This window comes from Pseudomonas taetrolens, from assembly GCF_900475285.1.
GTDB classification, from domain to species: Bacteria; Pseudomonadota; Gammaproteobacteria; order Pseudomonadales; family Pseudomonadaceae; genus Aquipseudomonas; species Aquipseudomonas taetrolens.
The window spans coordinates 339,598-397,268 of the sequence record NZ_LS483370.1 but is presented as its reverse complement, the minus strand read 5'-3'; the positions used below and the strand labels follow the sequence as shown (position 1 = coordinate 397,268).

General features: G+C 59.1%; 50 protein-coding genes. 30 read left to right on the top strand and 20 right to left on the bottom strand.

Annotation, left to right across the window (positions count from 1 at the left end; translation table 11 throughout):
- The first annotated feature begins 233 nt into the window (after positions 1–233).
- Positions 234–1,526 (top strand): glycine-betaine demethylase subunit GbcA, encoded by a 1,293-nt coding sequence (gene gbcA, locus DQN55_RS01920; protein ID WP_048380860.1) that lies wholly within the window; start codon positions 234–236, stop codon positions 1,524–1,526.
- A 17-nt stretch (positions 1,527–1,543) separates the two neighbouring features.
- Here the strand turns inward: gbcA and DQN55_RS01915 are convergent, their stop codons facing one another.
- From DQN55_RS01915 to DQN55_RS01885, 7 genes are all read right to left on the bottom strand, one after another.
- Positions 1,544–2,116: a GNAT family N-acetyltransferase gene (locus tag DQN55_RS01915; RefSeq protein WP_048380861.1), complete on the bottom strand. Its 573-nt coding sequence runs from the start codon at positions 2,114–2,116 to the stop codon at positions 1,544–1,546.
- 527 nt (positions 2,117–2,643) lie between these two features.
- Positions 2,644–3,414: an electron transfer flavoprotein subunit beta gene (gene etfB, locus DQN55_RS01910; protein WP_048380864.1), complete on the bottom strand. Its 771-nt coding sequence runs from the start codon at positions 3,412–3,414 to the stop codon at positions 2,644–2,646.
- A 109-nt stretch (positions 3,415–3,523) separates the two neighbouring features.
- On the bottom strand, positions 3,524–4,786 hold the full coding sequence (gene etfA, locus DQN55_RS01905; protein WP_082150738.1) for an electron transfer flavoprotein subunit alpha: 1,263 nt from the start codon (positions 4,784–4,786) through the stop codon (positions 3,524–3,526).
- Positions 4,783–6,726 (bottom strand): dimethylglycine demethylation protein DgcB, encoded by a 1,944-nt coding sequence (gene dgcB / locus DQN55_RS01900; RefSeq protein ID WP_048380866.1) that lies wholly within the window; start codon positions 6,724–6,726, stop codon positions 4,783–4,785. The genes etfA and dgcB overlap by 4 nt, the downstream gene beginning before the upstream one ends.
- Positions 6,727–6,874: 148 nt before the next feature.
- Positions 6,875–8,935, bottom strand: coding sequence for a dimethylglycine demethylation protein DgcA (gene dgcA / locus DQN55_RS01895; RefSeq protein ID WP_048380868.1), 2,061 nt, complete (start codon positions 8,933–8,935; stop codon positions 6,875–6,877).
- A 15-nt stretch (positions 8,936–8,950) separates the two neighbouring features.
- On the bottom strand, positions 8,951–9,481 hold the full coding sequence (locus DQN55_RS01890; protein ID WP_048380870.1) for a 4-vinyl reductase: 531 nt from the start codon (positions 9,479–9,481) through the stop codon (positions 8,951–8,953).
- A 157-nt stretch (positions 9,482–9,638) separates the two neighbouring features.
- Positions 9,639–10,616 (bottom strand): dipeptidase, encoded by a 978-nt coding sequence (locus tag DQN55_RS01885; RefSeq protein ID WP_048380872.1) that lies wholly within the window; start codon positions 10,614–10,616, stop codon positions 9,639–9,641.
- 228 nt (positions 10,617–10,844) lie between these two features.
- Between DQN55_RS01885 and DQN55_RS01875 the strand changes: the two genes are divergently transcribed.
- Both DQN55_RS01875 and DQN55_RS01870 read left to right on the top strand, forming a co-directional pair.
- Positions 10,845–11,246, top strand: coding sequence for a lysozyme inhibitor LprI family protein (locus tag DQN55_RS01875; protein ID WP_048380873.1), 402 nt, complete (start codon positions 10,845–10,847; stop codon positions 11,244–11,246).
- Between the two features lie 36 nt (positions 11,247–11,282).
- Positions 11,283–11,699, top strand: a complete 417-nt coding sequence (locus DQN55_RS01870) for a DUF3010 family protein (protein ID WP_048380875.1) — start codon at positions 11,283–11,285, stop codon at positions 11,697–11,699.
- 6 nt (positions 11,700–11,705) lie between these two features.
- Here the strand turns inward: DQN55_RS01870 and DQN55_RS01865 are convergent, their stop codons facing one another.
- On the bottom strand, positions 11,706–12,644 hold the full coding sequence (locus tag DQN55_RS01865; protein ID WP_048380877.1) for a GlxA family transcriptional regulator: 939 nt from the start codon (positions 12,642–12,644) through the stop codon (positions 11,706–11,708).
- Between the two features lie 165 nt (positions 12,645–12,809).
- Here DQN55_RS01865 and DQN55_RS01860 point away from each other — a divergent pair, with 165 nt between their 5' ends.
- The 5 genes from DQN55_RS01860 to DQN55_RS01840 all read left to right on the top strand — a co-directional run bounded on the left by DQN55_RS01860 (position 12,810) and on the right by DQN55_RS01840 (position 16,785).
- On the top strand, positions 12,810–13,754 hold the full coding sequence (locus DQN55_RS01860; protein WP_048380879.1) for a choline ABC transporter substrate-binding protein: 945 nt from the start codon (positions 12,810–12,812) through the stop codon (positions 13,752–13,754).
- Positions 13,755–13,828: 74 nt separating this feature from the next.
- The gene (locus DQN55_RS01855; RefSeq protein WP_048380881.1) at positions 13,829–14,716 is read left to right on the top strand and encodes a 3-dehydrocarnitine:acetyl-CoA trimethylamine transferase CdhC; all 888 of its coding nucleotides are present in this window, start codon (positions 13,829–13,831) and stop codon (positions 14,714–14,716) included.
- A gap of 107 nt (positions 14,717–14,823) precedes the next feature.
- A complete protein-coding gene (locus tag DQN55_RS01850) occupies positions 14,824–15,789 on the top strand; it encodes an L-carnitine dehydrogenase (RefSeq protein ID WP_048380883.1) in 966 nt (321 codons plus the stop codon).
- Between the two features lie 19 nt (positions 15,790–15,808).
- Positions 15,809–16,285 (top strand): thioesterase family protein, encoded by a 477-nt coding sequence (locus tag DQN55_RS01845; RefSeq protein WP_048380885.1) that lies wholly within the window; start codon positions 15,809–15,811, stop codon positions 16,283–16,285.
- A 242-nt stretch (positions 16,286–16,527) separates the two neighbouring features.
- Complete coding sequence (locus DQN55_RS01840; protein WP_048380887.1) at positions 16,528–16,785, top strand: hypothetical protein; 258 nt, start codon at positions 16,528–16,530, stop codon at positions 16,783–16,785.
- A 149-nt stretch (positions 16,786–16,934) separates the two neighbouring features.
- Here the strand turns inward: DQN55_RS01840 and gbdR are convergent, their stop codons facing one another.
- Positions 16,935–18,038 (bottom strand): choline metabolism transcriptional regulator GbdR, encoded by a 1,104-nt coding sequence (gbdR, locus tag DQN55_RS01835; protein ID WP_048380889.1) that lies wholly within the window; start codon positions 18,036–18,038, stop codon positions 16,935–16,937.
- 538 nt (positions 18,039–18,576) lie between these two features.
- Here gbdR and DQN55_RS01830 point away from each other — a divergent pair.
- The 3 genes from DQN55_RS01830 (at position 18,577) to DQN55_RS01820 (ending at position 21,045) form a co-directional block, all read left to right on the top strand.
- Entirely contained in the window at positions 18,577–19,725 is a 1,149-nt protein-coding gene (locus tag DQN55_RS01830; RefSeq protein ID WP_048380890.1) for a DUF2515 family protein, read from the top strand.
- On the top strand, positions 19,722–20,357 hold the full coding sequence (locus DQN55_RS01825) for a hypothetical protein (RefSeq protein ID WP_048380892.1): 636 nt from the start codon (positions 19,722–19,724) through the stop codon (positions 20,355–20,357). Before DQN55_RS01830 ends, DQN55_RS01825 begins: the two co-directional genes overlap by 4 nt.
- A 70-nt stretch (positions 20,358–20,427) precedes the next feature.
- Positions 20,428–21,045: a hypothetical protein gene (locus tag DQN55_RS01820; protein ID WP_053070911.1), complete on the top strand. Its 618-nt coding sequence runs from the start codon at positions 20,428–20,430 to the stop codon at positions 21,043–21,045.
- Positions 21,046–21,290: 245 nt separating this feature from the next.
- On the opposite strand, the gene DQN55_RS01815 is transcribed toward DQN55_RS01820, so the two are convergent.
- Complete coding sequence (locus DQN55_RS01815) at positions 21,291–22,295, bottom strand: RHS repeat-associated core domain-containing protein (protein WP_053070912.1); 1,005 nt, start codon at positions 22,293–22,295, stop codon at positions 21,291–21,293.
- Between the two features lie 114 nt (positions 22,296–22,409).
- Positions 22,410–23,786: an L-serine ammonia-lyase gene (locus tag DQN55_RS01810; protein WP_048380893.1), complete on the bottom strand. Its 1,377-nt coding sequence runs from the start codon at positions 23,784–23,786 to the stop codon at positions 22,410–22,412.
- A 379-nt stretch (positions 23,787–24,165) separates the two neighbouring features.
- Between DQN55_RS01810 and DQN55_RS01805 the strand changes: the two genes are divergently transcribed.
- The 3 genes from DQN55_RS01805 to choV all read left to right on the top strand — a co-directional run bounded on the left by DQN55_RS01805 (position 24,166) and on the right by choV (position 27,200).
- On the top strand, positions 24,166–25,113 hold the full coding sequence (locus tag DQN55_RS01805) for a choline ABC transporter substrate-binding protein (protein ID WP_048380895.1): 948 nt from the start codon (positions 24,166–24,168) through the stop codon (positions 25,111–25,113).
- Between the two features lie 66 nt (positions 25,114–25,179).
- Positions 25,180–26,025: a choline ABC transporter permease subunit gene (gene choW / locus DQN55_RS01800; protein WP_048380897.1), complete on the top strand. Its 846-nt coding sequence runs from the start codon at positions 25,180–25,182 to the stop codon at positions 26,023–26,025.
- Complete coding sequence (gene choV, locus DQN55_RS01795; RefSeq protein ID WP_048380899.1) at positions 26,022–27,200, top strand: choline ABC transporter ATP-binding protein; 1,179 nt, start codon at positions 26,022–26,024, stop codon at positions 27,198–27,200. The genes choW and choV overlap by 4 nt, the downstream gene beginning before the upstream one ends.
- A gap of 115 nt (positions 27,201–27,315) precedes the next feature.
- On the opposite strand, the gene DQN55_RS01790 is transcribed toward choV, so the two are convergent.
- Positions 27,316–29,253, bottom strand: coding sequence for a BCCT family transporter (locus DQN55_RS01790; RefSeq protein WP_231995675.1), 1,938 nt, complete (start codon positions 29,251–29,253; stop codon positions 27,316–27,318).
- A gap of 423 nt (positions 29,254–29,676) precedes the next feature.
- On the opposite strand from DQN55_RS01790, the gene betI reads away from it, so the two are divergent.
- The 11 genes from betI (at position 29,677) to DQN55_RS01730 (ending at position 44,823) form a co-directional block, all read left to right on the top strand.
- Positions 29,677–30,270, top strand: a complete 594-nt coding sequence (gene betI / locus DQN55_RS01785; RefSeq protein WP_048380903.1) for a transcriptional regulator BetI — start codon at positions 29,677–29,679, stop codon at positions 30,268–30,270.
- A gap of 109 nt (positions 30,271–30,379) precedes the next feature.
- Positions 30,380–31,852, top strand: a complete 1,473-nt coding sequence (gene betB / locus DQN55_RS01780; protein WP_048381691.1) for a betaine-aldehyde dehydrogenase — start codon at positions 30,380–30,382, stop codon at positions 31,850–31,852.
- Between the two features lie 145 nt (positions 31,853–31,997).
- Complete coding sequence (gene betA / locus DQN55_RS01775) at positions 31,998–33,701, top strand: choline dehydrogenase (RefSeq protein ID WP_048380904.1); 1,704 nt, start codon at positions 31,998–32,000, stop codon at positions 33,699–33,701.
- 229 nt (positions 33,702–33,930) lie between these two features.
- The gene (locus DQN55_RS01770) at positions 33,931–34,626 is read left to right on the top strand and encodes an RraA family protein (RefSeq protein WP_048380906.1); all 696 of its coding nucleotides are present in this window, start codon (positions 33,931–33,933) and stop codon (positions 34,624–34,626) included.
- A gap of 136 nt (positions 34,627–34,762) precedes the next feature.
- Complete coding sequence (locus tag DQN55_RS01765; RefSeq protein ID WP_048380907.1) at positions 34,763–36,205, top strand: TldD/PmbA family protein; 1,443 nt, start codon at positions 34,763–34,765, stop codon at positions 36,203–36,205.
- Positions 36,205–37,542, top strand: a complete 1,338-nt coding sequence (locus tag DQN55_RS01760; RefSeq protein WP_048380909.1) for a TldD/PmbA family protein — start codon at positions 36,205–36,207, stop codon at positions 37,540–37,542. The genes DQN55_RS01765 and DQN55_RS01760 overlap by 1 nt, the downstream gene beginning before the upstream one ends.
- Before the next feature lie 185 nt (positions 37,543–37,727).
- On the top strand, positions 37,728–39,158 hold the full coding sequence (mdtD, locus tag DQN55_RS01755; RefSeq protein WP_048380911.1) for a multidrug transporter subunit MdtD: 1,431 nt from the start codon (positions 37,728–37,730) through the stop codon (positions 39,156–39,158).
- A 149-nt stretch (positions 39,159–39,307) separates the two neighbouring features.
- A complete protein-coding gene (gene dbpA / locus DQN55_RS01750; RefSeq protein WP_231995674.1) occupies positions 39,308–40,645 on the top strand; it encodes an ATP-dependent RNA helicase DbpA in 1,338 nt (445 codons plus the stop codon).
- A gap of 154 nt (positions 40,646–40,799) precedes the next feature.
- A complete protein-coding gene (locus DQN55_RS01740) occupies positions 40,800–41,978 on the top strand; it encodes a BaiN/RdsA family NAD(P)/FAD-dependent oxidoreductase (RefSeq protein ID WP_048380914.1) in 1,179 nt (392 codons plus the stop codon).
- A gap of 144 nt (positions 41,979–42,122) precedes the next feature.
- Entirely contained in the window at positions 42,123–44,297 is a 2,175-nt protein-coding gene (yccS, locus tag DQN55_RS01735) for a YccS family putative transporter (protein ID WP_048380916.1), read from the top strand.
- 73 nt (positions 44,298–44,370) lie between these two features.
- The gene (locus DQN55_RS01730) at positions 44,371–44,823 is read left to right on the top strand and encodes a GNAT family N-acetyltransferase (protein ID WP_048380918.1); all 453 of its coding nucleotides are present in this window, start codon (positions 44,371–44,373) and stop codon (positions 44,821–44,823) included.
- 6 nt (positions 44,824–44,829) lie between these two features.
- Here the strand turns inward: DQN55_RS01730 and DQN55_RS01725 are convergent, their stop codons facing one another.
- Positions 44,830–45,126, bottom strand: a complete 297-nt coding sequence (locus DQN55_RS01725) for a winged helix-turn-helix domain-containing protein (protein WP_048380919.1) — start codon at positions 45,124–45,126, stop codon at positions 44,830–44,832.
- Between the two features lie 39 nt (positions 45,127–45,165).
- Positions 45,166–45,675, bottom strand: a complete 510-nt coding sequence (locus DQN55_RS01720; protein WP_048381693.1) for a M48 family metallopeptidase — start codon at positions 45,673–45,675, stop codon at positions 45,166–45,168.
- Positions 45,676–45,931: 256 nt separating this feature from the next.
- Between DQN55_RS01720 and DQN55_RS01715 the strand changes: the two genes are divergently transcribed.
- Entirely contained in the window at positions 45,932–46,324 is a 393-nt protein-coding gene (locus DQN55_RS01715; RefSeq protein ID WP_048380921.1) for a DUF3077 domain-containing protein, read from the top strand.
- Positions 46,325–46,395: 71 nt separating this feature from the next.
- On the opposite strand, the gene fba is transcribed toward DQN55_RS01715, so the two are convergent.
- The 5 genes from fba to tkt all read right to left on the bottom strand — a co-directional run bounded on the left by fba (position 46,396) and on the right by tkt (position 52,267).
- A complete protein-coding gene (gene fba / locus DQN55_RS01710) occupies positions 46,396–47,460 on the bottom strand; it encodes a class II fructose-bisphosphate aldolase (RefSeq protein WP_048380923.1) in 1,065 nt (354 codons plus the stop codon).
- Positions 47,461–47,627: 167 nt separating this feature from the next.
- Positions 47,628–47,846, bottom strand: a complete 219-nt coding sequence (locus DQN55_RS01705; RefSeq protein ID WP_048380924.1) for a lipoprotein — start codon at positions 47,844–47,846, stop codon at positions 47,628–47,630.
- Positions 47,847–47,878: 32 nt separating this feature from the next.
- Positions 47,879–49,042 (bottom strand): phosphoglycerate kinase, encoded by a 1,164-nt coding sequence (locus DQN55_RS01700; RefSeq protein ID WP_048380926.1) that lies wholly within the window; start codon positions 49,040–49,042, stop codon positions 47,879–47,881.
- A gap of 26 nt (positions 49,043–49,068) precedes the next feature.
- A complete protein-coding gene (epd, locus tag DQN55_RS01695) occupies positions 49,069–50,124 on the bottom strand; it encodes an erythrose-4-phosphate dehydrogenase (protein WP_048380928.1) in 1,056 nt (351 codons plus the stop codon).
- Between the two features lie 145 nt (positions 50,125–50,269).
- Positions 50,270–52,267, bottom strand: a complete 1,998-nt coding sequence (tkt, locus tag DQN55_RS01690; protein ID WP_048380931.1) for a transketolase — start codon at positions 52,265–52,267, stop codon at positions 50,270–50,272.
- 272 nt (positions 52,268–52,539) lie between these two features.
- Between tkt and DQN55_RS01685 the strand changes: the two genes are divergently transcribed.
- From DQN55_RS01685 to DQN55_RS01670, 4 genes are all read left to right on the top strand, one after another.
- A complete protein-coding gene (locus DQN55_RS01685) occupies positions 52,540–53,535 on the top strand; it encodes an ArsR/SmtB family transcription factor (RefSeq protein ID WP_048380933.1) in 996 nt (331 codons plus the stop codon).
- A gap of 19 nt (positions 53,536–53,554) precedes the next feature.
- Positions 53,555–54,745 carry a methionine adenosyltransferase gene (gene metK, locus DQN55_RS01680; RefSeq protein WP_048380935.1) on the top strand — a complete coding sequence of 397 codons (1,191 nt, stop codon included), beginning with the start codon at positions 53,555–53,557 and terminating at the stop codon, positions 54,743–54,745.
- Between the two features lie 170 nt (positions 54,746–54,915).
- Positions 54,916–56,604: an NAD-dependent DNA ligase LigB gene (gene ligB, locus DQN55_RS01675; protein ID WP_048380937.1), complete on the top strand. Its 1,689-nt coding sequence runs from the start codon at positions 54,916–54,918 to the stop codon at positions 56,602–56,604.
- 90 nt (positions 56,605–56,694) lie between these two features.
- Complete coding sequence (locus DQN55_RS01670) at positions 56,695–57,090, top strand: DUF1090 domain-containing protein (RefSeq protein WP_048380938.1); 396 nt, start codon at positions 56,695–56,697, stop codon at positions 57,088–57,090.
- Positions 57,091–57,140: 50 nt separating this feature from the next.
- On the opposite strand, the gene DQN55_RS01665 is transcribed toward DQN55_RS01670, so the two are convergent.
- Complete coding sequence (locus DQN55_RS01665; RefSeq protein WP_048380941.1) at positions 57,141–57,590, bottom strand: c-type cytochrome; 450 nt, start codon at positions 57,588–57,590, stop codon at positions 57,141–57,143.
- Positions 57,591–57,671 lie beyond the last annotated feature (81 nt).

The window sequence follows — 57,671 nt, the reverse complement described above, 5'->3', positions numbered from 1 at the left end:
GCCCCGGGCCGACCACTTATCTATCCGCGACATTCACATACTTATGGCAACCAGCCCCTGAAAACAGGGGCTCACGCGTCGGAATCAGATGGGGCCATGTCGCCCATGGATATGGCCCCGGCTTGCGACGAACGCACACTCAGCGCCATTCACCTGCAGTAATTATTTTGCCTTGCGTCGCACCCTGATCAGCCACTTTTAGGCCACACACGATGGCCATGAGGATTACAACGATGGACGTCACTACAACCCTGAGCCTGGGCGATCCACTGGAACCTGCACGCAAGGCTACGGCCGAGATGCTGCAAACCCGCGAGCGGACCTTTTCCCTGCCGCAGCCGTTTTATAACGACGAGCGCCTGTTTGAGATCGACATGCAGGAGATCTTTCATAAGGAATGGCTAATCGCAGGCATGACCTGCGAAATCCCGACCAAGGGCAACTTCCTGACCCTGCAGGTGGGCAAAAACCCGATCATCGTGATTCGCGGGGCCGAAGGCCAGGTTCATGCCTTTCATAACGTGTGCCGACATCGCGGTTCGCGGCTGTGCACCACTGAAAAGGGCAAGGTGGCCAAGCTGGTGTGTCATTACCACCAGTGGACCTACGAGCTGGACGGGCGCCTGCTGTTTGCCGGTACCGAGATGGGCCCCGACTTCGATATGAAGCAATACGGCCTTAAACCGGTGAACGTCAAAACGGCGGGGGGGTACATTTTTATCAGCCTGGCCGAGAACCCGCCGGCCATCGACGAATTCCTCGCCACCCTCGATCACTACATGGAACCCTATGACATGGAAAACACCAAGGTGGCGATCCAGACCACCCTGGTAGAGAAGGCCAACTGGAAGCTGGTACTTGAAAACAACCGCGAGTGCTACCACTGCAACGCGTCCCACCCTGAACTGCTGAAAACCCTGCTGGAATGGGACGACGTCACCGACCCCCGCGCCGATCAGGCATTCAAGGATCACGTGGCCGCCTCGGCTGCCGCCTGGGACGCCGAGAAAATCCCTTATGCCCACGCCAGCTTCGGCCTGCGCAACCGTATCGTGCGCATGCCGCTGCTCAAGGGCACGGTATCGATGACCCTGGATGGCAAACAAGGCTGTGCAAAACTGATGGGGCGGATCAAAAACCCGGACCTGGGCTCGATGCGCATCCTGCACTTGCCGCATTCATGGAACCACTGCATGGGCGATCACATCATCGTGTTTACGGTGTGGCCCATCAGCGCCCAGGAAACTGTGGTCACCACCAAATGGCTGGTGCACAAGGATGCGGTGGAAGGTGTGGATTACGACGTGGAGCGCATGCGCGACGTCTGGGACGCCACCAACAATCAGGATCGCCGGCTGGCCGAAGAGAACCAGCGCGGCATCAACTCCACCGCGTACCAGCCAGGGCCGTACTCCCAGACCTATGAATTTGGTGTGGTCAACTTTGTGGACTGGTACAGCGAACGCCTGCTAAGCAATCTCGGGGCGGAGCCTGCTGCGTACCTCAAAGGGGTAGAGGCTCAGTAAACACTGAGCCAGATGGCTCAGCCCAGCGTGCAGAGCATCAAGTACGCCTCACCCGTTACGCGTATCAACGGGTGGGGCGTGACCTGACAGGTTTTGACAATTTCAAAGCCGTGACGCTCATAGAAGCGGCGTGCCCCGGTGTTCGCCTCATAGTCGATCAGGCTCAAGCCCGTCAGCTCCAGCTCACTGCAACGCTCCCGGGCGTGCTGCAGGAATTTCGCCCCCAGCCCCAGGTTTCGCCAGCCCTCGTGCAATGCCAGGCTTGAGATATAAAGCGTGTCGGCAACTTCCATGTCGGCATAGGGCGCCAGCACCGGATCGGTCACAGGCTCGGCCTCCGGGTCGTCACGCATGACGAAGCTGTGCATCATGCCGATCACCCGGCCTTCAGCCTCGGCAATCAGGCAGTTTTCATACGAGAAGATCACGCCTTCGCGTGCATAGCGCATTTCGCCGACATCCAGCAGCGTCTGTCCCGGTTGCGCGATCAGGCTCCAGATATAGTCGGCGCAGCCCTCAGACGATATTTGAAACAGGCGAGCGATTTCACGCGCATCGTTGCGCACAGCCGGACGAAATAAAACGGTCATTCACTTTACTCCACAAGGCATTGGGCGCTCTTTTTAGCCCAGCCTCCTCAAGGGCGACAACTCGCAGGCATACCACCTGTATATCAAGATGTTGCCAGCCACTGATCGTTTTTTGATCAAAGCTCTGCACCCCAGATAACCAAAGGGCCACAGCCCTCCGCTAACATCTTGTCCACAGGCACACCCACAGCAATTGTGGGGAAGTGGACAAGTTATCCCGGAAAGTGCAATTGATCGTTTTTTGTACAACACACTGTAAGCCACGTTTCACGTGGCTTGTAGCCAGCCGCGAACACCTTATCCACATACCCACCAACAGAGAATGTGCGCAACTTATGCACTGCCCGAGCGCGCTGTGGAAAACCTCCTAAAGTGCCGATTATTCAGGGGTTTCAGGTTCTGGCAGTGGATAACGTGTTGAATTGATCGTTTTTTGACCAGAAGCCCGTAAGCCACGGTTTGTATGGTTCTTAGCCGACAGCAAACAACTTATCCACATAAGCGCTAACAGACTTTGTGGGCAAGTGTCAGCGTACGACGCCTTCTTCAATCAGCAGCTTCAAAATAGCCTGCGCGCCCTCTTCGGCACTCACCCCTTTCAGAACCTGACCCGATCCGCCCGCAGCCTTGGCTGTCGCGGCTTTCATCCGATCGGCACCGCTTTTGGCCTTGATCACTTTCAAACGCTTGGGCCGGGGTTTGGCCGGTTGCAGAAGCCCCGTTGTGGATAAGTCATCTGCGACCACCTCCACATCATCCACTTCGAGCGTCCCTCGCGTGGCCGGGCCGTAAGCGCTTTGACGCGCCTTGGGTGCAGCGTTATCCACAGTGACCATGAACGGCAAACGCACCTTGAGCCGCCGCCGCTGACCACGAGGCAGGGCCTGGAGCACCAGCGCCACGTCATTGTGGATAGATTCGATTTGCGCGACCCCCACCAGCAACGGCCAGCCCAACTGTTCGGCCAGCAAGTACGGGAGCATGCCCGACCCTTCGCCGGTTTCGGCCTGACTGCCTGTCAGCACCAGTTGCACGCCCGTCTCACGGATGTAATCGCGCAACACCGGCACCGCATCCGCGTCGCTCGGCTGTTCCAGAACGTGCAGGGTATCCAGGCCCATGCCCAGGTAAGCCCGCAATGCGGGTTCATGGGGATTGCCCGCATGCAGCACGTGCAAGTCATCCCCGGCCAGTTGCAGGCCCAGCTCGACCGCGCGGGCGTCGTGCTCTGCGCGACGGGCACGGCCTGAAGCCGGGTGAGCGCCGATGGATACCAGGGCAACAGTGGCAATGGTCATGTGTCTCTCTCCAAATCAAAAGCCCCTCACCCTGGCCCTCTCCCTCTGAGAGGGGGGAGTGACCTGAGTGATTGCCGGAGCAACGGCCGACCGATAAATCGCGTCGGCTTTAACCATTGAATGCAACAGGAACCGGCGCTCTCTCCCGCGGGGATAGCCCGGGTGCCAGGGTGTCCTGACGCCAGTTATCCACAGCCGTAATCAGCGCTTCGAGCACGGCGGTACCATCGCCGATCACCGAAAGATCCGCGCGTTTGATCATGTCGCACGCCGGATCCACGTTGATGGCCACCACCTTGTCGCAAGCGCCAATCCCTTGCAGGTGCTGAATCGCGCCACTGATACCGACCGCGACATAGACGCGTGCCGTGACCCAGATGCCGCTGGCGCCCACCTGCCGGTCGCGGGCCATGAAGCCGTCATCCACAGCCACCCGCGAGGCCCCTTCCGTGGCGCCCAACGCTGCCGTAGCCCTGTGGAAAAGTGCCCAGTCCTTGATGCCGTTGCCACCGCTGACGATGAACTCTGCTTCAGCCATGGGGATCGCTGAAGGATCAACCTCCACCGCTCCCAGGTCCTCGATACGTGGTAAACACCTCGGGACGTCTGTGGATAATTCCACCACCCGGGCTTCATGGCGGGTATCGCTGACCGGCTCGGCACATTCAACCGCCGCCAGAATCACTTTGGTGACCGGCTGCGCCAAATCTTGCAATCCGGCACCGGCGCGGCCGATGCAGGTCCCATCCTTGACCTGCCATACCCGCGTCGCAGGCCGCTGGCCCTGGCTCGCCGCAAAGCGGCGGCCCAATTCCCCACCGCCATAGCGGCTGTCAGGCAACAGCCAATGCTTGGGTGCAAACTGGTTATCCACAGCCCGCAAGCCGTGGACCCGCTGCTCCGGTGCATAACCCTCAAAGGCCTCCCCTTGCAGAATCAATAAACGGTCGACACCTGCCGTGGCGAAGGCGGTTTCTTTTGGCTCGCCAAAGACCACCGCCAGCACCGCTCCGTCGGTGCCCGCCAACTGATGGGCCAACCCCAACAGATCGCGGTCGTGACTGCTCAAGCGACCGCCGACCATGTCCGGCACGACGCCGATATAGAACGCGGGCGCCAGCACCTCATGCAGCGGCAATTGCACGTGAGCGGCAACCGAGCGTTTGCTGGTGCCTCCCTGTTGCGCGCCGCTGCGGTCTATCCGCTTGATGCCGTTAGGGCCGATAAAGCCCACGCCGTGCACATTTTTGCGCAGTACACCGTTGGGCCCCATCCAGCTCTGCTGGCTCGGTTGCATCGCCGCGTGCAACGGGTGCAGGCGGTTGCGAGCGATCCACTCGGCCCGCGGATCGCGGCGAATAATGTCACTCATGCTGTCACCTCCGGGATGACGCGCCGCGCGGGTTTCGCGGGGGCTGCGTCTTCAATCAGGGCATCGGCCACCAGTTCGGCAATGTCTTTGATCAAGGGCCGGGGTTCGACCACACCTTCGAGCATGGCGGTGCATTGCGGACACCCGACCGCGACACGCTCGGCACCCGTTTCGCGAATATCCTCCATGCGCATATCGGGGATCCGCTGCTTTCCAGGAATATCGGTAATCGGCGCGCCACCGCCACCGCCGCAGCACCGGGAACGGAATCCGGAACGCTGCATCTCTTTCACGTCGATACCCAATGCTCGCAATACCGCGCGTGGGGCCTCGTATTCACCGTTGTAGCGGCCCAGGTAGCACGGATCGTGATAGGTCACGCTACCGCCTGTGTCGGGGCTCAGATTCAACTCACCTGCGCTGATCAGTTCGGCCATATAAGTGCTGTGATGTTGCACCTGATAGTCGCCGCCCAGTGCGCCATATTCGTTTTTCAGGACGTGGAAACTGTGCGGGTCGCAGGTGACGATGCGGCCGAAACTGTACTGCGCCAGGGTCTGGATATTGCGCCGGGCCAAGGCTTGAAAGGTCGCTTCGTCGCCCAGACGTCGGGCCACGTCGCCGCTGTCACGCTCTTCGAGGCCAAGCACGGCAAAGTTGACCTTGGCCGCTTTCAGCACTTTGACGAAGGCGCGCAGGGTGCGCTGGTTACGCATGTCGAAAGCGCCATCACCGACCCAGAACAGCACGTCCACCGAAGGCTTGTCGCGCATCAGGTCAAGGTTCAGATCCGCCGCCCAGTTCATCCGCCCGCCCGGGGCGAAACCGCCGGGGTTGTCGGTCGCGATCAGGTTGTCCAGCACCTGGGCGCCGTTGTTCGGTGTGGCGCCTTTTTCCAGGGTCAGAAAGCGTCGCATGTCGACGATAGCGTCCACGTGCTCGATCATCATCGGGCATTCTTCGACACAGGCCCGGCAAGTGGTGCAGGACCAGAGCGTATCGGCGTCGACCAGCCCGTTAACGATGGGTTGATGCGGGTTGCCGCCATGTTCGCCAATCGGTTTGCCCGGATACGGGCTGCCCGCAAAGTGCGCATCGGTACCGCCCGCGAGGCCGACCACCATGTCCTGGATCAGCTTTTTCGGGTTCAGTGGCTGCCCGGCGGCGAAGGCCGGGCAAGCGGCTTCGCACTTGCCGCATTGCACGCACGCATCGAAACCCAGCAGTTGATTCCAGGTAAAGTCCTTGGGCTTTTCCACCCCCAACGGAGCCGTACGATCATTCAGGTCCAGGGCTTTCAAACCCGTCGAACGTCCCCCGCCAAAGCGCTCGGCACGCCGGTGCCAGGCCAGATGCAGCGCCCCGGCAAAGGCGTGTTTCATCGGGCCGCCCCAGGTCATGCCGAAGAACAGTTCCGATACGCCCCACAACACGCCAACGCTCAATACCGCCGCCAGCATCCAGCCACCAAACCCTTCAGGCAGCACACCCGCCACCGGCAAGGTGAGGATGAAAAAGCTCACGGCGAACGCCATCAGGCTTTTTGGCAGGCGCATCCACGGCCCTTTGGACAAGCGGCTTGGCGGATTCAAACGCCGCTTGAACACAAACAGCGCACCGACAAACATCAACGCCGTGGCAAATAACAAGGCGTAGCCCAGGATGCGGCTCTGCAAACCCAGGCCGTGAACCAGCACCGCCAGCACCGCTGCCAGCACAAAACCCCCGGCCGTGGCGACGTGGGTGTTGGCCATGTATTTGTCGCGGGCCACCACGTGGTGCAGGTCGACCATATAGCGCTTGGGCATGGCCAGCAGGCCACCCAATAAATCAACCTTGGCCGGGCGGCCACGACGCCACATCGCCATCCGCCGCAGGGCGCCAATGACGGCGAGCCCAAGGGCGGTGAACAACAGGACGGGAAGAACGATATTGAGCATGATGAAGCTCCCAAAAACCAGAGGCACGCAACCTGTAGCCATTGCTGCAGGCTGCGATAAGGTCCGAAAGACCTTCGCCTTTAAAACACGACCGCTTCACGCCCGATCGCAGCCTGCGGCAGCGGCTACAGGGTTCTCGAGTCCGGCATCAAAAATCCTTGCACAACCGCAGCGCGTCATAGATCGCGGCATGCACGTTGCGTTGCGCCACGCAGTCGCCGATGCGGAACAGTAAATACCCGTCCCCCGGCTCGCTCAGGCATGGCTGCGGTTTGATTGCGAACAGCGCTTCGACGTCGATCTGGCCCTTGTTGCGTGAATCCGGCTTGAGCTCGTAATACAGGGCTTCGTCCGGGCGTACGCCGTTCTCCACCACCACCTGATCCACCACCCGCTCTTCCTTGGCGCCGGTGTATTCGTTTTCGAGCACGGCGATGAGCTTGTCGCCCTCGCGGTAGACCTTCTCCAGCATCATGTCGCCGGTCATGATCACTTCTTTGGGATACAGGCTGCGGTAGTAAGTCGGGAATGAGGTCCCGCCTACGGCCACGCCGGGTTTGGTGTCGTCGGTGACGATCTCCACCTGGCTGCCTTTATCGGCCATGAAGTCCGCCACCGACATGCCGGTGAACTCACAAATGGTGTCGTACACCAGCACGTTTTTACCCGGTGCAACCTTGCCGTCGAGCACGTCCCAGCTGCTGACCACCAAGCCTTCGGCGGCTCCCCAGTGTTCGTTCTGTTCGATAAACGAATGCCCGCCCACCGCCAGCACCACCACGTCCGGGCGCAAGTCCCGAATGGTCGCCGCATCGGCTGCGGTGCCCAGGCGCAGGTCCACTTTCAGGCGGGCCAGTTCCAGTTGGAACCAGCGGGTGATACCGGCCATCTGATCGCGCTGCGGCGCCTTGGCAGCCAGACTGATTTGCCCGCCAATGGCTTCCTTTTTCTCGAACAGGGTGACGTCATGCCCACGCTCGGCGGCCACACGGGCCGCTTCCATGCCGGCCGGGCCTGCACCGACTACCACCACCTTGCGTTTTACCCCGGTGGTTTTTTCGATGATGTGCGGCACCCCCATGTATTCACGGGAGGTGGCGGCGTTTTGAATGCAGAGTACGTCCAGCCCTTGGTATTGGCGGTCAATGCAGTAGTTGGCCCCAACACACTGTTTGATCTGGTCAACCTGGCCCATTTTGATTTTGGCGATCAGGTGCGGATCGGCTATGTGGGCGCGGGTCATGCCCACCATGTCCACGTAGCCCCCCTCCAGAATGCGCGTGGCCTGGTTCGGGTCCTTGATGTTTTGCGCATGCAGCACTGGCGCCTTGACCACTTCCTTGATCCCAGCCGCCAGATGCAAAAACGGCTCCGGTGGATAACTCATGTTCGGGATCACGTTGGCCAGGGTGTTGTGGGTGTCACACCCCGAACCGACCACCCCGATAAAGTCGAGCAGACCGGTGTCGTCGTAGTACTTGGCGATCTGCTTCATGTCTTCATGGCTCAAGCCATCGGGATGGAACTCGTCGCCGCACAGGCGAATCCCGACGCAGAAGTCCGGGCCGACTTCAGCCCGCACGGCCTTGAGCACTTCGAGGCCAAAACGCATGCGGTTCTCAAACGTACCGCCCCATTCATCGGTACGTTTGTTGACCCGCGGGCTCCAGAACTGGTCGATCATGTGCTGGTGCACTGCCGACAGTTCCACCCCGTCCAGGCCACCGGCCTTGGCACGTCCGGCCGCGCTGGCGTAGTTGCCGATGATGCGCCAGATCTCTTCGGGCTCGATGGTCTTGCACGTGGCGCGGTGCACTGGCTCACGCACCCCGGACGGCGACAGTAGGGTCGGCCAGTTGAAACCGTCCCAGCGCGAGCGACGGCCCATATGGGTAATCTGAATCATGATTTTGGCCCCATGCTTGTGCATGGCATCGGCCAGATTCTGAAAATGCGGAATGATGCGATCGGTGCTCAGGTTGACCGAACTCCACCATTCCTGTGGGCTGTCGATGGCCACCACCGACGAACCGCCGCAAATCGCCAGGCCAATACCGCCCTTGGCCTTTTCTTCGTAGTACTGCACATAGCGCTCGGTGGTCATGCCACCATCCGTGGCATACACCTCGGCGTGGGCAGTGCTGAGTACACGGTTGCGGATGGTCAGTTTGCCGATTTGAATCGGCTCAAACATTGCTTCGAATGCCATATCCCGATCCTCGACTTACAACGGTTTGACGATAAACAGGCCGTCATCGTGGCCTTCTTCGGATCCGCCGTAGACCTGTTCGGCACGCGTGCGAAGCTGACTGCCGCGGGCCTGCAGAATCTGGTCCATGGCCCCGGCAAACCAACCGGTGAACATGTAGTCGACCTTGCGCCCGACCTTGCCGTACACATACACAAACGCTGAATGCTCGAGCGTGACGCTGGCGGTGCCTTTATCGAGGTCGATGTCCTGGATCTTGAACAGGCCCCAGCCGCGTTGCGACAGGCGCTTCATGTAATGCTCGAACACCGCGACGCCTTCCAGGCCGTGGCATTCCGCTTCTTTTTCACACCAGTGCCAGGCGGATTTATAGCCGGCCTTGTAAAGAATTTCGGCGTAGGCGTCAGCGCCCAGCACCTCTTCGATACCCATGTGGTTATTGACGAAAAAGTGCCGGGGCACGTAAAGCATCGGCAAGGCATCAGAGGTCCAGATACCGGTTTCGCTGTCGACTTCGATAGGCAATTGCGGGGCGATTTTAGCCATGAAACAAAACTCCAAAAAAAATCGTTATGTCGTAGCAGCTGTCGAGCTTTAGCGAGGCTGCGTCGCGTGTCTGCAGGACAGCCCTCTGGGGCCGCTTCGCGGCCCAACGCCGCCTCGTTCCTCGGCAGCTGCTACGGTTTTTTTATTTAGCGGTGGCTTACTCGCCCCAAACATCCTTGAGGACGTTGACCCAGTTTTCGCCCATGATCTTGCGCACCACACGCTCGGGGTGGCCGCGCTTGAGCAGGGTTTCGGTGAGGTTGGGGAACTCGCCCACGGTGCGGATGCCCAGCGGGTTGATGATCTTGCCGAAGCTGGTCAGACGGCGGGCATAACCCTTGTCATGGGTCAGCATTTCGAAAAAGTCCTGGCCATGGCCCTGAGTGAAATCAGTGCCGATACCAATGGCATCTTCACCCACAATGTTCATGGTGTATTCGATGGCTTCGGCGTAGTCATCGATGGTGGAGTCGATGCCCTTGGCCAGAAACGGCGCGAACATGGTCACGCCGACAAAACCGCCGTGGTCGGCAATGAATTTGAGCTCAGCGTCGGATTTGTTGCGCGGGTGTTCTTTGAGGCCGGACGGCAGGCAATGCGAATAGCAGACCGGTTTTTTCGATTCGAGGATCACCTCTTCCGAGGTTTTTGAACCCACGTGGGACAGGTCGCACATGATCCCGACGCGGTTCATTTCGGCCACGACTTCGCGGCCAAACCCGGAGAGCCCGCCGTCACGTTCGTAGCAGCCGGTACCCACCAGATTCTGCGTGTTGTAGCACATCTGTACCACGCCCACGCCCAGCTGCTTGAAGATCTCGATATAACCCAACTGGTCTTCGAAGGCATGGGCATTCTGAAAACCGAAAATGATCCCGGTTTTGCCCTGTTCCTTGGCCCGACGAATGTCAGCGGTGTTCTTGACCGCAATCACCAGGTCGCTGTTGTCGCGGATCAGGGTCTGGCTGGCAACGATATTATTAATGGTGGCCTGAAAACCTTCCCATACCGACACCGTGCAATTGGCTGCGGTCAGGCCGCCTTTGCGCATGTCTTCAAACAGTTCACGGTTCCATTTGGCAATGATCAGCCCGTCGATAACGATGCTGTCGGCGTGCAATTCGGCTGGGCTCATCAGGCGTCCCCTTATTGGCGATGGCTGCGCCGAATCGTCTGCCGGCGCTTTGGGGCCAGCATAGGCTTGGGGTTAAAAACAGCCGGGTGCAAAAGCGACAGCGCAATTGCCGAAAGCGTCAATCCACGACAATGCAGGCATGCGCCTGGTAATGGCCTATGCTGCGTGGCTGTTCTTTGGCCGATGCTTAAGCCAGAATCCCTCACTTCTATGGATTAGGAAGCCGCAATGAAATCGATTCTCCTGGCCCTGGCGTTGATCTCCAGTGGCGTCCACGCAGCCGATGATGGCGATTACAACCCGTGTGATGCGGTAGAAAACGACAAGCAAACCCTGGCGTGTTCGGAGTACAGCAGAAGTGCTGCCGAGCAATTGCTGACCGAGAATTACCAATCCCTGCAAGCCCGTATGACTCAGCTGTACGGCGAAAATCCGACCCAGCTCAATAACATCACCAGCAAAATCAAAACGGCTCAGGCGTTGTGGCTGCACCAGCGTGATGCCGATTGCGCGATTGTGGTGTTCCCGAACACGGCTGGCACCCAGGCATTCTCCATCGCCCAAAATGACTGCATCGCACGCGTCAGCGACGACCGTTCGGAATTCCTGGAGTCCATCGGCCAGGAATAACCCCCGCTCCCAGTGAGCTGCATTTCCAGGATTTTTATGACTATTTGCGGTATCGAAATCAAAGGCAGCGAAGCCATCTTCGCCCTGGCCACCCAAGGCGCAGACGGCCTTGAGCATCTGGCCATCGCCACCAAGAAAATCGCCCTCGACGACGATGAAGACGCTGCCAGCGTCAAAGCCTTCGCCGCCGCCCTCGCAGCGTTCGTGAAGGCCAATGCCATCACCCGCATTGCGATCAAAAAGCGCAGCAAAAAAGGCGAATTCGCCGGCGGTCCGACAACCTTCAAGATTGAGGGCATTCTCCAGTTGCTGGATGACTGCGAGGTGCAATTACTGTCGCCGCAAACCCTCAACGCCCAGTTCAAAAAACACGCGTTCGACCTCCCGGCCTCATTGAACAAGTATCAGCATGAGGCGTTCAAGGCAGCCTGTGCGGCACTGCTCAAAAAATAACCACTGCTAGCCTGGTACCCGGTCCTGGCTTGGCGCGCAGTCAAACCGTGCGCGGTAACTGCGAGTGAAGTAGGACGGGGACTCGAAGCCACAGGCAATACTGATGTCGAGCACACTCATGTCGGTCTGACGTAACAGCTGACGGGCTTTTTCCAGGCGCAGACCGAGGTAAAAGTTGCGTGGTGTGTCGTTAAGGTGCAGGCGGAACAGCCGCTCCAGCTGACGCCGAGTAACACTGATGCCCTGTGCCAATTGCGAGGTGCTCAGTGGCGGCTCGGTGTGTTGCTCCATCTCTCCGATCACCTGCACCAGCTTCTTGTTGTGAGTCCCGTAGCGCGTGGCAACTTGCATGCGCTGGTGGTCTTTACGCGGGCGGATACGCCCCAGCACGAATTGCTCGGAGACTTGTATCGCCAGTTCGGGACCGCAAGCCTGGGCGATCAGGTCCAGCATCAAGTCGATCGACGCCGTGCCACCCGCACAGGTAATGCGCTGGCGATCAATCTCGAACAGTTCCTGGGTCACCTGCAACTGTGGGAAGGACTCCTTGAACGCCTCCAGCGCTTCCCAGTGCAGGGTCAGTCGATGGCCGTCGAGTACACCCGCCTGCGCCAGCACAAAGCTGCCCGTGTCGATACCACCGAGCGTCACGCCCTCATTGCCCAGGCGTCGCAACCAGTGCTTCAAGGCGGGAGTCACATGGGCCAGCGGGTCGAAGCCGGCCACCACCAACAGCGTCGCGCCGGCTTTCAGCACCTCCAGCCCCGCCTCGGCATTCACGGACATGCCATTGCTTGCCAACACGGCCCCCCCGTCGCAACTGAGCACGTGCCAACGGTACAGCTCACCGCGAAAACGGTTGGCCACGCGCAGAGGTTCTATCGCAGAAATAAAGCCCAATGACGAAAAACCGGGCATTAACAGAAAGTAAAAATCCTGGGGCATGGCAGTGCTCGCAGATTCAGAGTCGCTGGATTGAAACACACTCGGGTCGCTGCAGTGCAAAAGCCGGTCGCCCCAGTGCGGTTATAAGGTACGCGGCCTGCGTACCTTGGCATCACGGCGCACAAAGACGCCGGATCCCCAATAACAACCTGCCGAGGCCTCCCCATGAAGCGACTGATCAGCTGTTGCCTGTTAGCACTCAGCGCCACGCCGTTACTCAGCCCCCACGTATTCGCCGCAGAAGATGCATCCTGCAAAAACGTGCGCATGGGTGTCGTCAACTGGACCGATGTGATCGCCACCAGCGCCATGGCGCAAACCCTGCTCGACGGTCTCGGCTATAAAACCAAACAAACCAGCGCCTCTCAGCAAATCATTTTTGCCGGGATGCGCGATAACCGGCTGGACCTGTTCCTGGGCTACTGGAATCCAACCATGAACGGGAGCATCGCCCCCTTTTTGGCTGCCAAGCAAATCACAGTGCTGCCCGAGCCCAGCCTCAAAGATGCCAAGGCCACGCTCGCCGTGCCAACGTATCTGGCCGACAAGGGCCTGAAAACCTTTGCTGACATCGCCAGGTTCGAGAAAGAGCTGGGCGGCAAGATCTACGGCATCGAGCCGGGCTCAGGGGCCAATACCAAGATCACGGCGATGATTGATGAAAACCGGTTCGGCCTGGGCAAGTTCCAATTGGTGGAGTCCAGCGAAGCCGGGATGCTCTCGGCCGTCGCCCGCGCGGTCAAACGCAACGAACCCATCGTGTTTTTTGGCTGGGCACCGCACCCGATGAATATCCAGCAAGACATGACCTACCTCAGCGGCAGCGAAGATGCATTGGGCCCGAACGAAGGCCAGGCCTCGGTCTGGACCGTCACCATGCCGGACTACGCCAGCCGTTGCCCGAATGTCAGCCGTTTGCTGAGCAACCTGACGTTCAGTGCCGAAGACGAGAGCCGCATGATGCAGCCGCTGCTGGATCACAAGGACGCTCAAGCCTCAGCCCGCCAGTGGCTCAAGGATCATCCTCAAGACCAGCAGCGCTGGCTCGAAGGTGTCACCACAGTGGATGGCAAACCGGCCGCAGAACACCTGAAACTCAGCACTCAATAATCCAGTACCGAGCCCACATGCCGCCGCCCGCAAGGGCCGCGCAGTGGCGCTCTACGCGCTAAGGAAAATGCCTCATGAACCACGACGTCATCATCACCTGTGCACTCACCGGTGCCGGCGACACCTCTGGCCGCAGCCACTTGGTGCCGATCACCCCCAAGCAAATTGCCGACGCCGCCGTGGAGGCCGCCAAAGCCGGGGCCACGGTGGTGCATTGCCACGTACGCGATCCAAAAACCGGTCAGTTCAGCCGTGATGTGGCGCTGTACCGGGAACTGATGGAGCGTATCCGCGAGGCCGACATCGACATCATCGTCAACCTCACAGCCGGCATGGGCGGCGACTTGCACATTGGCCCTGGCGAAAACCCGATGGAGTTTGGTCCCAACACCGACCTGGTCGGGCCGCTGACCCGTCTGGCGCATGTCGAAGCGTTGCTGCCTGAAATCTGCACCCTGGATTGCGGCACCCTGAACTTTGGCGACGGCGACACCATTTATGTGTCTACGCCAGCGCAACTGCGCGCTGGCGCCAGGCGTATCCAGGAGCTGGGGGTAAAAGCCGAGCTGGAAATATTCGACACCGGCCACCTCTGGTTTGCCAAACAAATGATCAAGGAAGGCCTGCTCGACGATCCACTGTTCCAGCTGTGCCTGGGCATTCCGTGGGGGGCGCCGGCAGACACCACCAGCATGAAGGCCATGGTCGACAACCTGCCGGCCAATGCGGTGTGGGCCGGGTTTGGCATTGGTCGCATGCAAATGCCAATGGCAGCACAGGCGGTACTGCTGGGCGGCAACGTGCGGGTCGGGCTGGAAGACAATCTGTGGCTGGACCGTGGTGTATTGGCCACGAACGGTCAACTGGTCGAGCGCGCCACCGAGATCCTCAGCCGCCTCGGCTCACGCGTACTCACCCCGGCCGAAGGGCGGGTAAAGATGGGCCTTAAAGAACGCCGCTGATGCACCCCGCCTTGCCCTCTGTCCTGGCTGACTCGCGGTGTTGTTGAACCCGCAGGCCAGGGTGAGGGGGCATTTGATGTTTACCCCCTTTTATTCAGGACTTTCCCATGACGTTCATCACCCACATCAAAACCTTTGCCGCGCTTGGCAGCGGTGTTATCGGCAGCGGCTGGATCGCCCGCGCACTGGCCCATGGGCTGGATGTGGTGGCCTGGGACCCTGCTCCGGGAGCCGAGACTGCGTTGCGCAAGCGTGTGGCCAAGGCCTGGCCGGCACTGGAGAAAAGCGGTCTGAGCCAAGGCGCCTCACAGACCCGGCTGCGTTTTGTCAGCACCATTGAAGAATGCGTCCGCGATGCCGATTTCATTCAGGAAAGCGCTCCGGAACGACTCGATCTCAAGCTCACGCTGCACAGCCAGATCAGTGCTGCGGCCAAGCCCCGGGCCCTGATTGCGTCCAGCACCTCAGGGCTACTACCCAGCGAGTTCTATGAAACTGCCACGCATCCTGAGCGCTGCATTGTCGGTCACCCGTTCAACCCGGTGTATTTGCTGCCACTGGTCGAAGTCGTCGGCGGTCAAAAAACCGCGCCCGAGGCGATTCAGGCGGCGATCCAGGTCTATCAGTCCCTGGGCATGCGCCCGCTGCATGTGCGCAAGGAAGTGCCTGGGTTTATCGCCGATCGTTTGCTCGAGGCGTTGTGGCGAGAAGCCTTGCACCTGGTCAATGACGGCGTGGCCACCACCGGTGAGATCGATGATGCGATCCGCTTTGGTGCCGGGTTGCGTTGGTCGTTCATGGGCACCTTCATGACCTACACCCTGGCAGGCGGGGATGCGGGCATGCGTCATTTCATGAACCAGTTCGGCCCGGCCCTGCAACTGCCCTGGACGTATCTGACCGCCCCCGAGCTGACCGAAAAACTGGTTGATGACGTAGTGGAAGGCACCTGTGAACAATTGGGCAGCCATAGCATTGCCGCGCTGGAAAGCTATCGTGATGATTGCCTGTTGGCCGTCATGGAGGCCATAAACGCCACCAAACTCAAACATGGCATCGCCCTTCACGACTGATCGAACACCGAGGTTCACCATGTCCGCACTCAACACCTACAGCACACCGATCCTTGAAGAGTGGGTCGATTACAACGGGCATCTGCGGGATGCGTTTTACCTGCTGATTTTCAGCTATGCCACCGACGCCCTGATGGACCGCCTGGGACTGGACAGCCAGAGCCGCGAGGCCAGCGGTCATTCGCTGTTCACCCTGGAGCTGCACATGAACTACCTGCACGAAGTGAAGCTCGGCGCGCAGGTTGAAGTCCGCACCCAACTCATCGGCCACGATAAAAAACGCCTGCATCTCTATCACAGCCTGCACCTGGCCGGTGATGAGCAGACCCTCGCCGGCAACGAACAAATGCTGCTGCACGTCGACCTCGCCGGGCCACATTCAGCGCCGTTCAGCGAACACACGCTGGCGCTGCTGCAAGCGATCGAAATCCAGCAACGCACTTTGCCCAGGCCGGCATATGTCGGCCGTGTGATCGGTTTGCCAAAGGCCGCCTGAACATGAAAAAAGCCCCGAACCTGCCGTGACAGATCCGGGGCTAAACGTGTTGTGATGCCGAGAGGTGACCAAACCATCGACCGTGTTGCTGAGGCCAGTTTGCCCAGCACGGCTGAAACTGACTTAGCCGAAAACGACCTGTGTTTAGGCAAACCGGACATTACGCAAAACCTCGCTTGATCCCTTGCCCAAGGCCAACCAGAATCAGATTTCAATCGCGCCTCGAAAAAAGGATAAAAACCATGATGCACGCGGATTTGGTTGATGAGCAGGATCTGTTGAGCCAGCTGCGCTCGCTGGGCTTTGACGTGTCGGGCACTGCAGAACAAGCCTGCACCGCCGCCGTGTGCGGATTGAATGACACCAATGCCCGTGCGCTCAAGGGACTGGTCGAAAAACTCTACACCGGCAGCGCGACCATCCTGCCGGCCGTGCGCCAGGCCATTGATCAGCAACTGCTGCCCGGACTGGCGCAATTCAAGCAGAGCAAAACAGCCTGAACAGCGCGGCTACGGGTCACCTTCGTAGCCGCTGCCGAAGGCTGCGACACGGGTCGAAGGACCTTCAAAACCCGTTGCTGCGACCGCATCCGGGCTGTTGCACCGAGGGCCTCACGGCATGGTGCCGTGACCCGGCAACGGGATAGGCTCTACAACCTCACACTGGCAAAGGTCGATTCGTTGCGTGCCTGGTTCAAGGCAGACATCGGCCCGGCCAACGGGGTCATTAGCAACGACTGCGGAATCGGTACCAGGGTGGTCTGCTGTGCGGTATTGGAACCTACGCGCTCATCCCGTGGAGGGATGCCGAAGTATTCGCGGTAACACTTCGAAAAGTGCGGGGTCGACACAAAGCCGCAGACCGCTGCCACTTCAATGATCGACATGGGTGTTTGCTTGAGCAATTGCCGTGCCCGCACCAGTCGCAGCTTGAGGTAGTAGCGCGACGGTGAGCAGTGCAAGTATTTCTGAAACAGCCGCTCCAGCTGACGTCGTGACACCGCGACGTACACCGCCAGTTCGTCGAGGTCGATGGGCTCTTCGAGGTTGGCCTCCATCAAGGCAACGATTTCCTGCAATTTAGGCTGGTTAGTACCGAGCATGTGCTTGAGGGGGACCCGCTGGTGATCCTGCTCGTTACGAATGCGTTCATAGACGAACATCTCAGAAATGGCTGCCGACAACTCGCGACCATGATCACGGCTGATCAGGTGCAGCATCATGTCCAGCGGCGCGGTGCCGCCCGAACTGGTGAAACGGCTGCGATCCAGAGTGAACAGACGTGTGCTCATGGATACCCGCGGGAAGGCTTCCTGCATGGAGGCCAGACACTCCCAATGCACGCTGCAATCAAAACCGTCGAGCAAACCTGCGTAGGCCAACGCCCAACTGCCGGTACAGACTGCACCCAAGCGACGGGACTGACGCGCCTGGCTTTGCAGCCATGACACATGTTCGCGGTTGACGGTGCGTTGAATGCCAACACCTCCACAGACAATCACCATGTCCAGCACCGGAGCCTTGTACATGCTGGCATCGGGGGTCACTTGCAGGCCATCACTGGCCCAGACCTGGCTGCCATCCGCGCTGAGGGTGCTCCATCGGTACAACTCGCGGCCGGACAGCTGATTGGCCATGCGCAAGGGTTCTATCGCAGACGCCAGGGAAATGAGTGTGAAATTGTCCAGCAGCAAAAAACCGATGGATTGAGGCGCACGGTTCTGGGGTTGGGCCCCGGAGTTGAACGACGTCATCGCAGTATCTCCTCACACAAAGCAGGTGTTGGCCTCAGGCTCAGGCTCTTGTTATCGCCCTGTTTGTACGGGGCTTTACGATGACAACGCAAACCTCATGCCTAAACTTGAATGCGCATTCAAAAAAATCTGAAAACGACGTCGCTATGCGTCTAGACGGGCCATGCCTAAATGCTCGACAAACAGGCTCAACCCTGCGTGCATGCCGTCTACCCCGCCGCTGTTGAGCACATTGGTATCACTTGTGGGAAGCGTGTAGGAATCTGGTACTGAGCAGTGTCACCGAAAGCACAAGTCGCTTGAGATGTGCGCCACAAAGATCCGTCGCGCACTGAAGAAGTGCAAGCCCGCGGTTACAGCTCCAACACGCTCACCGTCCGCCAGTTCTGGGGAGTTTCTTTGTGTTTACTGCGCTTCGCACGAATCTCTCGTAATGAATCTGGACTCATCAGAGTAGGACACGTCCGGATTTCTTTGGCGATGATCTACACCCGGGGGTGGGCTGTTAGGGTCGCGGCATTCGACCTGGAGCCCGCCCATGACTCAGTGCTTCAAAGACCATCCCAGCGACACTCAGCGCCTGTTTCACAACACCTTGCCTGTTTGCGAATGCGAAACCCGCGTCATCGAGCTCTACGACTGCATGACCGCCGTCACCGAAGTGCCCGTTCTGACCTGCGAAGGGCTGTGGCGAATATACCAGCGGGCAGCCGAAGAAATCGTCGCCCCCGGCGGCATCCTGATTGCCGACCCCCAAGCGCGTAACCGCGCGATCAACGCCACCTATGCCCGCATGTGGCTGGAAGACCCACGCTTCCAATGGGCCGGGCTCGCAGCGTTTGCCTCAAAGCAGGTGGGGTGCGGGCTGCTGCATGCGGCGGACTCGATTGAGAAAATCCATGCAGAGACCGTGGCAATGGAAGCACTGACGCGAGGCTTCAGCGGGCCTCAGCCGCTGATCAGTAACGACACCGTGCAGTTGTTGCAAAAAAATCTGGCGAGTTATCGGGTCGCCAATGCCAACAACCCCATCCCCTTCGACCTTCGTTTTGAAGGAGATGAGTTGGGCCAGATCCAGCAACAGTTCAACTATGTGTACGACATGCTGGCGTTGGGCAATACCACACTGTTTTTAGATATCTTTCCACTGCATGCGTTTTACAAAAAACGGGGTTTTGAGGCGCTGAAAACCTGCCTGAATAATCGCCGGAAAATTCATGGGCACCCGAAGTTTCCGGTGCTGTGGCCGGTTGAGCAGGAAAAACTCGTTTTTGGGGGGACTTATCAGGAAGTTCTAGATGCTTTCGAGGCCATTGAAAACGGTGAAATTGCTAAAAGTGTAGAGTTTTTTGCCTTTCATGAGCAAAGCAATATCCTCCAGCCGACCCTGTACGAAGACCCCAGGATGGTCTGGCTGTTGCGCAGCAATCATGTGTCGTACGTCACCGGTTTCCCTTCTGGGGTCGCCCAGGCCATCGAACTGACCCTTACCAGCCAGTGCCAACCGCTCGACGACGGACGCACGATCAGTTTTGACCGCAGCGTGTTGGCAAACCTGGCCGACCTTAAACAGCGCATGGCCTTTGTGCTTGAGGCCGCCAGGCGTTTTGACCAGATGTTGCAGGACGAAAACCGTCATGCACTGGAGCATTCAATCAAACATATTGCCGCAGGTGCAGCGCCATGATCCGGCGTCTGAAAGTCAGCAGCTGGCCTCGAAGGCTGTGCATGGTGCTTATGGTGTTTTTCGTGGTGGCGAGCGTGCGCTGGGGGGTGCAACAACTGGCCGATGAACCTGAAACTGCCTTGATACGTGGTGAGCCTTGGGAGGATATGCGCCAGCGTTCAAGCGCAAAGATTGGCCCGGCAATACCCGGGCATCACTGGTTCCGCATGCCGGAGTCGGACGCCCGATTACGCTTCATCGACCCCCAATACGGTTTCACCACGCCATTGGCACGCTTTTTCACGATCAGTTTTGATAATGAGCGGGTGCGCAACATCCGCATGTCCCCGCAAGTCGAACCGTTACTGCTGGATGATGCACTGAAAATTGTGCTGGATTTACAGGATCAATGGCAGCGCAAAGGCTGGTTTGTCACCAATCCTAAAAGTGATCCACCGTTGGCTGATACCCCACAATGGCGCGACCAGTTGCGGGATGTAAACAAGGGAGGAACAACGTTTTGGCAGGCGGATGATAAGTATCAGGTGATGCTGATTCTGAATCGTTTCAGAGACTATAAACGTCCCACCGAAGAGCGCTACATGATCACTCTGGCGATAGCCAGTCCATGGGTGAGTGGTGAGGAGCATTGACGATGCTGCACGACGAAAACCGTCATGCACTGGAGCACTCGATCAAACATATTGCCGCAGGTGCAGCGCCATGATCCGGCGTCTGAAAGTCAGCAGCTGGCCTCGAAGGCTGTGCATGGTGCTTATGGTGTTTTTCGTGGTGGCGAGCGTGCGCTGGGTGGGGCAACAACTGGCCGATGAACCGGAAATCGCGCTTGTCTTCGGGGAGCCATGGGAAGACATGCGCCAGCGTTCCAGCGCCTCGATTCCCCCTGCGATTCCTGATGAGCTTTGGTTCCATATGCCCGAATCAGACGCCCGATTACGCTTTATCGACCCGCAATACGGTTTCACCACGCCCTTGGCCCGCTTTTTCACGATCAATTTTGATAATGAACGCGTGGCTAACATCCGCATGTCCCCGCAAATCGAACCGTTGCTGCTGGACGATGCGCTGAAAGTCGTATTGGGTCTGCAGGACCAATGGCGTCGACAAGGCTGGTTTGTCTCCGACCCAGAGAGTGATCCCGAGATTGTCGACACGCCTGAAGGGCGTGCTCGGGTGCGAGGTATCCTGGGTGGCAGAACCTTTTGGCAAGCCGGCGACAAATATCAAATCATGCTCAACGTGAACCGTTTCAAGGACTACAGACACCCCGACGAAGAGCGTTACCTGATAAACCTGTCGCTCGCCAAGGCCCGCCGATGAGGAAGGTGTTCGATAAGCCTGGGCGCGGCTGGCCTCGAAGGCAGTGCATTCAGCGCGATGCAAGCGCCCGATAATGCTTGAGCAGGGCAAGTGTGTTTTCTACCAGGTGCGAGTTCGGTAAAGCCCTCACCCCAAATCCGATTGCCTTTACGGCAATCGGGGGCATTGCATGCTCTTATAGATCACAGGGTTAGTGCAGAACGAATACAGAGACCAGGGGCTTGCGACAGGAACGCCAAAACTGCTCACGTGCGAATCTCGCTGCGTAGCTGTCGAATCGCACCACCTGTTTTCTGTAATTTGTGATCAATACCTGCCGCCATAAACCCAGCAAGGAAATTAAAAGCTGTGCCCACGGGTCGGGAAGCACCATTGGTTTTTGAGAGCCAGTGATAGGCGGAACTAAAATGCGCACTGGCGTTGGAAAGTGCGCCAGCTTCAACCTTTTGCGCTGTGTCCAGATAAAAACTGGCGTGAGGCACACTCAGACTGGAATCTGCGTTGGAAATCAGGTTTTTATTGGTTTCGTACAGCAGGTTGGTGAAGGTTTGATTTCTAGGCATTACCTCAAGCCCCTCATTCAGAGCCTGTCTTCCCGGTGCGATTGACTCAGGAGTGGAAGCGCTCCGTGTCAATGATTTCCTGGCAACGTCGAGGGTTTCCTTCCATAAGTTCCGACTTTCGCTTGGAGCACTCAAGACCGCACCTCCAAACCCGCTTAAAGACTTTATAGGCAAACGGATATGCCCCGTTTGGTCCTTCCAATTTACCGGGTCCCCCGAACAATAGGCGTAAGCATTGATACCGCCTTTTAAAAAGGGGCTAAGCGAGTCCGGGGTGTTGAATCGCATCAACACCGGGTTATACACGCGCTGGCCATTGCCCACTAAATAATGGCCGGTCAATGCTTCAGGTTGCTCACCATTAAACCCCACCCATGCTCCAGCACTGTCGAAAGACCGGGAGTAACCATAGGGGGTATAGAAAACGTAATGGACCGGATGCATGTGCTTGCTAAAGCTCATGGCTGAACCGGGCAAATCGGTTGTCAGTAAATAGGTACCTGTGCTGTCGCGTTGTGCAACCGCCTGATGATTGTTGCGGAATAGGCAAGTGGCTACCGTGCCCTGAATGGCGGTTACCAATTGGTCGTTTTTATAAAAAAACCGCCCGACAGGCTCGCCCGAACGCGTGGAGGCGATACAACGATCCAGGGAGTCATAGGTAAAGCTGACAGCTGAAACAGTCATGGCTCGACACTCCAGTAGTTGAGACTGAAGTGTCGAGTGTGTGGCAGCACAGAGCAACTAGCAGTTCTGCTAGGGTCTGCTCCCGTTTCGCAGGAGCAGACCATGAGCCTGCAATCAGCACTCCACCGCGCTCACCGCCAGCCCGCCGCGTGAGGTTTCCTTGTATTTGTCATGCATGTCGGCGCCGGTATCGCGCATGGTGCGGATCACCCGGTCCAGCGAGATAAAGTGCTGGCCGTCGCCGCGCAGGGCCATTTGCGCGGCGTTGATGGCTTTGACCGCTGCAATGGCGTTGCGCTCGATGCAGGGTACTTGCACCAGCCCGCCCACCGGGTCACAAGTCAGGCCCAGGTTGTGCTCCAGGCCAATTTCGGCGGCGTTGCACAGCTGTTCTGGCGTTGCGCCGAGTATTTGCGCAAGCCCTGCCGCGGCCATGGCACATGCCGAACCGACTTCTCCCTGGCACCCCACTTCGGCACCGGATATCGAGGCATTCATTTTGCACAAAATACCGATGGCCGCCGCGCTCAATAAGTAGTCGACCACATGGGCCTCGCTGACTTCATCACTGAACTTCATGAAGTAGTGCAGCACCGCCGGGATAATACCGGCAGCACCGTTGGTGGGTGCCGTCACCATGCGCCCGCCCGCGGCGTTTTCTTCGTTGACCGCCAATGCGAACAGGTTGACCCACTCCATTGCGCTGAGGGTTGAACCGATGACATTGGGTTTGCCCAACTCCTGCAAGCTGCGATGCAGGCGAGCGGCGCGGCGGCGCACGTTCAAGCCGCCGGGCAGGATGCCTTCGTGCTTGAGGCCTTGCTCCACGCACGCCTGCATGGCGCGCCAGAGTTTCATCAAACCGCAGCGAATTTCATCTTCACTGCGCCAGGTACGTTCGTTGGCCATCATTAATGCAGCCACACTCAACTGGTGCTCGCGGCACAGTTCGAGCAACCGGGCGGCACTGGTGAACTCATACGGCAGTGCGCTGCGGTCCATGTCCAGCACCCCGCTGGCCGCTTGCGCCGCATCCACCACAAAACCACCGCCCACCGAGTAATACGTGTCGCGGTACAGCTCGTCGTGTTCACCTTCAGCCACCAGCGTCATGGCGTTAGGATGGAACGGCAAATTTTCGTCGATCAGGCGCATGTCCCGGGCCCATACAAACGCAATGGGCAGATGACCATCCAACAGCAGGCTTTCCTGTTGCCGCAGTTCGGTGATGCGCGGACCGATCAGCGACGGGTCGATAGCGTCCGGCCACTCGCCCATCAGGCCCATGATCACCGCGTTGTCGCTGCCATGCCCGACGCCCGTGGCTGACAACGAGCCATAGAGCTGCACTTCGATGCGTCGGACCTGCGACAGCTGGCCGCGCTCACGCAAGCCCTGCACGAACAGCGCCGCCGCGCGCATCGGGCCCACGGTATGTGAGCTTGATGGGCCGATGCCAATCTTGAACAGGTCAAACACGCTGATAGCCATGAACACGAACCTCGGGGAGATGAGTGCTCGCATCATGGGTTGTTTCCGACCGGGAAAAACGTCCAGCTACGACTCATCGTTGCCTGCCAGCGCCCCGCGTGAAGTCCACGCCGTTTTGGCCGTTTTAAGCGGTGCAGATCCGGGAAAAAGCCGGTTTTGTAGCCAAGTTTTTCTGAATACGACCTCGCAGGCTTCAGATACGACCCTGTCTGTACTGGATACGACGCCCCCAGTAGGCGTTTGATTTTCGCTGTTACATGATCAGTCCTGACTCGATTGCTAGACGCCCTGACAACCTGTCGGCCCGGCGTCACCCGACCGCAACTGATACGTGCGGTTTTCCGAGTGAAAACTGCCACCCGAAACCCAGGAGTCGCCCATGAAACATTCGCCCTCGTTGTTGTTGGCTGCATTGCTGAGTCTGCCCGTCGTTGCCCTGGCAGCGGAGCCTGAGCAATGCAGAACCGTCAACTTCTCGGATGTCGGCTGGACCGATATCACTGTCACCACGGCCGTCGCCAGCACACTGCTGGATGCCCTCGGCTACACGACCAGGACCACCATGATCTCGGTGCCGGTCACGTACAAGTCGCTGGCTGATGGCAAGAACATGGACGTGTTTCTCGGCAACTGGATGCCCACCATGGAAAACGACATCAAGGCCTATCGCGACGCGGGCACCGTCGAGACCGTGCGCGCCAACCTTGAGAACGCCAAATACACCCTTGCCGTACCCGAAGCCCTCTATAACAAAGGGCTCAAAGACTTTTCCGACATACCCCGATTCAAGAAGGAACTGGGCGGGAAAATTTATGGCATCGAGCCGGGCAACGACGGCAACCGCATGATTCAGAGCATGATCGACAAGAACGCGTTCGGACTTAAGGACGCCGGGTTCAAAGTGGTCGAATCCAGCGAAGCCGGGATGCTGTCACAGGTCGATCGTGCCCAGAGACGAGGCACCGATGTGGTGTTTCTGGGCTGGGAACCGCATCCGATGAACACTCGCTTCAAGATGAAGTACCTCACTGGCGGTGATGACTTCTTCGGCCCCAACTACGGCCAGGCGACCATCTATACCAACACCCGTAAAGGTTATTCCCAGGAGTGCAGTAACGTCGGCCAGCTCTTGAAAAACCTGGTGTTCACCCTCGACATGGAAAGCACCCTGATGGGCAACGTCCTGGATGACAAGATCAAACCCGACGCGGCCGCCAGAGCTTGGCTCAAACAGAACCCGCAAGTGCTGGATACCTGGCTTGCGGGGGTCACCACCTTCGATGAAAAACCGGGCCTGGAGGCCGTGAAAGCCAGTCTCGCGAAATAATCCTGCGCGCGGACGGCCTGCCCGTCCGATGCCGTTCCAATCCCCTGCATGCGGACGTCCATTACCATGCTGATTGATCAGAAAATGCCTTTAGGCCAGTACATTGCCAGCTTTGTCGACTGGTTGACGCTAAACGGCGCCAATACCTTCGACATGATTGCAACGACACTGGAAACGATGATCCACGGCGTGACGTTTGCGCTGACCTGGTTCAATCCCTTTGTGTTTATCGGGCTGATTGCCTTGCTCGCGCATTTTATTCAGCGCAAGTGGGGGCTGACCGTATTTGTCGCACTGTCGTTCCTGCTGATCTTCAACCTGGGCTATTGGCAGGAGACGATGGAAACCCTGGCGCAGGTGCTGTTCGCGACCTTTGTGTGCGTGATCATCGGGGTGCCACTGGGAATTCTGGCCGCGCACAAGCCCATGTTCTACACCTTCATCCGCCCGATACTCGACCTGATGCAGACGGTGCCGACTTTCGTTTACTTGATCCCAACCCTGACCCTGTTTGGTCTGGGGGTCGTACCGGGGCTGATTTCCACGGTGGTGTTTGCCATTGCCGCCCCCATTCGCCTGACTTATCTGGGTATCCGTGACGTGCCCCAGGAGCTGCTCGACGCAGGCAAAGCCTTCGGCTGTTCACGCCGCCAATTACTGACCCGCATCGAGCTGCCCCACGCCATGCCGAGCATCGCAGCCGGGATCACCCAATGCATCATGCTGTCGCTGTCGATGGTGGTCATCGCGGCCCTGGTGGGCGCAGATGGCTTGGGCAAACCGGTGGTCAACGCCCTCAACACGGCGGACATCGCTCTGGGCTTTGAAGCCGGGCTGGCGATTGTATTACTGGCCATCATGCTCGACCGGATTTGCAAACAGCCGGACGCAAAACAAGGAGCCGACGCATGAGCATCATTCGTTTCGATAACGTTGACGTTATTTTCGCCAAAGACCCGCGTGAGGCGCTAAGCCTGCTCGACCAGGGCTTTTCACGGGACCAGATCCTGAAAAAGACCGGGCAAATCGTCGGTGTTGAAAAAGCCAGCCTGGACATCGAGAAAGGCGAAATCTGCGTTCTGATGGGGTTGTCCGGTTCCGGCAAGTCCAGCCTGCTGCGCTGCATCAATGGCCTTAACACCGTCAGCCGCGGCCAGTTGTACGTAGAGCACGAAGGCAAGCAGATCGACATCGCCTCGTGCAGCCCGGCCGAGCTGAAAATGATGCGCACCAAGCGCATCGCGATGGTGTTTCAAAAGTTCGCCCTGATGCCGTGGCTGACCGTGCGGGAAAACATCAGCTTCGGTCTTGAGATGCAGGGCCGTCCCGAGAAAGAACGACGCAAGCTGGTAGACGAAAAACTGGAACTGGTGGGCCTGACCCAATGGCGCAATAAAAAACCGGATGAGTTGAGCGGCGGGATGCAGCAGCGGGTGGGCCTGGCCCGCGCCCTGGCCATGGACGCTGATATTCTGCTGATGGATGAACCCTTTTCGGCGCTCGATCCGCTGATTCGCCAAGGCCTGCAGGACGAGTTGCTAGAGCTGCAACGCAAGCTGAGCAAGACCATTGTGTTTGTGAGCCATGACCTCGATGAAGCCCTGAAATTGGGCAGCCGCATCGCGATCATGAAAGACGGGAAGATCGTGCAATACAGCAAGCCCGAAGAAATCGTACTCAACCCGGCGGACGATTACGTACGCACGTTTGTCGCCCATACCAATCCCCTCAACGTACTGTGCGGGCGCAGCCTGATGCGCACGCTGGACAACTGCAAACGCATCAACGGTTCGGTGTGCATTGATCCGGGGAATGACTCGTGGATTGATCTGGCAGAGGGCAACACCATCAAGGGCGTGCGTCAGGGCGCCAGTAATGTCGACCTGCAAAACTGGAGCACAGGCCAGGCAGTGGAAGGGCTGGGACGTGGCCCAACGCTGGTGGATTGCGGCATTGGCATGCGCGACGCACTGCAGATTCGTTATCAGACCGGCAACAAGCTGGTGCTGCACGACAATCAGCGCGTGGTGGGGATACTCGGCGATACAGAGCTGTATCACGCGTTACTGGGTAAGAACCTGGGTTAACGCTTAGAGAAGATGTAGCCGCTGTCGAAGGTTGCGATGTGAATCGCAAGACCTTCAACAGCAGGGTCGCCTGGCGACCCGTCGCAGCCTGCGGCAGCGGCTACACAATCACAGGTTAGCTGTACACCCGGCCAAGAAGTTGGCGATGGCTTTCAAACTGGTCGAGAACGTCCCGACTGATTTGTTCCTGGGTAAAGCCCATCAGATCGTACTCCTGGTTACCGTTGTGCAAGTACACCTCGGCGCGGTAGTAACGACTGCGCACTTCATCCTGCCCTGACTCACTTGGCGCGGCGAGGTAGCCATCCAGGCTGACTTCATAGACGAACGGGTTGCCCTCTTCCATCTCGATTCGCACACCCATGCAGCGCTTGGCGTTGCCGAGCAAGGTTTGCACCGCCAGCCCCTGGCTGCGCAATTGCTCCGCCGCGTCTTCAAGAGCCGGCGTGACGTGCTTGTCCATAAAGCGCTGCACCACGGCCTGGGTCGGTTGCAGATCCTGTGCGGTCAAGCGCTCGCTGAAACCACGGCGGCCACGGGCCGCCAGCTCAGCTTGCTCCTGCTCCATCTGGGAGTCCTGACGCATCGCCTTGTGCAGGCCCAGCATAAACAGGATCAGCACCACCGAGAATGGCAGGCCCGCCAGCACCACCATGGTTTGCATCGCCGCAAAGTTACCGGCGAACAACAGGCCGATGGTCACCAGCGTAATCACTACCGACCAAAAGATACGCAGCCAGTGCGGGGCATCTTCGTCGACATCGCCCCCCTTGCAGGACAGGTTGGCCATCATCACCGCGCCGGAATCTGCCGGGGTCAAGAACAGCACGAACCCTACGAAGATCGACACACCAATCACGATTTTCGAGGCCGGGTAATGCTCAAGCAATTGGTAAATCGCCATGGAAGGCTGCTCCAGGGCTGTTTTCCCCAGCTCGACCGCTCCCTGGTTTACCACCAGATCCAATGCCGAGTTACCGAAAATCGACAGCCAGGCCAGGGTGAAGCCCAACGGAATCAGCAACACGCCCGCCACCAGCTCACGCACGGTACGACCCCGGGAAATACGGGCAATGAACATGCCGACGAATGGGGCCCAGGAGATCCACCATGCCCAGTAGAACAGGGTCCACAGCCCCAGCCAGCCTTCGGTTTTAGCGTTATTGCCTTCGTACACGTACAGGTCGAAGGTTTTCAGCACAATACCGTTGAGGTAATCACCGGTGTTCTGCACCAGGCCGTTGAGCAGGTGCAGAGTCGGGCCGAACAGCAGCACAAAAATCAACAGGCCGCTGAACAGCACGATGTTCAGGTTGGACAGGCGACGGATGCCGTTTTCCACACCCGAGACCGCAGCAATCGTGGCCACGGTGCTCATCACGATAATGACGATCAGCAGGTTGGTGTTGCTGTGCTCCATGCCGAACAGGTTTTCGAGACCCGACGACACTTGCATCGAGCCGATCCCCAGGTTGGTCACCAAGCCGAGCAACGTCACGAACATGCCAAAACCATCCACCGCGTGCCCCGCCGCCCCTTTCACCCAGCGCTCCCCCATCAAGGGGTACAGCGCCGAACGCAGAGCCAGCGGCTGGTTGTGACGGTAGGCAAAGTACGCCACGGCCAGGCCGACCAGCGCGTAGATCGCCCAGCCATGCAAGCCCCAGTGCAGGAACGTCAGTTGCAACGCCTGACGGGCGGCTTCATGACTGCCAGCCACGCCCTCAGGTGGGTTGAAGTAATGGTCCAGCGGCTCGGAAGCCCCGAAGTACAACAGCGAAATGCCGATGCCCGACGAGAACAGCATCCCGGCCCACGCGCCGTAACTGAAATCGGGCGTATCCTGCCGGGTCCCCAGTTTCAGCTTGCCGTAAGACGAAAACGCCAGGCCCACCACAAAAATCAGGTAGGCCGCGATGACGACCATGTAATACCAGCCGAAACTGCGCGACAGCCATTCCTGGGCCAGTCCCAGCAAACGGCCTGCTTCTTGTGGCGCAATGATCAAAATGGCAGTCAGCAAAAGTATCAAGGCAGTGGAGGTGTAAAACACCCAACCGTTGACCGTCACCTTTTGCGGCGGGGTCTTTATTAGAGAAGCAGAACTCATGGCACGGATGCTCCAGGCAGCGCGAGAGAAGGACGTGTAGCAACGCACCACTCGACCAAACGCTTAGATAGCGACCAACGGTCGAGTGATATAAAGACACCGCTAAAAACCGGAGTCGCCCAGGCAAAAGCCTGTCAGCCAAGCGATCGCTGTCTGTGCAGAGGCGGGCTGGCCCGCATCTACAAGGGTTCCGGGGATATTTGCTGTGTCGTTTTGCGCCATTCATGCGCTGGGAAATGGCATAAATCGCGACGATTTGTCGCAGAGCTTATTCTTTGTTGATTGAACGTTCAATCAAAACAAAATAGACTGGCTTTCGTTCAGTGATCTTTTTTCACTGTTCGCCGGCCCAAGGAGATTCGCAAAATGCCCAAGGTCGGAATGCAACCCATACGCCGCCAGCAGTTGATCGAAGCCACATTGACGGCCATCGATCAGGTTGGAATGGCAGATGCAAGCATTGCACTGATTGCCCGTTTGGCCGGTGTGTCGAACGGCATCATCAGTCACTACTTTCGAGACAAGAACGGACTGATTGCCGCCACCATGCGGTACTTGATGAATGTCTTGATCGAAAACGTCACCGCCCGCCGCCAGGCACTGAGCGATGACAGCCCACGGGTTCATCTGCAGATCATCGTTGAAGGCAACTTCGACGCCAGCCAGGTCAATGGCCCGGCAATGAAAACCTGGCTCGCCTTTTGGGCCGCCAGCATGCACCAGCCGTCGTTACACAGATTGCAGCGGATCAACGACCACCGCCTTTACTCCAATCTGTGCTGTCAATTTCGCCGAGTGCTGCCGTTGGACCAAGCGCGCAATGCAGCACGCGGCCTGGCAGCCCTCATTGATGGTCTATGGTTGCGGGGTGCCCTGTCGGGCGATGCATTCGACACCGAACAGGCACAACGCATCTGCTACGAATATATGGATCTACAACTGGCGAAGCAGGTGAGTTAAGCCTCAATCAATGCTTAACCCCTGAACTGTCGAGACATTGAGTTGCCCCAGTTAGATGGCAACCCGCGTTTCGATCAACGCCAACCACTTATGCACTTGCGAGGATTTTATGGCCCGTTTCGAACTGCAAAAACTTTACATCGATGGCGGTTACACCGACGCCAGCAGCGATGCAACCTTCGATGCCATCAACCCGGCTAACGGCGAAGTCCTTGCTCAAGTGCAACGTGCGACCAAAGAAGACGTCGAACGCGCCGTTGTCAGCGCTGAAAAAGGCCAGAAAATCTGGGCCGCCATGACCTCCATGGAGCGCTCGCGCATCCTGCGCCGCGCCGTGGACATCCTGCGCGAGCGCAACGATGAACTGGCCGCACTGGAAACCCTGGACACCGGCAAGTCGTACTCCGAAACCCGCTACGTCGACATCGTCACCGGCGCCGACGTTCTGGAATATTACGCAGGCCTGGCCCCCGCCATTGAAGGCGAGCAAATTCCCCTGCGTGACACCTCATTCGTTTACACCCGTCGTGAGCCGCTGGGCGTTGTCGCCGGTATCGGCGCGTGGAACTACCCGATCCAGATCGCATTGTGGAAATCCGCACCGGCCCTGGCTGCCGGTAACGCGATGATCTTCAAGCCAAGTGAAGTCACTTCGCTGACCACCTTGAAGCTGGCTGAAATCTACACCGCTGCCGGCGTACCGGACGGTGTGTTCAACGTGCTGACCGGCAGTGGCCGTGAAGTCGGCAGCTGGTTGACCGAACACCCGCGCATCGAGAAAATCTCCTTCACCGGCGGTACCGATACCGGTAAAAAAGTCACCTCCAGCGCTACCAGCTCTTCCTTGAAGGAAGTGACCATGGAACTGGGTGGCAAGTCGCCGCTGATCATTTTTGACGATGCCGACCTGGATCGTGCAGCCGACACCGCCATGATGGCCAACTTCTACAGCTCGGGCCAGGTGTGCACCAACGGCACTCGCGTCTTCATTCCGACGGCGCTGAAAGCCGCCTTTGAAGCCAAGATCCTGGAGCGTGTTGCGCGCATCCGCATTGGCAACCCGGAAGACGAAAACACCAACTTCGGCCCGCTGGTCAGCTTTGCTCACATGGAAAGCGTGCTCGGCTACATTGCCAAGGGCAAGGCCGAAGGCGCCCGCGTCCTGTGCGGCGGCGAACGTCTGACCGAAGGTGACCTGGGCAAAGGTGCATTCGTGGCACCGACCGTGTTCACCGACTGCACTGACGAGATGACCATCGTTAAAGAAGAAATCTTCGGCCCGGTGATGAGCATCCTCACTTATGACACCGAAGAAGAAGTGATCCGCCGCGCCAACGACACTGAGTTTGGCTTGGCCGCAGGTCTGGTGACCAAAGACCTGAACCGCGCTCACCGCGTGATTCATCAGCTGGAAGCCGGTATTTGCTGGATTAACGCCTGGGGCGAGTCCGACGCGAAAATGCCGGTCGGCGGTTACAAGCAGTCGGGCATTGGCCGTGAAAACGGCATCAGCTCGCTGGCGCAATACACCCAGATCAAATCGGTCCAGGTTGAGTTGGGCGATTACGTTTCGGTGTTCTAAACCCGATCCCGTAATACCTGCCTGAGCGAGCTTGCTCGCGATGCACACGACGCGATGGCTCTATGACACCGCGCGGATGTCATCGCGACCAGGCTCGTTCCCGCAGCGTTCTGTGATTTGCCACACTTTCAAAGAGGGTGCATTTATGTCCCAAGAATTCGACTACATCATTATTGGTGCCGGCTCTGCCGGCAACACCCTGGCGACCCGTCTGACTGAAGACCCAGGCGTCACCGTTCTGCTGCTTGAAGCAGGCGGCCCGGACTACCGTTTTGACTTCCGTACCCAAATGCCCGCGGCACTGGCGTTCCCGCTGCAAGGCCGCCGCTATAACTGGGCCTATGAGACCGATCCAGAACCGTACATGGACGGCCGTCGCATGGAATGTGGCCGGGGCAAGGGCCTGGGCGGCTCTTCGCTGATCAACGGCATGTGCTACATCCGTGGTAATGCAATGGACTACGACGGCTGGGCAAAAAACCCGGGCCTCGAAGACTGGAGCTACCTCGATTGCCTGCCGTACTTCCGCAAGGCCGAAACCCGCGATATCGGCCCGAACGACTACCACGGCGGCGACGGTCCGGTCAGCGTGACGACCCCCAAAGCCGGGAACAACGTGTTATTCCACGCCATGGTTGAAGCCGGCGTACAAGCGGGCTACCCGCGTACCGACGACCTGAACGGCTACCAGCAGGAAGGTTTCGGCCCGATGGATCGCACGGTGACGCCGAACGGTCGTCGCGCCAGCACCGCCCGTGGCTATCTGGACACGGCCAAGCAGCGCTCGACCCTGACCATCGTCACTCACGCCCTGACCGACAAGATTCTGTTTGAAGGCAAGCGTGCCGTTGGCGTGGCTTACCTGGTGGGCGACAGCGACACCCGCATTCAGGCCAAGGCTCGCAAGGAAGTACTGCTGTGCAGCGGCGCCATCGCCTCGCCGCAGGTGCTGCAACGTTCCGGTGTGGGGCCTGCCGAGCTGCTGAACAGCCTCGACATTCCGGTGGTTCACGATCTGCCGGGTGTGGGTCAAAACCTGCAGGATCACCTGGAGCTGTACCTGCAATACGCCTGTACCCAGCCTGTTTCGCTTTACCCGTCGCTGTTGTGGTGGAATCAGCCGGCCATTGGCGCCGAGTGGATGTTCCTGGGCAAAGGTATCGGCGCCAGCAACCAATTCGAGGCCGGAGGCTTTATCCGCACCCGTCCTGATTTCGAATGGCCGAACATTCAATATCACTTCCTGCCAGTGGCCATTAACTACAACGGCAGCAACGGCGTGAAGGAACATGGTTTCCAGGCACACATGGGCTCCATGCGTTCGCCAAGCCGTGGCCGGGTTAACGTGAAGTCCAAGGACCCGCGCGAATACCCGAGCATCCTGTTCAATTACATGTCGAGTGATCAGGACTGGCAGGAATTCCGTGACGGCATTCGCCTGACCCGTGAAATCATGCAACAGCCAGCGCTGGATGCGTACCGTGGCCGCGAAATCAGCCCGGGTATCGACAAGCAGACTGACGAAGAGCTGGACACGTTTATCCGCGAACACGCCGAGACTGCTTTCCACCCGTCCTGCTCGTGCAAGATGGGCACCGACGAGATGGCGGTGGTCGATGGTGAAGGCCGTGTGCACGGCATGCAGGGTCTGCGCGTTGTCGATGCCTCGATCATGCCGCTGATCACCACCGGTAACCTGAACGCACCAACAATCATGATCGCCGAGAAAATCGCCGACAAGATCCGTGGCCGCCAGCCACTGCCCCGCAGCACCGCCGACTACTATGTCGCCGGCGATGCCCCGGTACGTGGCAAGCCACTGCGTGAAGTGAGCCGTACCGCGCAATAACCCGCTATGTAGCCGCTGCCGAAGGCTGCGATGGGTTGCGAAGCGACCCTGCTTTTAAAAAGCGAAGGTCCTTTGGACCTTATCGCAGCCTGCGGCAGCGGCTACAGGCTTAGTTTCATCCTCCCCTGCTTGCCCCGGCCTCGACGCAGGCCTAATCTAGTGCCTCGCTTCGCGCCTCACCCCCCGCCCCACCCGTGATGCCAGCACCTGCCTGGCCAAGAGGTTTTCTATGTTTGATGTTGTCTCTTCCAGCAAATGGCCAACCGGCTTTCTGATCAATCCAAACGCAGAACCTCTCGATCCAAAGTGGCTGACCGAGTTCAGCAAGATTCCGGCTGCCGCCGTCAGTGACTGTCTGGGCCGCAACGTTGGCGGCCTGGGGCTCAAGCCTTTTCACGGCAGCCGGCCAATGCTCGGCAGCGCCCTGACCGTACGCGTACGCCCCGGCGATAACCTGATGATCCTCAAGGCCATGCAGATGGCCCGCCCGGGGGATGTGCTGGTGATCGATGGCAGCGCCGACCTGACCCGCGCCGTGTTCGGCGGCATCATGCGCGCCATGGCCCTCAAGGCCGGGATTGTCGGTGTCGTCATCAACGGCGCCCTGCGCGACCTCGACGAATGGCAGACCGGTGAACTGCCGGCTTACGCCATCGGCGGCGTGCACCGCGGCCCAAGCACTGACGGCGGCGGCGAAATCAACGTACCGATTTCGTGTGCTGGCATGTTGGTGATGCCAGGTGACCTGATGATCGGCGACGGTGATGGTGTGGTCGCTGCTTCACGCTCCGAGTTACCTGAGCTGCTGATTCGCTGCCATGATTTGCTGGCACGTGAACAGGCAACCCTGGCGGCCATCGAAGCCGGCACGCTGGACCCGGATCGCTTTGACGCCATTCTGCGCGCCAAGGGCTGCCCGGTTTAAAACCACGCTCCTCCCCGCCCTTGTAGGAGCGGGCTTGCTCGCGATGGCATCACCGCGGTGAACCAGGCAAACCGATTGGCCTGAATCTCGAGCCAGCCCGCTCCTACAGACCTATACGTTTTCCGGAGGTCTGTGCATGTTCGATTTCTATCCTCAGCTCAAGCAGCGCTTTGCCGCACTACGCACCCGGGCCGAGTTCTTTTCCCTGCGTTATGTCCGCGAATCCGGGCAATACCTGTCGGTACGCAAGAACGTCGCAGAACCTCCTTCCTTCAAGCATGATCAGGGCGCGATGCTGACCGTACGGGTCAAGGGCGTCGAAGCCTATGCCGCCACCAATGACCTGTCGCAAAACGGTCTGCAGGCCGCACTGGAACTTGCAGAAGGCCAGGCGCAGCTGATCGCCGCCCACGCCTTGCTCGACCTCAGCCAGGAACCCGTATCCCAGGCCCGCGCCGATTACTGCTCACCCAATCTCGAGCAGGCATTCCCGTCCCTGGGCGACTGTTTTGAGTTACTCCGCGTCGAGTCAGCGGCAGTCCCGAAGGACGAGCGGCTGGTGAGCTGGGATGTCTCGCTCGGCCTCAATCATGTCGAGCAGATTTACCTCAATAGCGCCGGCGCCGAGCTGCGTCAGGCACAGCGCTTTGTCTACCCCGGGATGAGTGTCACGGCCTATGACGGCCAGGACAGTCAGACCCGCAGCCTGGGTCGCGAAAACTTTGGCCAGCAAGGCGGTGCTGACGTGATTGGCCGTTGCGGGCTGATTGGCTCGGGACCCAAAGTGGCCGAGCAAGCGCTGCAGTTGTTGATGGCGCCCAACGCCCCGGTCGGCAAACGTGACCTGCTGCTGATGCCCGACCAGATGATTCTGCAGATCCACGAATCCATCGGTCATCCGCTGGAGCTGGATCGCATCCTCGGTGACGAACGCAACTACGCGGGCACCAGCTTCGTCAAAACCAGCGACTTTGGCAGCCTGCAATATGGCTCGAACCTGCTGAACGTGACGTTCGACCCCAGCATCCCCGAACAACTCGCCAGCTACAGCCATGACGACGACGGGACGCCGGCACGCAAGGAGTTCCTGATCCGCGAAGGCTTGCTGTTACGCCCACTGGGCGGAGCGCTGTCGCAATTCCGCTCGGGCCTGGACGGGGTGGCCAACAGCCGCGCTTGCGGCTGGAACCGGCCGCCGATTGACCGTATGGCCAACCTCAATATCGAGCCTGGCGATCGATCGATGGCCCAACTGATTGGCGGTATCGAAAGCGGGATTCTGATGGCCACCAACCGCTCCTGGTCAATTGATGATGCGCGCAACAAATTCCAGTTCGGCTGCGAATGGGGCCAGTTGATCGAACAAGGGGAGCTCAAGGGCGTGGTGAAAAACCCGAATTACCGGGGTATTTCCGACCAGTTCTGGCGCAACCTCAAGGCCGTAGGCGACGCCAGTACCTTTAAGGTCCTGGGTACGCCGAACTGTGGCAAGGGCGAACCCAATCAGGTGATTCGTGTCGGGCATGCGTCTCCTGCCTGTGTATTCAGTCAAATTGATGTGTTTGGAGGCGATGCCTGATGAGTACCCCGTTGAGTCAGGCCGAGCAGTTCGATGCGCTGGTGCAGTGGCTGCGCCAGACAATCAAAGCCCCCGAGCAATTCACACTGGGCTACGACGCCGAAGCCTCGGAATTCATTCGTTTCAACCGGGGCCAGGTGCGCCAGGCTGGCCAGGTGCAGCAAGCCAGCCTGAACCTGAAGCTGATCAACGACGGTCGTCATGCGGATGTCCGCATCACACTGGCCGGCGAGCCAGCCGCAGACCGGCAACGGCTGACCGAAGCCTTGCAACAACTGCGTGAAACCTTGCCGCTGTTGCCTGCAGACCCGTACTTACTGCTCAATGCCGAACCCTGGCACAGCCACCAGGTGCAAGACCAGCCGCTGCCGGAAACCGGCCGGGTGCTGGAGGAGATCCGCCGCGCCGCCCAAGGCGTAGACCTGGTGGGCTTTTATGCCAGCGGACCGATCAGCTACGGCTACGCCAGCTCTGCCGGCGCGTTCGGCTGGCATCAAGCCAACAGCTTCAACTTCGACTGGAGCCTGTTTCACAGCAACAGCCAAGCGGTGAAAGCCAGCTATGCTGGCGCGGACTGGGACAGCCAGCGCTTCGCCCGGCGCATGCAACTGGCCCGCGAACAGCTTGAGTTTCTAGAGCGTCCGCTGCATACACTGGCACCGGGTGAGTACCGCGCCTACCTTGCCCCAGCCGCGCTGGAAGAAGTCATGAGCATGCTCTGCTGGGGCGGTTTTTCTGCCCAGGCGCTGGCCAGCAAATCCAGCCCACTGCAAAAGCTCTATGCCGGGGATGCTCACCTGAGCCCTCTGGTCTCTCTGGATGAGCAGGTCAGCCAATCGTTGAGCCCGGCATTTTCCGGCGAAGGCTATCCGCGCCGGGATCTGTCACTGGTCAAAGAGGGCCGCGCGTTGCAACAACTGGTGGGTTCGCGCAGCGCGGCGGAATATGGCCTTGAGGTCAACGGCGCACCGTGGGGCGAAGCGCCCAGTGCGCTGGCAATGGCGCCGGGCACGCTTGCGCAGGCCGATGTCCTCAAGCAATTGGGTACCGGGCTGTATATCAGCAACCTGTGGTACCTGAACTACTCGGACCAGCCAGCCGCCCGCCTGACCGGCATGACCCGCTTCGCAACCTTTTGGGTCGAGAACGGCGAAATAAAGGCGCCGGTCAACACCATGCGCTTTGATGACAGCGTCTATAGTCTGCTGGGTTCGCAACTTGAAGCCCTGACGAGCGAGCGTGAATTGCTGCTATCGGCAAGCACCTACGACCAGCGCCAGACCGCGTCGAATCTGCTGCCGGGCGCTTTGATTAAAAAACTGACGTTGACGCTTTAAATGATTCTCGTAGCCGCTGAGGAGCGAGGCTGCGTTCTATTGCCAAGCGATCGCGAATCCTGTGTACGGGGTTGTGCTGTCACACCGTGCAACCTGACTTTATGACGGCTACGCCGCCAGACGCAGCCTCGCTCCGCTCCTCAGCGGCTACGACGACCAGGTATCGCCAATAACACAGAGGTTCTATGCCCGTACGCCCGGTTCTGAGTCCTGAAACCTTGCGCTGGTTGCCGTGGGTGGTGGCCATCGCGTTTTTCATGCAGTCGCTTGACGGTACGATCCTGAATACTGCCCTGCCCGACATGGCACGCGACCTCGACGAAAACCCGTTGCGCATGCAAGGGGTGATTGTTGCCTACATGCTCACCGTGGCATTACTGATCCCGGCGTCGGGCTGGATCGCCGACCGCTTCGGCACCAAGAAAATCTTCTTCAGCGCCATCCTACTCTTCAGTTTCGGCTCGTTACTCTGCGCACTGTCGGGCACCCTGGACCAACTGATCGGCGCACGCGTCATTCAAGGCCTTGGCGGTGCCTTGATGCTGCCCATAGGCCGATTGGTGGTACTCAAGGCTTACCCTCGTTCGGAGCTGGTACGCATCATGGGATTCATCACCATTCCGGGCCTGCTCGGGCCTCTGATCGGCCCGACCATGGGCGGCTGGATGGTGCAGTACCTGAGCTGGCACTGGATTTTTTTGATCAACCTGCCGGTGGGCATGCTCGGCTGCTGGGCCGTGTGGCACTTTATTCCGGATCTGCGCGGCAGCGAACGGACCCGATTCGACAGCCTGGGCTTTGTGCTGTTTGGTGCGGCAATGGTGTTCATCACCATCGCCATGGAGGGTCTGGGCGAACTGCACATGCCGCACCTGCGGGTCATGTTGCTGCTGTTCGCAGGCATGGCGTGTCTCGCGGCGTACTGGTTGCGGGCGGGCGCTATCAGCAATCCGCTATTTTCCCCGACACTGTTTAAAACCAAGACCTTCGCTGTCGGCATCCTGGGCAATCTGTTTGCCCGCCTCGGCAGTGGTGCATTGCCGTTCCTGGTGCCATTACTGCTACAAGTTGCCCTGGGTTACTCACCGTCCCAGGCCGGGATGAGCATGCTGCCGCTGGCGGCTGCCGCCATGCTGGCGAAATGGGGCGCACGACCGTTGATCGAACGTTTCGGTTACCGCTCCGTGCTCACGGGAAACACGCTGGCGCTGGGCCTGATGCTGGCCAGCATGGGCCTGGTGACGGAACACACGCCCTACCCGTTATTGCTGGGAATGCTGGCTGTACTGGGCGCCATCAACTCATTGCAGTTCACGGCGATGAACACCGTGACCCTGATCGACCTTGATGATGCCAGCGCCAGCAGCGGCAACAGCTTGCTCTCGGTGGTGGCGCAATTGTCGCTGAGTCTGGGAGTGGCCTGCGCCGGAGCCTTGCTCGGCGGTTTCACCGGGGACAACAGCGGCGATGGTGTAGACACCGTGCTCGGGGCGTTCCAGCTGACCTTCTTGACTGTCGGGATCATGGCGATGCTCGCAGCAGCCATTTTCCTGCAACTGTCACCCCAGGACGGCCGTAAACCCAAAGCCAACTCGGAACACGAACTGGATCATTAAGCGGTTTTCGAGCGGCTGCGGATGACTTCTCGTCCAGAATGTTCTGGCGAAGGCCATGGGACTGGTACACTGCGCGACATTTTGTTTTGCAGGCCAGTCTCGTGACCACCATTGCCACCGCTTTTAACTCTCTGCCTCTGTCCGCCGCCATGCTGGCTAACCTCGACTCCCTCGGTTATGCCCAGATGACGCCGATCCAGGCGCAGAGCTTGCCGGTGATCCTCAAAGGCATGGATCTGATCGCCCAGGCCAAGACCGGCAGCGGCAAAACCGCCGCCTTCGGCATCGGCCTGCTGAACCCCGTCAACCCGCGTTTCTTCGGTTGCCAGGCCCTCGTGATCTGCCCGACCCGTGAACTGGCGGACCAGGTTGCCAAAGAGATCCGCCGTCTGGCCCGCGCTGAAGACAACATCAAAGTGCTGACCTTGTGTGGCGGTGTGTCCTTCGGCCCGCAAATCGGCTCGCTTGAACACGGCGCGCACATCATCGTCGGCACCCCGGGCCGCATTCAGCAGCACTTGCGCAAAGGCTCGCTAAAGCTCGACGGTCTCAACACCCTGGTGCTCGACGAAGCCGACCGCATGCTCGACATGGGCTTCTACGACGCCATCGAAGACATCATTCGCCAGACCCCTGAGCGTCGCCAGACCCTGCTGTTCTCGGCCACCTACCCGGTCGGCATCAAGCAACTGTCGTCCAAGTTCATGCGCAATCCTCAGCAGGTCAAGGCTGAAGCCTTGCACACTGACAGCCAGATCGAGCAGCGTTTCTACGAGATCTCGCCTGAAGAGCGCATGAGCGCCGTGACCAAGGTGCTGGGGCATTTCCGTCCGCAATCGTGCGTCGCGTTCTGCTTCACCAAGCAGCAGGTTCAGGAAACCGTCGATCACCTGACCTCCAAGGGTATTTCGGCAGTCGGCCTGCATGGCGATCTGGAACAGCGTGACCGTGATCAGGTGCTGGCGATGTTTGCCAACCGTTCGACCTCGGTGCTGGTTGCAACCGACGTAGCGGCCCGTGGCCTGGACATCGACGCGCTGGACATGGTGATCAACGTTGAGCTGGCCCGTGACTCCGAAATCCATATCCACCGCGTGGGCCGTACCGGTCGTGCCGGTGAAAAAGGCATCGCCATCAGCCTGGTAGCGCCTTCCGAAGCCCACCGCGCCCAAGCCATCGAGCAGCTGCAAAAGGCGCCGTTGAACTGGGAAACCCTGGACACCCTGCAATCCAAGGGCGGCGCGCCCCTGCTGCCGGCCATGAGCACGCTGGTGATCGGCGCCGGTCGTAAAGACAAGGTTCGCCCAGGCGACATCCTTGGCGCCCTGACTGGCGACGCGGGCATCCCGGGTGCCCAGGTCGGCAAAATCGCGATTTTTGACTTCCAGGCCTACGTGGCGGTTGACCGTACCGTGGCCAAACAGGCTGCACAGCGCTTGAGCGAAGGCAAAATCAAAGGCCGCGTATTGCGCGTGCGGGTTTTGTAAAAGATCGCCTGAACACTGGCGATCAAATGTGGGAGCTGGCTTGCTCGCGATGCACACACTCCGGTTCATCTGAATCACCGAGGTGCGGCAATCGCGGGCAAGCCCGCTCCCACATTAGGTTTGGATTGACTATGAATTTTGTGAGGACACCGCTTTGCGCTCTACCGACGTTGTGATTATTGGCGCTGGCGCCGCAGGTTTGATGTGCGCGCTGACCGCTGCCGGTCGTGGGCGCAAGGTCATGCTGATCGACCACGCCAACAAGGCGGGCAAAAAGATCCTCATGTCGGGCGGTGGCCGCTGCAACTTCACCAACATGTACACCGAACCCAACAATTTCCTGTCGCAGAACCCGCACTTCTGCAAGTCGGCCCTGGCGCGCTACACCCAGTGGGATTTCATCGAACTGGTGTGCAAGCACGGCGTGCCGTATCACGAGAAAAAACTCGGCCAGCTGTTCTGCGATAACAAATCCAGCGACATCCTCGAAATGCTGCTCGACGAGTGCAAACAGGCGGGCGTCAGCCTGCACCTGGACACCTCCGTGGAGCAGATCGAAAAAACCGACAGCGGCTACAGCCTGAAGACCACCCTGGATCAACTGAACTGCCAGTCGCTGGTGATCGCTACCGGCGGCTTGTCGATTCCCACTCTGGGCGCCACCGGTTTCGGCTATCAGGTAGCCAAGCAGTTTGGTCATGCCTTACTCCCTACCCGCGCCGGTTTAGTACCGTTCACCATCACCGACCAGCTCAAAGATATCTGCACCGAGCTGTCGGGGACCTCGGTGGATTGCCTTGTGAGCTGCAACGACCAGAGCTTTCGCGAGAACATCCTGTTCACCCACCGCGGTTTGAGCGGGCCGGCAATTTTGCAGATATCGTCGTTCTGGAACTCCGGCGATACGGTCGAAATCAACCTGCTGCCCGACCTCGACGCGTTGAACTGGCTGCACACACAACAGGCCGAACGCCCGAACAGCGAGCTGAAAACCCTGCTCGGTGAGATTTTCACCAAAAAGATGGCGAACTTGCTGGCCGAACACTGGTTTGCGTCCAAGCCGATGAAGCAGTACACACCGGGTGAACTGGCCGACGTGGCTGACAAGCTGGCGTGCTGGAAGGTCGTCCCGGCGGGTACCGAAGGCTATCGCACGGCAGAAGTGACGCTGGGCGGTGTCGATACCCGTGAAGTGTCGTCCAAGACCATGGAGTCGCTAAAAAGTCCGGGGCTGTATTTTGTCGGTGAAGTGCTGGATGTCAGCGGCCATCTGGGCGGGTTCAACTTTCAATGGGCGTGGGCGTCTGGCTACGCAGCGGCACAGTTCGTCTGATACAGACCCTCTGTAGCCGCTGCCGTGGGCCGCGGCTACAGCCAGATGCCAAAAAATATTTTGTGCGGGATGTGAACAGTGCCATTGCACTGTCGTCACAACTGGCTCAATTTAGCGACACGACTCGCAAGGCATCGCCACTACATGTCATCGAAAAGCTTTCGGCATTCACTGCGCCGCCTGTGGGCGCGGGATAAGTTCAGTTACAGCGTTCGGGTATTTGTCGCCCTGACCGGCAGCATGGCTTTTTGCTGGTATCAAGACGAAATGACGCTGTTGATCCCGTTGTTCCTCGGGGTCATTGCCAGCGCACTGTCCGAGACGGATGACAGCTGGCAAGGCCGCCTCAATGCACTGCTGGTGACACTGGTGTGCTTCAGCGCTGCCGCCTTCAGCGTCGAGCTGTTATTCCCCTACCCCTGGTTGATGGTCTGCGCCCTGGCACTGGCCAGCTTTGGCCTGACCATGCTCGGTGCGCTGGGTGAACGCTATGGCGCCATTGCCTCGGCGACGCTGATTCTCGCGGTATACACGATGATCGGCGTCGACCAGCGCGGTGGCCAGGTCATCGATTTCTGGCACGAGCCCTTGCTGCTGGTCGCAGGCGCTGCGTGGTACGGGCTGCTGTCAGTGCTGTGGCAGGCACTGTTTTCCAATCAACCGGTGCAGCAAAGCCTGGCGCGATTGTTTTGGGAGCTGGGGCTGTACCTCAAACTCAAATCATCGCTGTTCGAGCCTGTCCGCAATCTTGATGTGGAGGCCCGGCGACTGGAGCTGGCTCAGCAAAACGGCAGGGTCGTGGCCGCACTGAACACCGCCAAGGAAATCATCCTGCACCGCGTCGGAAACTCTCGACCGGGATCAAAACTCAGCCGCTACCTGAAACTGTACTTCCTCGCGCAGGACATCCACGAACGCGCCAGCTCGTCGCATTACCCCTACAACGCCTTGGCAGATGCTTTCTTTCACAGCGACGTGATGTTCCGCTGTCAGCGTTTGCTGCGCCAGCAAGGCGTCGCCTGTCAGCGTCTTTCAGACTCGATCAAGCTGCGCCAGCCGTTTATCTATGACGACAGTTTTGCCGAGGCACTGACCGACTTGCACGCCTCACTGGAACATTTGCGCGTCCAGAGCAATCCGGCCTGGCGCGGACTCTTGCGTTCGCTGCGTGCACTGGCCGCCAACCTTGGCACACTGGACCGCTTGCTCAGCGACGCCAGCAACCCCGACACTCTGGCGGATGCCACCGACAGCAGCCTGCTGGATCGCTCACCGCGCACCCTCAAGGATGTGTGGTCGCGGCTGCGTCAACACCTGACGCCCACGTCCCTGATCTTCCGTCACGCCCTGCGCCTGCCGCTGGCGCTGTGCACAGGCTTTGCGATGGTGCACTGGATCCACCCGACTCAAGGCTACTGGATCATCCTGACCACGCTGTTTGTGTGCCAGCCAAGCTACGGCGCCACACGGCGCAAATTCAGTCAGCGGATCGTCGGCACTGCCTTTGGCCTGGCCTTGGGCTGGGCGCTGTTCGATCTGTTCCCCAACCCGCTGATCCAGTCGATGTTCGCCGTCGCGGCCGGGGTGGTGTTCTTTATCAACCGCACCACGCGCTACACCTTAAGCACCGCTGCCATTACGTTAATGGTGCTGTTTTGCTTCAATCAGGTGGGCGATGGTTACGGGCTGTTCTTGCCGCGCCTGTTCGACACCCTGGTCGGCAGCGTGATTGCTGCGGCCGCTGTGTTCCTGTTCTTGCCCGACTGGCAGGGGCGCCGTCTCAACCAGGTGCTGGCCAATACCTTGAGCTGCAACAGCCAGTACCTGCGCCAGATCATGCAGCAATATGCCCACGGCAAAAGCGACGACCTGGCTTATCGACTGGCGCGCCGCAACGCGCACAACGCCGATGCCGCGCTGTCGACCACTCTGGCCAACATGCTGATGGAACCGGGGCATTTCCGTAAGGATGCTGACATGGGCTTCCGCTTCCTGGTGTTGTCACACACCTTGCTCAGTTATTTGTCGGGCCTTGGTGCGCACCGCGACACGCAACTGCCAGACGAACTGCGCCAGCAACTGATCGAGGGCGCCGGGCAGCGCATCGCCGATAGCATCGATGTGATCGCCCAGGGCCTGGCCGCCAAGCAGCCTGTGGACGTGCAGAGCGATGAGGAAGAAGCGCTGGCCAGCGAGCTGGAGCAAATGCCGGATGACATCGACGAAAACCAGCGTCTGGTACAGACCCAGCTGGCATTGATCTGCCGTCAACTCGGCCCCCTGCGCACCCTGGCCGCGCACCTGATCAAGGCAGAGTAGAAACACCGTGACTTGGCGCCAGACCGCATCGCGCCTAGTATCGGGGTATACCTCACTCTTTCGGGACTAGAACGTGACCATTGACTGGATCTGCAAACACCATAACGACCTGGGCAAAGAGCAACTTTACGCGGTGCTGGAATTACGTTCGGAAGTGTTCGTCGTCGAACAGAAATGCGCATACCAGGACGTTGACGGGCAAGACTTGTCAGGCGACACCCTGCATTTGATGGGCTGGCAGGACGATCAGTTGGTTGCCTATGCCCGCCTGTTAGATCCCGAGTCCCAGGGTGGCGATGTGGTGATTGGCCGAGTGATCATCGCGCCTCAGGCACGTGACCAAAAGCTCGGCCATACGCTGATCAGCAAGGCCCTGGAAAATGCTGAAGAGTACTGGCCCGGGCAGCCCATCTTCTTGTCCGCCCAAACCCACCTGCAGAACTTTTATGCTCAACACGGCTTCCGTGCCGAGGGTGACACCTTTCTCGAAGATGGCATTCCCCATATCGGCATGCGTTTGGGCTGAGGCCTGTCAGGGGTAGCCCAGCACCTGCCTGATCTGCACCAGGTGCTGATCGACCCAGTGTTTGTCGACCGGGCCCCAGCTGAGAATCCGATAGCGTCCGGCGTGGTTACGGGCGCCATCTTGCTGCTCGAACTCGCACACGATATCCAGGTCAGCCAGCGCAGCGATGGTGTCCTGCGCGGTGCGCCGTGGCATGCCGGTCAGCTCCGTCAATGCCGGGACGCTGCTGGCCGTCTGACTGTCAATCAACCAAGCCACGTACAGACGCCGATAAAAACTGCTTTTGGTTTTGCTGACTTCCATTCAGAACTCCATTCAAGTGGTACTCGCGACCTGCAGTGGCTACAGCGCTTTGGGCTTGCCTTGCATATCACGCCATGTGAGGTAAACCCGCAGATCAAACTCCAGCTGGTGGTACCCCGGCAACATGTACTCGCACAGTTTGTAAAACGCCTTGTTGTGATCTGACTCTTTGAGGTGCGCCAGCTCATGGACCACGATCATTTTTAAAAACTCGGGGGCCGCGTCCTTGAACAAGGACGCAACGCGCAGTTCTTTCTTGGCCTTGAGCTTGCCGCCCTGCACGCGAGAAATGGTGGTATGCAGGCCCAGCGCCCGGTGCGTCAGATCGAGTCGATTGTCGAACAGCACCTTGTCGAAGGACGGCGCATTGCGCAGGTATTCCTGCTTGAGCTCAAGCGCGTAGGCATACAGGGCCTTGTCACTCTGCACCGCATGACGCTGTGGGTATCGTTCATTCAGGTAACTGCCCAACTGGTCACGCTCGATCAGTTGGCGCACCTGATCCTGTAACGTCTGGGGATAAGCCTGAAGGTATTTGAGAGCAGTCATGGGGCGCCAACGCACAGCGTAAAAGTGCACCAGTGTAGCGAATTCAGCCCAGTCGTGGGCCCTGGCATTTGCCCGATACCAGTACACGCCGGTCCGGCCCGGTGGGGTGAAAGTCAGATACTTATGCTGATAAGAGAAGGACGCTTCCGAGAAAATGCTTTCGCCCCAAGCACGGGTTGCAGCGTTGAAAGCCACGGCGCTATCTTCTTGAGTTCCCCTGCCCCCTGCCTTGAATGCTGATTGCTCTGGAAAAGACATGAAAAAAAAGATGCCGGATGATCCCAAGCCAACACGCCTCAAGCGCGACGATCACCAACATGACGAAACAACCCGGCATCTCCTCGAAACACTGCGCACAACGTCCATTCCTGTCGACCACCTCAAGCCCACCCGGGCACGCCAGGTGAATCCGCAATCACCTTTTACCGTGCGCAACGACGTGCCCGCATTGTCAGCCCTGCAGCACGTGTCGATGCTGCTCAAGAGCGCCGAAGAGGTGTCGGACGAAATCACCGAAATGGCCAGCGGCGTAGAGCGCGGGCTGGTCTGGTCATTGGTGCACTCCGTCGAAATGGCACGCTCGCTGGTGGATGCGCTGCTCAAGGGCAACGGCATCGATCCGGAGCAAATGCCTTCGGGGCACAACTGACCTCGCAGGGGCTGCCAGCCACCCACAAAAAAGCCCGCATCGCTGCGGGCTTTTTTCGTACGCCTCAGGGCTTAGTTGACCTTGGCGTTCAGCTCACCCTTCAAGTAGCGCTGGTACATGGCTTCGAGGGAGACCGGTTTGATCTTCGAAGCGTTACCGGCGGTGCCGAAGGCTTCGTAACGCGCAATGCACACGTCACGCATGGCAGTCACGGTCGCCGCGAAGAATTTGCGCGGGTCGAACTCGCTCGGGTGGGTAGCCATCATGCGACGCATGGCGCCGGTCGATGCCAGACGCAGGTCGGTGTCAATGTTGACCTTGCGCACGCCGTGCTTGATGCCTTCAACGATTTCTTCGACCGGCACACCGTAGGTTTCTTTGATGTCGCCGCCGAACTCATTGATGATTGCCAGCCACTCTTGTGGAACCGACGACGAACCGTGCATCACCAGGTGAGTGTTGGGAATGCGTTTGTGGATCTCTTTGATGCGGTCGATGGCCAACACGTCGCCGGTAGGCGGCTTGGTGAACTTGTACGCGCCGTGGGAGGTACCGATAGCGATGGCCAGGGCATCCACTTGAGTACGCTTCACGAAGTCAGCGGCTTCTTCAGGATCGGTCAGCATTTGGCTGTGATCCAGCACGCCTTCTGCGCCGATGCCGTCTTCTTCACCGGCCATACCGGTTTCCAGGGAACCCAGGCAGCCCAGCTCGCCTTCAACCGACACACCGCACGCATGCGCCAGCGCAACCGTCTGCTGAGTGACACGAACGTTGTAGTCGTAGTCGGTTGGGGTTTTGCCGTCTTCGCCCAGCGAGCCGTCCATCATCACCGAGCTGAAGCCCAGTTGAATCGAGCGCTGGCAGACGTCAGGGCTGGTGCCGTGGTCCTGGTGCATGCACACCGGGATATGCGGGAATTCTTCGATGGCCGCCAGGATCAGGTGACGCAGAAACGGTGCACCTGCGTATTTACGCGCACCGGCCGAAGCCTGAACGATCACCGGGGAGTCAGTCTTGTCAGCGGCTTCCATAATGGCGCGCATCTGCTCAAGGTTGTTTACGTTGAAGGCTGGAACGCCGTAGCCGAATTCGGCGGCGTGGTCCAACATCTGGCGCATGCTGATAAGTGCCATTGTGAGTCTCTCTCCCGGACGAGGGTCGTTAATCGTGCAAGCCTGCCGTAGCGGCGGCTGCTATTCAAGTTATTGCAGATCGGGGGCTTGCCCCCGAAATGCGGATTCTGTCTGGCTGAAACGTTACAGCATCAGCCCTGGCTACTCGCTCTCTTGCAGGAGCGAGTTCAGGGACAGCCGCGCTCTTTCGCGGGCTGGGGTGACTCGTACTTCTCCAGCGCTTCAGGCCCTGAACGTTTATTGACCAGCGGCACACTCTGCGCCTGCCAGTCTGCCTGGTAGCAACCGCTCTCTTCGGGGGTGGCTGCTTCGGGCGTCGACTCGCTCGAGCCGGCGCAACCGGCCAAAAAGCCCGCAATCATCAACAGCGGTAACAACTTGACCATGTCCATGCTTCCTTTCAGGGCCTGAAACACCTTCAGGCTTTGGCGCGGCTTTCCAGGATTTCCACCGCTGGCAATACCTTGCCCTCGACGAACTCAAGGAACGCACCACCGCCGGTGGAGATGTAAGAAATTTGATCCGCAATACCGTACTTGTCGATAGCGGCCAGCGTATCGCCACCGCCAGCAATGGAGAACGCTGCGCTTTCGGCGATAGCGTTGGCCAGGGTTTTGGTGCCTTGGCCAAACTGATCGAACTCAAATACGCCGACCGGGCCATTCCACAGAATAGTCCTGGATGACTTCAACAGCTCGGCGAAATGTGCAGCTGTTTGTGGACCGATGTCCAGAATCATGTCGTCTTCAGCAACGTCAGCAATCAGCTTGACGGTTGCCACTGCGCTTTCAGCAAATTCCTTGGCCACCACGACATCTGTCGGCAGCGGTACGTTGACCTTGGCCGCGATCGCCCGTGCGGTGTCCAGCAGGTCAGGTTCGTACAGCGACTTGCCCACCGGATGACCGGCTGCGGCCAGGAACGTGTTGGCAATCCCGCCGCCCACGATCAGCAGGTCGCAGATCTGGCTCAGGCTGTTGAGGACTTCGAGCTTGGTCGACACCTTGGAGCCAGCAACAATCGCCGCCATGGGTTTGGCCGGAGCCCCCAGTGCCTTGCCCAGCGCTGCCAGTTCGGCGGCCAGCAACGGGCCTGCTGCGGCAACTTTGGCGAACTTGGCTACGCCGTGGGTCGAACCTTCGGCGCGGTGAGCGGTACCGAAAGCGTCCATCACAAACACGTCGCACAGGTCAGCGTACTGGCGGGCCAGTTCGTCGGCGTTTTTCTTCTCGCCCTTGTTGAAGCGTACGTTTTCGAACAACACGACGTCACCCGCGTTGACATCAACGCCGTTCAGGTAATCGCTGACCAGCGGTACATCGCGGCCCAAGGCCTTGCTCAGGTACTCAGCGACAGGCTTGAGGCTGTTTTCAGGGGAGAATTCGCCCTCGGTCGGACGTCCCAGGTGCGAGCAGATCATAACCGCCGCGCCTTTTTCCAACGCCAGCTTGATGGTCGGCAGCGAGGCAAGGATGCGCGCATCGCTGGTGACTACACCGTCCTTGACTGGGACGTTGAGGTCTTCGCGGATCAGTACGCGCTTACCTTGCAGATCGAGGTCGGTCATCTTCAACACGGTCATGGGTCGCAGTTCCTGAGTTTCTAATGTTAGAGAACGGATTTGGGGTGAGTAACGTGCAGATAGTGCTGTGCCACATCGATCATTCGATTGGCAAAGCCCCATTCGTTGTCGAACCAGGCCAGCAGGTTTACCAGCCGGGGGCCGGAAACGCGGGTCTGGCTGGCATCAACAATTGCCGAATGCGGGTCATGGTTAAAATCACAACTGGCGTGCGGCAGCTCTGTGTAGGCCAACAAGCCTTTGAGCGGGCCGCTGGTGGCGGCCTCGCGCAGAACGCGGTTGACCTCCACGGCATCGGTGTCGCGCGCCGTAACCAACGTAATATCGAGGCACGACACGTTCAGCGTCGGCACTCGAACAGCTTTGGCTTGAATCCGCCCGGCAAGTTCCGGCAACAATCGCTCGATGCCTTTCGCCAGACCTGTGGACACCGGTATTACCGACTGGAACGCCGAGCGGGTACGGCGAAGGTCTTCGTGGTGATAAGCGTCAATCACCGGCTGATCGTTCATTGCCGAGTGAATGGTGGTAATCGATACGTACTCCAGGCCGAACGCCTCATCCAGCAGGCGTAACAGCGGCACACCGCAGTTGGTGGTGCAGGAGGCATTGGACACCAGGCGCTCTTCACCGGTCAGGCTCTGCTGGTTAACGCCGTACACGATGGTGGCATCGACATCTGCCTCGTTGGCCATCGGCTGCGAAAACAACACGCGGGGAGCCCCGGCATCAAGGAAGCGCTGGCCATCTGCCCGGGTGTTGTAGACGCCGGAACACTCCAGCACCAGATCAACGCCCAATGCGGCCCAGTCGATTCCTTCAGGGGTGGCACTGCGGAACACCTTCACACAGTCGCCATTGATATGCAGGCAGTCGCCTTCGATCCGAATCTCGCCCGGAAACCGGCCGTGGGTGGAGTCGAAGCGCGTCAAATATTCGAGACTGGCCATGTCGGCCAAATCATTGAGTGCAACAATTTCAAACCCGGCAGCTGCTCCTCGCTCAAACAACGCACGCAAGACGCAACGACCAATCCGGCCATAACCGTTGAGTGCAACTTTGTAAGGGCGCGTTTGGGGCATGAGGTTCTCTTATCAGTGCAAGCAGTAAATGCAAAACCCTGGAGCCGCAGCCGCAGGCTGCGACGGGTTACGCAGCGGCCCTCACGAAAGCGAAGGTGCTGCGGCCTTTGTCGCAGCCTGCGGCAGCGGCTACAAGGAGCTTGCTTTAGTCTTCCAGCAGCTCTTCAGCCTGACCCAGGATGTTTTCCAGGGTGAAACCGAACTCTTCGAACAAGGCAGGCGCAGGCGCCGACTCGCCGTAGGTGGTCATGCCGATGACGCGGCCTTCCAGGCCCACGTACTTGTACCAGTAGTCAGCGTGCGATGCTTCGATAGCGATACGGGCGCTTACTTGCAACGGCAGAACCGATTGCTTGTAGCCAGCATCCTGAGCTTCATACACGCTGGTGCATGGCATCGAAACCACGCGTACCTTGCGGCCCTGCTCGGTCAGCTTGTCGTAAGCCTGTACCGCCAGGCCCACTTCGGAACCGGCCGAAATCAGGATCAGCTCCGGCTCGCCTGCACAGTCCCTGAGCACATAGCCACCACGGTTGATGTCGGCGATTTGCGCGGCATCACGGGTCTGGTGGTTCAGGTTCTGGCGCGAGAAGATCAACGCGGACGGGCCGTCATTGCGCTCCAGGGCGTACTTCCAGGCCGCTGCGGATTCCACCGCGTCAGCCGGACGCCAGGTGTCCAGGTTCGGTGTGGTACGCAGGCTGGTCAATTGCTCGACTGGCTGGTGCGTCGGACCGTCTTCGCCCAGACCGATGGAGTCGTGGGTGAACACGTAGATCACGCGCTGCTTCATCAGGGCCGACATGCGGATGGCATTACGGGCATATTCCATGAACATCAGGAAGGTGGCGCCGTAAGGCACCAGTGCGCCGTGCAGGGCAACACCGTTCATGATGGCGCTCATGCCGAACTCACGTACGCCGTAGTACATGTAGTTGCCGCTGGCATCTTCAGCGCTGACACCCTTGCAGCCTTTCCACAGGGTCAGGTTGGAACCGGCCAGGTCAGCCGAGCCGCCGAGCAGTTCCGGCAACAGAGGGCCGAAAGCGTTGAGGGCATTCTGGCTGGCTTTACGGCTGGCGATGGTCTCGCCTTTGGCAGCGACTTCAGCGATGTAGGCATTGGCCTTGGCATCGAAGTCAGCTGGCAGCTTGCCGCTCAAGCGACGGGACAGCTCAGCCGCCAGCTCAGGGAATTCGGCAGCGTAGGCCGCGAAACGCTGATCCCACTCGGACTCAACGGCAGCACCGGCTTGCTTGGCATCCCATTCGGCATAGATATCAGCCGGGACTTCAAACGGACCGTGGCTCCAGTTCAGGGTCTGGCGGGTCAGGGCGATTTCCTCTGCGCCCAGTGGGGCACCGTGGCAATCTTCTTTGCCCTGCTTGTTCGGCGAACCGAAACCGATGGTGGTTTTGCAGCAGATCAGCGTTGGCTGTTCGCTCTTGCGGGCGGTTTCGATCGCGGTTTTGATTTCTTCCGGGTCGTGGCCGTCAACGTTGCGGATCACTTGCCAGTTGTAGGCTTCGAAACGCTTCGGCGTGTCATCGGTGAACCAGCCTTCAACTTCGCCATCGATGGAGATGCCGTTGTCGTCGTAGAACGCGATCAACTTGCCCAGGCCCAAAGTGCCGGCCAGCGAGCTGACTTCGTGGGAAATGCCTTCCATCATGCAACCATCACCCAGGAACACGTAGGTGTGGTGGTCGACAACGTTATGCCCGGGACGGTTGAACTGCGCGCCCAGTACTTTTTCTGCCAGGGCAAAACCCACCGCGTTGGCCAGGCCCTGACCCAACGGGCCAGTGGTGGTTTCAACGCCCGGCGTGTAGCCCAGTTCCGGGTGACCCGGGGTGCGGCTGTGCAACTGGCGGAAGTTTTTCAGGTCGTCGATTGACAGGTCGTAGCCGGTCAGGTGCAACAGCGAGTAGATCAGCATCGAGCCGTGACCATTGGACAGCACGAAGCGGTCGCGGTCGGCGAAAGACGGGTTGCTCGGGTTGTGTTTCAGATAATCGCGCCACAGTACTTCGGCGATATCTGCCATACCCATAGGGGCACCGGGATGGCCGCTGTTGGCTTTTTGCACGGCATCCATGCTGAGTGCACGAATGGCGTTGGCACGCTCACGACGGCTGGGCATCGCTGTTCTCCTGAATGTGATAAAAACGCATTTGATTAAAACGGAACGGAAAAAAGGCGAGTATTTTCCCTCAGGCAACGCCCTCGGGGCAATGACAGATAGTCACTTGTGGCGTTTTTCCTGTGCTTAACCGTTCAACCTACCGAGGAATAGGACAGGCTTTTCGTCAATACAATCATCCGGCCCGACAAACGCACCACTTATCGAGCAATATCAAAAAGTTTTGATATTGAACTTGCTAGGTCTGGAGCGGGTAACTAGACTGCGGCCCCATGAACCTGCGCGCGCCTATTATCAGCCACGACGATTGCGACGATCTCTCCGCCCTGTGCAAGGCCGGGGGCGATCCGCTGCGACTGAACGTTCTGCGTACGCTGGCGAATGATTCGTTTGGTGTACTGGAGCTGGCGCAAATCTTTGCCATCGGCCAATCCGGCATGAGCCATCACCTCAAGGTGCTGGCCCAGGCGCAGCTGGTAGCGACACGACGCGAAGGCAATGCGATTTTTTATCGCCGCGCACTGCCCCGCACCGAACGATTGGGCGGAAAATTGCACGCAGCGCTGCTGGAAGAGGTCGATAACCTGGCCTTGCCCGTCGACGTGCAGGTACGTATCGCTGCCGTACACGGGCAACGCGCAGCAGCCAGCCAGGACTTTTTCTCGCGCGTAGCCGAGAAGTTCCGCGCTCAACAGGATTTGATCGCCGGCCTGGTGCAATATCGGGACAGCGTTTTGGCGCTGCTCGACAAACTGAGCTTCAATTCAGCGGCCACAGCACTGGAAGTTGGTCCTGGCGATGGCAGCTTTTTGCCCGATCTGGCCCGCCGCTTTCATCAGGTCACGGCACTGGACAACAGCCCGGCAATGCTTGAGCTGGCTCGCCAGCTGTGTGAGCGAGAGTCACTGAACAATGTCAGCCTGATCCTGGCCGACGCCTTACACGATGCACAGATCCAGGCCGATTGCGTGGTATTGAACATGGTCCTGCACCATTTCGCTGCGCCGGCCGAAGCACTCAAGCAACTGGCCACCTTGCTGCAACCTGGCGCCAGCCTGCTGATAACAGAGTTATGTAGTCATAATCAGGCGTGGGCCCGTGAAGCTTGCGGTGATCTGTGGCTTGGTTTTGAACAAGATGATCTGGCCCGTTGGGCCACCGCTGCGGGACTCGTTCCCGGGGAAAGCCTCTATGTAGGCTTACGTAATGGTTTCCAGATTCAGGTCCGCCACTTTCAGCGGCCAGCTGGCGACACTCACCATCGGTAATTATTAGGAAACCGTCGAGATGAGCGAATACTCCCTTTTCACCTCCGAGTCCGTGTCTGAAGGGCATCCGGACAAAATCGCCGACCAGATTTCTGACGCGGTGCTGGACGCCATCATTGCTGAAGACAAGTTCGCCCGTGTGGCGTGCGAGACTCTGGTGAAAACTGGCGTAGCGATCATCGCCGGCGAAGTCACCACTTCGGCCTGGGTTGACCTGGAGCAGATCGTTCGTGACGTGATCACTGACATCGGTTACACCAGCTCCAACGTCGGCTTTGACGGCGCGACCTGCGGCGTGATGAACATCATCGGCAAGCAATCCCCCGACATCAACCAGGGTGTTGACCGTGCCAAGCCTGAAGATCAGGGCGCCGGCGACCAGGGCCTGATGTTCGGCTACGCCAGCAACGAAACCGACGTGCTCATGCCTGCGCCGATCACCTACTCTCACCAGTTGGTACAGCGCCAGGCCGAAGCCCGCAAATCCGGCCTGCTGCCTTGGCTGCGCCCGGATGCCAAGTCCCAGGTAACCTGCCGTTACGAAGGTGGCAAGGTTGTCGCTATCGACGCCATCGTACTGTCGACCCAGCACAACCCTGAAGTCTCCTACAAAGACTTGCGCGAAGGCGTGATGGAACTGATCGTCAAGCACGTGCTGCCGGCTGAACTGCTGCACAAAGACACCCAGTTCCACATCAACCCGACTGGTCAGTTCATCATCGGTGGCCCGGTTGGCGACTGCGGCCTGACCGGTCGCAAGATCATCGTTGACACCTACGGCGGCATGGCCCGTCACGGCGGTGGCGCGTTCTCGGGTAAAGATCCATCCAAGGTTGACCGCTCGGCGGCCTACGCCGGCCGCTACGTGGCTAAAAACATCGTGGCTGCCGGGTTGGCTGAGCGTTGCGAGATCCAGGTTTCCTACGCAATCGGTGTCGCTCAACCGACTTCGATTTCGTTGAACACCTTCGGCACTGGCAAAATCTCTGACGACAAAATCATCAAGCTGGTGCGTGACGTGTTCGACCTGCGTCCATACGCAATCACCACCATGCTCGACCTGCTGCACCCGATGTACCAGGAAACTGCAGCCTACGGTCACTTCGGCCGCACGCCACAGACCAAAACGGTTGGCAACGATACCTTCACCACGTTCACGTGGGAGCGTACCGACCGCGCTGATGACCTGCGCGCAGCTGCCGGCATCTAAGCAAGCCTGTTACATCCCAAGGCCCCGGACAGGCAACTGTCCGGGGCCTTTTGTTTTTCGCCATGGTCAGGCGGGCTCCTGTGCCTCGAAACACCCCGCAAACCACTGCGCACCCAGCGTGGGCATCCTCCACTAGCCTTAAGCATTCATGCCGGGCAAGGACGCTCACGATGCTGGCCACCTTCCGTTTCGCAGGCGGGTTACTGCTCGCCTTTTTCACATTCGACACTCACGCCGACACCTGCCCCGACTGGCCGGCGCCAAAGGTTGCCCAACAGACCAGCGCACTGCGCCAGCAGCTACAAGTGTGGGACGACAGTTATCACCGCGAAGGTGTTTCCCTGGTCAGCGACGCGGTTTACGACCGCTCGCGTGCACGCCTGGAACACTGGCAACGCTGCTTTGCCCTGCCAGACCTTGCCACCGATAACCCATTGCATACAGCTGGTGGCACCGCGCCCCATCCCGTTGCGCACACGGGTCTGAGCAAGCTGCCTGATGAGACCGCGGTCAAAGCATGGATCACAGGACGGCAAGGGCTGTGGATTCAACCCAAGGTCGATGGCGTGGCCATCACGCTGGTCTATCGCCAGGGCCGATTGCAGCGTGTGATCAGCCGTGGTGATGGTCTGCACGGTCAAGACTGGACCCGCTCCGCACAGGCCATCGAGGCCATTCCTCAACACCTGCCGCACGCCGTGGATATCGTGCTGCAAGGTGAGCTGTACTGGCGCCTGCCCGGTCATGTCCAGGCCAGATCCGGCAGCCTCAATGCCCGTAGCACGGTCGCAGGCTTGATGGCGCGCCAGCAGTTAACGCTTGAGCAAGGTCAGGGCATCGGCCTGTTTGTCTGGGACTGGCCCGACGGCCGCGGCACGTTCGAAGAGCGGCTGCAGCACCTGGGCAGTTTGGGTTTCGTCGACAGCACGGCCTACAGTCAGGCCATTGAACACGTCGAGCAGGCCCGATCCTGGCGCGCGCACTGGTATGACAGCCCCTTGCCGTTTGCCAGTGATGGCGTGGTGATGCGTCAAAGTCAGCGGCCAGCCGCCACGCGCTGGCGACCCTCGCCACCCAACTGGGCGGCTGCGTGGAAGTACCCACATGCTCAGGCCGTCAGTGAAGTGCGCAAGGTCACGTTCAAGGTGGGTCGCACCGGGCGCATCACGCCGATGCTGGAGCTGGAGCCCGTACGTCTTGATGATCGCCAGATCAAACGCATCAGTGCCGGGTCCTTGCAGCGCTGGCAATCCCTGGACATCCGCCCCGGAGACCACGTCGCCATCAGCCTCGCGGGCATGACCATCCCGCGACTGGACAGCGTGGTCATGCGTGCCGATGAACGGGTTGAAATACACGTGCCGACACCCAATCACTTTCATCACCTGAGCTGCTGGCAACCGGTAGCAGGTTGTGAAAGCCAGTTTTTGGCCCGCCTGAACTGGCTCAGCGGTAAACAAGGGCTGGCCCTGCCATTTGTCGGGCCCGGCACCTGGAACAGCCTGGTCCAGAGCGGGCAAATCAACAACCTGTTCGATTGGTTGACCCTGGATGCTGCACAGCTTGCTAACATTGACGGCTTCGGTGAACGCAACAGCACGCGTTTGCTCGCAAGTTTGCGCGGTGCCCGGCAACAACCGTTTGCGCGCTGGGTGAAAGCACTTGGCCTTCCACCCACGGGGGATGTGCCTCTGGGGGTCTCATGGCAAGCGCTGGTCGCACGGGATTCCGGCACATGGCTGGCACAGCCGGGGATTGGTCCACGACGCGCGGCACAATTGACGGCCTTCTTGCGAGACCCGAATGTTCAGGCGTTAAGTGAAATATTAAGCGCTGCCGGAATTGACGGTTTCGATTAACCGCCCCAAGCCTGCAGCATTGCCCGGGGCGCACAGCGCGTACCGGTTTTTAAATCGTGTTTATTGTCATTTTTTGTCATGGAGCTCTTTATGAAACTTCTTTCACCGCTCGCCCTGTTTACTGTTTGTGGTCTGCTCGCTGCCCCGCTGATGGCCGCCAATCAAGCACCAGAATTGACCGGCTGTGAGGCTAAAAAACACGCCATCAGCCAGGAACTCGAACAAGCCCGCGCCCATGGCAACAGCAACCAGGTGGCCGGACTGGAAAAAGCCCTGAGTGAAGTGACCGCTCATTGCACCGACTCGGGTCTGAAGAAAGAACGCGAAAACAAGGTGCTGGAAGCCAAGCACGAAGTCAGCCAGCGTCAGGCCGACCTGGACAAAGCCATGAAAAAAGGCGATCCGGAAAAAATCGACAAGCGCAAAAACAAGCTGGCTGAATCGCGCAAAGAGCTGCAAGAAGCGCTGGATCAACTGGATAAATAACGACACTGTCCCACTGGAGCGGGCTTGCCCGCTCTCGATGGGTGCAGCCCTCAGTGGTTGCGGAATTCCTTGTGACACGCGCTGCAGGTGTCTTCGACTTTCTTGACCGCGGGCATCAGATTGCTGACCTTGTAGGGCTGAACCTGACTGACGACCACCAGTTCACCGGTGGCCGCTTCGAGCTGACGTGCCAATGCCTGAAAACGCGCCTGTTTTTGCCAGACATCGTCGGTCGCATTGGTTTGATCAGACTCCTTGACCTGCGAAAAATGCTTCCAGGGCTCATGAGAAAGCGCATCAAGCTGGGTCGCACCCGCGGTAAAACGCGGGCCGTCGAAAGGAATGCGGCCACGCAACATGCCACCCAGGTCTTCGCTGGTCTTTAGCATTTGCTTGAAAATCGCTTTACGCTGGCCTTGCGGCGAGTCGGGATCAACCCCGCCACACGCTGACAGCATCAGGCAGGCCAGCACTACAACAGTCAATCGTTTAACAATCATGGTGGCTTCACGTCACGGAATCGGCCGCCAGTATCCTCGTGTCACCTGCAAAGACCAATAGCCCTATTGAATATACGGGTT

What these genes read in the sequence shown, in the direction of transcription:
- DQN55_RS01875 (WP_048380873.1), top strand. Translation starts at nt 10,845, where the DNA reads ATGAAATCGATTCTCCTGGCCCTGGCGTTGATCTCCAGTGGCGTCCAC.
- DQN55_RS01720 (WP_048381693.1), bottom strand. Translation starts at nt 45,675, where the DNA reads ATGACTGCTCTCAAATACCTTCAGGCTTATCCCCAGACGTTACAGGAT.
- DQN55_RS01805 (WP_048380895.1), top strand. Translation starts at nt 24,166, where the DNA reads ATGAAACATTCGCCCTCGTTGTTGTTGGCTGCATTGCTGAGTCTGCCC.
- choW (WP_048380897.1), top strand. Translation starts at nt 25,180, where the DNA reads ATGCTGATTGATCAGAAAATGCCTTTAGGCCAGTACATTGCCAGCTTT.
- betI (WP_048380903.1), top strand. Translation starts at nt 29,677, where the DNA reads ATGCCCAAGGTCGGAATGCAACCCATACGCCGCCAGCAGTTGATCGAA.
- DQN55_RS01850 (WP_048380883.1), top strand. Translation starts at nt 14,824, where the DNA reads ATGACGTTCATCACCCACATCAAAACCTTTGCCGCGCTTGGCAGCGGT.
- DQN55_RS01845 (WP_048380885.1), top strand. Translation starts at nt 15,809, where the DNA reads ATGTCCGCACTCAACACCTACAGCACACCGATCCTTGAAGAGTGGGTC.
- choV (WP_048380899.1), top strand. Translation starts at nt 26,022, where the DNA reads ATGAGCATCATTCGTTTCGATAACGTTGACGTTATTTTCGCCAAAGAC.
- DQN55_RS01815 (WP_053070912.1), bottom strand. Translation starts at nt 22,295, where the DNA reads ATGACTGTTTCAGCTGTCAGCTTTACCTATGACTCCCTGGATCGTTGT.
- DQN55_RS01870 (WP_048380875.1), top strand. Translation starts at nt 11,283, where the DNA reads ATGACTATTTGCGGTATCGAAATCAAAGGCAGCGAAGCCATCTTCGCC.
- DQN55_RS01715 (WP_048380921.1), top strand. Translation starts at nt 45,932, where the DNA reads ATGAAAAAAAAGATGCCGGATGATCCCAAGCCAACACGCCTCAAGCGC.
- DQN55_RS01700 (WP_048380926.1), bottom strand. Translation starts at nt 49,042, where the DNA reads ATGACCGTGTTGAAGATGACCGACCTCGATCTGCAAGGTAAGCGCGTA.
- dgcB (WP_048380866.1), bottom strand. Translation starts at nt 6,726, where the DNA reads ATGCTCAATATCGTTCTTCCCGTCCTGTTGTTCACCGCCCTTGGGCTC.
- DQN55_RS01810 (WP_048380893.1), bottom strand. Translation starts at nt 23,786, where the DNA reads ATGGCTATCAGCGTGTTTGACCTGTTCAAGATTGGCATCGGCCCATCA.
- betB (WP_048381691.1), top strand. Translation starts at nt 30,380, where the DNA reads ATGGCCCGTTTCGAACTGCAAAAACTTTACATCGATGGCGGTTACACC.
- fba (WP_048380923.1), bottom strand. Translation starts at nt 47,460, where the DNA reads ATGGCACTTATCAGCATGCGCCAGATGTTGGACCACGCCGCCGAATTC.
- DQN55_RS01890 (WP_048380870.1), bottom strand. Translation starts at nt 9,481, where the DNA reads ATGGCTAAAATCGCCCCGCAATTGCCTATCGAAGTCGACAGCGAAACC.
- DQN55_RS01705 (WP_048380924.1), bottom strand. Translation starts at nt 47,846, where the DNA reads ATGGTCAAGTTGTTACCGCTGTTGATGATTGCGGGCTTTTTGGCCGGT.
- epd (WP_048380928.1), bottom strand. Translation starts at nt 50,124, where the DNA reads ATGCCCCAAACGCGCCCTTACAAAGTTGCACTCAACGGTTATGGCCGG.
- metK (WP_048380935.1), top strand. Translation starts at nt 53,555, where the DNA reads ATGAGCGAATACTCCCTTTTCACCTCCGAGTCCGTGTCTGAAGGGCAT.
- DQN55_RS01820 (WP_053070911.1), top strand. Translation starts at nt 20,428, where the DNA reads ATGATCCGGCGTCTGAAAGTCAGCAGCTGGCCTCGAAGGCTGTGCATG.
- DQN55_RS01765 (WP_048380907.1), top strand. Translation starts at nt 34,763, where the DNA reads ATGTTCGATTTCTATCCTCAGCTCAAGCAGCGCTTTGCCGCACTACGC.
- etfA (WP_082150738.1), bottom strand. Translation starts at nt 4,786, where the DNA reads ATGAGTGACATTATTCGCCGCGATCCGCGGGCCGAGTGGATCGCTCGC.
- mdtD (WP_048380911.1), top strand. Translation starts at nt 37,728, where the DNA reads ATGCCCGTACGCCCGGTTCTGAGTCCTGAAACCTTGCGCTGGTTGCCG.
- DQN55_RS01770 (WP_048380906.1), top strand. Translation starts at nt 33,931, where the DNA reads ATGTTTGATGTTGTCTCTTCCAGCAAATGGCCAACCGGCTTTCTGATC.
- DQN55_RS01670 (WP_048380938.1), top strand. Translation starts at nt 56,695, where the DNA reads ATGAAACTTCTTTCACCGCTCGCCCTGTTTACTGTTTGTGGTCTGCTC.
- betA (WP_048380904.1), top strand. Translation starts at nt 31,998, where the DNA reads ATGTCCCAAGAATTCGACTACATCATTATTGGTGCCGGCTCTGCCGGC.
- DQN55_RS01665 (WP_048380941.1), bottom strand. Translation starts at nt 57,590, where the DNA reads ATGATTGTTAAACGATTGACTGTTGTAGTGCTGGCCTGCCTGATGCTG.
- DQN55_RS01840 (WP_048380887.1), top strand. Translation starts at nt 16,528, where the DNA reads ATGATGCACGCGGATTTGGTTGATGAGCAGGATCTGTTGAGCCAGCTG.
- gbcA (WP_048380860.1), top strand. Translation starts at nt 234, where the DNA reads ATGGACGTCACTACAACCCTGAGCCTGGGCGATCCACTGGAACCTGCA.
- DQN55_RS01830 (WP_048380890.1), top strand. Translation starts at nt 18,577, where the DNA reads ATGACTCAGTGCTTCAAAGACCATCCCAGCGACACTCAGCGCCTGTTT.
- dbpA (WP_231995674.1), top strand. Translation starts at nt 39,308, where the DNA reads ATGCTGGCTAACCTCGACTCCCTCGGTTATGCCCAGATGACGCCGATC.
- DQN55_RS01885 (WP_048380872.1), bottom strand. Translation starts at nt 10,616, where the DNA reads ATGAGCCCAGCCGAATTGCACGCCGACAGCATCGTTATCGACGGGCTG.
- DQN55_RS01865 (WP_048380877.1), bottom strand. Translation starts at nt 12,644, where the DNA reads ATGCCCCAGGATTTTTACTTTCTGTTAATGCCCGGTTTTTCGTCATTG.
- gbdR (WP_048380889.1), bottom strand. Translation starts at nt 18,038, where the DNA reads ATGACGTCGTTCAACTCCGGGGCCCAACCCCAGAACCGTGCGCCTCAA.
- DQN55_RS01685 (WP_048380933.1), top strand. Translation starts at nt 52,540, where the DNA reads ATGAACCTGCGCGCGCCTATTATCAGCCACGACGATTGCGACGATCTC.
- DQN55_RS01760 (WP_048380909.1), top strand. Translation starts at nt 36,205, where the DNA reads ATGAGTACCCCGTTGAGTCAGGCCGAGCAGTTCGATGCGCTGGTGCAG.
- yccS (WP_048380916.1), top strand. Translation starts at nt 42,123, where the DNA reads ATGTCATCGAAAAGCTTTCGGCATTCACTGCGCCGCCTGTGGGCGCGG.
- DQN55_RS01855 (WP_048380881.1), top strand. Translation starts at nt 13,829, where the DNA reads ATGAACCACGACGTCATCATCACCTGTGCACTCACCGGTGCCGGCGAC.
- DQN55_RS01915 (WP_048380861.1), bottom strand. Translation starts at nt 2,116, where the DNA reads ATGACCGTTTTATTTCGTCCGGCTGTGCGCAACGATGCGCGTGAAATC.
- dgcA (WP_048380868.1), bottom strand. Translation starts at nt 8,935, where the DNA reads ATGGCATTCGAAGCAATGTTTGAGCCGATTCAAATCGGCAAACTGACC.
- DQN55_RS01860 (WP_048380879.1), top strand. Translation starts at nt 12,810, where the DNA reads ATGAAGCGACTGATCAGCTGTTGCCTGTTAGCACTCAGCGCCACGCCG.
- DQN55_RS01825 (WP_048380892.1), top strand. Translation starts at nt 19,722, where the DNA reads ATGATCCGGCGTCTGAAAGTCAGCAGCTGGCCTCGAAGGCTGTGCATG.
- DQN55_RS01725 (WP_048380919.1), bottom strand. Translation starts at nt 45,126, where the DNA reads ATGGAAGTCAGCAAAACCAAAAGCAGTTTTTATCGGCGTCTGTACGTG.
- ligB (WP_048380937.1), top strand. Translation starts at nt 54,916, where the DNA reads ATGCTGGCCACCTTCCGTTTCGCAGGCGGGTTACTGCTCGCCTTTTTC.
- tkt (WP_048380931.1), bottom strand. Translation starts at nt 52,267, where the DNA reads ATGCCCAGCCGTCGTGAGCGTGCCAACGCCATTCGTGCACTCAGCATG.
- etfB (WP_048380864.1), bottom strand. Translation starts at nt 3,414, where the DNA reads ATGACCATTGCCACTGTTGCCCTGGTATCCATCGGCGCTCACCCGGCT.